Genomic DNA, 57671 nt, shown 5'->3' on the forward strand with positions numbered 1-57671 from the left:
GCGACGACGTGCACGCGGAATCCTCCGGGTTCACTCTCGATGCCGAGGATTCGCACCTGTACGGCATCGCCTTCGCGTTCCTCATCGCCCGGGCCTTCTCGTCCGGCTGTGCGGCCCTGACCGGCGTCGAGGCGATCAGCAACGGTGTGCCGGCATTCCGGAAGCCGAAGTCCCGCAACGCGGCCACCACGCTGCTGCTGCTCGGTACTTTCGCGATCGTCCTGCTGATGGGCATCATCATCCTGGCCCAGAAGATCGGGATCGTGTACGCGCACAATCCGGAGACCCAGTTGATCGGCGCTCCGGAGGGCTACCACCAGAAGACGCTCATCGCGCAGCTCGCGGAGGCGGTCTTCTCCGGGTTCCCGGCCGGCTTCTTCTTCATGGCGATCGTCACCGCGCTCATCCTCGTGCTCGCCGCGAACACCGCGTTCAACGGTTTCCCGGTGCTGGGGTCGGTGCTGGCGCAGGACCGTTACCTGCCGCGCCAGCTGCACACGCGCGGCGACCGGCTCGCGTTCAGCAACGGCATCCTGTTCCTGTCGGGCGCCGCGATCGCGTTCGTCGTGGTGTTCGGCGCCGAGGTCACCAAGCTGATCCAGCTGTACATCGTGGGTGTGTTCGTCTCGTTCGTGCTGAGCCAGACCGGAATGATCCGGCACTGGACGAGGCATCTGAAGGCCGAGACCGATCCGGCCCAGCGCCGGCGGATGAAGCGCTCGCGCGTGGTCAACTCGATCGGTCTCGCGATGACGGGTGCGGTGCTGGTGATCGTGCTGCTCACGAAGTTCGCGGCCGGTGCCTGGATCGCGATCGTCGCGATGATCGTGATCTTCGTGGTGATGAAGTCGATCAGGCGCCACTACGACAGCGTCGCGGCGGAACTCGAGGAGCAGGAGTGGGACGGCGTACTGCCGAGCCGCACCCACTCGATCGTGCTGGTGTCCAAGATGCACATGCCGACGATGCGCGCGCTCGCGTACGCCCGCGCGACCCGGCCGGACACGCTCGAGGCCGTCACGGTGAACGTCGACGAGCCCGACACGCGAACGCTCGTCCGTGAATGGGAGAAGAGCGACATCACGGTGCCGCTCAAGGTGATCGAGTCGCCGTATCGTGAGATCACCAAACCGGTGCTCGATTACGTGCGCCGGGTCCGCAGGGATTCGCCGCGCGACGTCGTCACGGTGTTCATCCCGGAGTACGTGGTGGGGCACTGGTGGGAGCAGATCCTGCACAACCAGAGCGCCCTGCGGCTCAAGAGCCGACTGCTGTTCCAGCCGGGTGTGATGGTCACGAGCGTGCCGTGGCAGTTGAGCTCGTCGGAGAAGGTCAAACGCGAACGCGTCGACAACGCACCCGGTGCAAGTCGCCGCGGGTTCGAATCAGAAGGCAAGTGACGGGCGGTACGTGGTGAGTGAGAACTGGACGGGTCTTCGGCTGGAGGTGGAGTTGGGGAATCCCGGCCACGGTGGCTTCTGCGTGGCCCGCCACGACGGGCGGGTGCTGTTCGTGCGCCACGGATTGCCCGGTGAGCGGGTCATCGCGCACGTCACCGAGGATCGTGGCGGTTCGTTCTGCCGCGCCGACGCCGTCGAGATCATCGAGGCCTCACCCGACCGGGTCGCGCCGCTGTGCCCGATCTCGGGTCCGGGTGGAGCGGGGTGCTGCGACTTCTCGCACGCCACGCTCGATGCGCAGCGGGCGATGAAGGGGGCGGTCGTCGCCGAGCAGTTGCGCCGGATCGCCGGTCTCGACCTGGAGGTCGTCGTCGAGGAACTGCCGGGCACCGGGCACGGCGCGGGCTGGCGCTCACGCGTGCGCCTCGCGGTCGACACCGTCGGGCGCCCGGGCTTCCACCGGTTCCGCAGCAACGACATCGAGACCTTCCTGGCGTGTCCACAGATCGATGCGTCGGCGTATTCGGGACTGTCCGAGCGGTCGTGGCAGCCCGGAGCGGAGGTTCAGGTGGTGCTCGACGCGGACGGTGAACGCCACGTGGTCGAGATCGCGCCGGCCAAGATCTCGCGGACCGGTCGTCGCAGCCCCGGACGGCGCGGCGCGACGGCGCGCCGGGCGGCGTCGGCGGGCAGTCGCGCCGAGCGGGTCGTCATCGGGTCCGGTCGACCGGTCGAGCGGGTCGGCGACCGGGAGTGGACGCTGTCCGCCACCGGGTTCTGGCAGGCGCATCGGGGTGCGGCACAGACCTATTCGGCTGTCGTGGGGGAGTGGGCGCAGGCGTCGCCCGGCGCCGCCGTGTGGGACCTCTACGGCGGTGTGGGCGTGTTCGCCGCGACACTCGCCGAGCAGGTCGGTGTGACCGGCCGGGTCGAGTCGGTCGAGTTCTCCCGGACCGCGGTGGCCGACGGAGCGGCGGCGCTGGCGGATCTGCCGCAGGTGCAGCTGCACGCGGCGCGCGTCGAACGCGCTCTGCAGGATCTCCCGGCGCCCGAGGTCGTGGTGCTCGATCCGCCCCGCGCCGGCGCCGGGCGGGACGTCGTCGCGGCCCTCGCGGCGGCGGGGCCGGACCGGATCGTCCACGTCGGCTGCGATCCGGCGTCGTTCGCGCGTGATGTCGCCCTCTACCGCGAGCACGGCTTCACCCTGGCGCAGGTCCGCGCGTTCGACGCCTTCCCCCTCACGCACCACATGGAGAGCCTCGCGCTCCTCACGCGCTGAGGCGTTCAACACACCCCTCCGGCTCGAGCTTCGGAAACGCCCAGGTCAGGGCGGTCGAAATGCGGTATGTCGCTTTTGCGAAGTAATTGCTTGACGCACGCAACTATGCCTATAGTTGCGTTCTGCAAGTAATTCACCAATCCATTCAGGGGATTCGGGGTATCCGATGGCCGTTCAGGCTGATACGGCGCAGGCCCTGGTCGACGCGATCTTCCTCTTCGGACGATCGCTCAAGACCGCCATCACCAGCGCTGTCGACGATCCGCTCGCACCCGCGCTCGCCGCGGTGCTGTTCGTGCTGTCGGCGCGGGGGCCGTGCCGACAGAACGAACTCGCGTCGGTGCTGTGCGTGAGCCAGTCGGCCCTCAGTCGACAGATGACGGAATTGGTCGACGCCGGCCTCGTCGACAGGCAACCGGACTCGGACGACAAACGGGCATTCCTGGTCCAAGTCTCGGAAAAGGGTGACGAGGTCCTGCGGACCACGAAGGAACTCAGATCCGCGCGATTGCACGGACTGCTCGGTGGGTGGAGCCAGGAAGAAGCGGTGGCGGCGTTGTCGACCATCGAACGTCTCACCGACACGCTCGCCGCCCGAAACGAATCCGCACCGCTAGCTGCAAATCACAGTGGGAGAGCACTTCAATGACGACACCAGTGGGGGAGAGTCGGGCAGGCTCCGGCAACGAGGCGATGACCCACCGCCAGATTCTCGAGGTCCTCGCGGGCCTCATCGCAGCGCTGTTCACCGCGCTGCTGAGCACGACGATCGTCTCGACCGCGCTGCCGACGATCATCGGTGACCTCAAGGGCACACAGACCCAGTTTGCGTGGGTCATCACGACCGCGCTGCTCGCGAACGCGGCGTCGACCCCGATCTGGGGCAAGCTCGCCGACCTGTTCAACAAGAAGATCCTCGTCCAGTCCTCGATCGTGATCTTCGTGATCGGCTCGGTCATCGCGGGCTTCGCGCACAACGTGCCCGTCCTGCTGGCGGCCCGCGTCGTGCAGGGCATCGGTATGGGCGGCCTGACGGCGCTGGTGGTCGCGATCATCGGCAGCATCATCCCGCCGCGTGACCGCGGGCGTTACTCGGGCTACATGGGTGCCGCGATGGCGGTGTCGATGTCCGGCGGTCCGATCCTCGGTGGCGTCATCGTCGACAGCCCGCTCGGCTGGCGCTGGTGCTTCTTCGTGTGCGTCCCGATCGCGGTCATCGCACTGTTCCTGCTGCAGCGCACACTGCACATCGAGACCGAGCGCAAGGAAGACGTCTCCATCGACTGGTGGGGCGCGATGCTGCTCACCGCGGGCGTCAGCGTTCTGCTGATCTGGGTGTCGTTCGCCGGCAAGGCCGACTACTACGACTGGTTCTCCAAGGAGTCCGCGATCTACGTCGGCGTGGGCATCCTGCTGCTCGTCGCGACCGTGATCGTCGAATCCAAGGTGAAGTCGCCGATCATCCCGCTGAAGATCATCACCGAGAAGACGACGGGTCTGGCGATCATCGCGTCCATCGCAGTCGGCGTCGGCATGTTCGGTGCCACCACCTTCCTCGGTCAGTACTTCCAGACCGCTCGCGGCCACAGCCCGACGATCGCCGGTGTCCTGACGATTCCGATGGTGATGGGCATGCTCGTCTCGTCGGTGGTCTCGGGTCAGCTCATCTCCCGGTTCGGAAAGTGGAAGCCGTTCATCGTCGGTGGTGCCGGGTTGCTCGTGGTCGGCTTCGGTCTGCTCTCGACGATCGATCACGCGACGAGCCTGTGGCTGATCGGTGTCTACATCGCCATCGTCGGTGTCGGTGTCGGCAGCCTGATGCAGAACCTGGTGCTCGCGGTGCAGAACACCGTCAGTGTCCACAACATCGGCGCAGCTAGTAGCTCGGTCGCGTTCTTCCGGACGTTCGGTGGCGCGATCGGCGTGTCGGTGCTGGGTTCGATCCTCGCGACCCGTGTCTCGACCCTGTCCGCCGAGGGATTCGCGGAGCTGGGTATCGACACCAGCTCGGCGGGCGGCGGCGGCAACCTCGACATCAACGCCCTGCCCGCACCGATCGCAGCCATCATCCGCGCCGCGTACGGCGATGCGACGGGACGGTTGTTCCTGGTGGCGGCCGTGGTCGCACTCATCACCCTGGCCTGCGTCATCGTGATCCCGAACACCCCGCTGCGCAAGACCATCGACATCCAGGAGCCGGCCGATGCCGACAAGTCGGACGAGTCGGGCGTCTCGGATACCGCGGACGTTGCTCGCGACGCGGCTCAGAACGTCAAGGCGTAACTGCCCGAGCACAACGCCGGAGGCCCGCAACCGACACGGTTGCGGGCCTCCGGCGTATCGGGGGTGCTGCTCTACGTCTTGCGGTTGTACAGACGCATCGTCAGCGGGCCGAACACGACGATGAGGCCGGCACACCAGATCAGCACGACGGAGAGCTGACCGAATTCGAACGAGCCCTCGCACAGCGCGCGCAGCGTCGTCACGAGGTGGCTGATCGGATTCACGTCGACGAACGCCTGCAGCCAGCCGGGCATCGTCGACGGGTCGACGAAGATGTTGCTGGCGAACGTCAGCGGGAACAGGATGAACATCGATACGCCCATGACGGCCTGCTCGGTCCGCATCAGCATCGCGAACATCGTCCACACCCACGACAGGCTGAACGAGAACAGCAACAGCAGCAGCACCGACGCGACGACGCCCACGACCCCGCCGGCGGGGCGGAAGCCGAGGATCAGACCCAGGATCAGCACGATCACCGAGGCGATCGTGTAGCGCACGATGTCGCCGAACAGGGCGCCGACGAGCGGCGAGGGACGCCAGATCGGCAGCGAACGGAAGCGGTCGAACACGCCCTTCTCGATGTCCTTGTTCAGGGTCAGCCCCGTGTACATCGTGATCATCACGACCGTCTGCACGAGGATGCCGGGGATCAGGAACTGCACGTAGGCGTCGGTCGAGCCCGCGAGCGCGCCGCCGAACAGGAACGTGAACATCAGCGTGAACATGACCGGGAACATGGTCACATCGAAGAGTTGCTCCGGGACGTGCTTGATCTTGAGCAGCGCCCGCCACCCGAAGGACAGCGACGTCGACAGTGCGTTGGGCCGCGCCGGGCGGGGACCCGGCATCTGCAGGACGTTGCCGACCGCCTGCGCCGAGGTGGTGATGGTGTCGGTCATGACGCGCTCTCCTCGATGATGGCAGTGTCGGCAGTGTCGGCAGTGTCGGCGGCGTCCTCGGCGCCGTGGCCGGTCAGGGCCAGGAACACCTCGTCGAGGCTGGGTTGGCCGAGGGCGAAGGTGGTGACTGCGAGGTTCGCGTCGTCGAGCGCCGCGAGGGCGCGGGCCACCCGCTGCGGATCGTCGAGCCGCGCGGTCAGGGCCGCCGGATCCGATTCGAGGCTCACCGGGACCCCCAGGACCGGTTCGAGGATCGCGGCGGCCTCGGGCCGGCGGGCCGGTTGCGCGACCCGTACGTGCAGGGCCCCGGATCCCACCGACGCCTTGAGTTCGCCGGTGGTGCCCTCCGCGATCACCCTGCCGTGGTCGATGACGGCGATGCGGTCGGCCAGTTGGTCGGCCTCGTCGAGGTACTGCGTGGTGAGCAGGACGGTGGTGCCACCCGCGACCAATGCGCGGACGATCTCCCACACCTGGTTCCGGCTGCGGGGATCGAGGCCGGTGGTCGGTTCGTCCAGGAAGATCAGTTCGGGTGTCACGATGATGCTGGCGGCGATGTCGATGCGCCGACGCATGCCGCCGGAATAGGTCTTGACCTGACGGTTTCCGGCCTCCTCGAGGCCGAAGGCGTCGAGCAACTGGTCGCACCGGGACCGTGCGGCGGCCCGCGAGTACCCGTACAGGCGGCCGAGCAGGATGAGATTCTCGACGCCGGTCAGGTCCTCGTCGAGCGACGCGAACTGACCGGTGAGTGACACCTTGCTCCGGACGGTTTCCGCTTCCGTGGCGACGTCGTGCCCCAGGACACGCGCCGCGCCCCCGTCGAGGGGTAGGAGCGTGGCCAGCATCCGGATCGTGGTGGTCTTGCCGGCGCCGTTCGGCCCGAGTACGCCGTACACGCCGCCGGCCGGCACCGCGAGATCGACGCCGGCGACGGCGACATTGGAGCCGAAGCGTTTGATCAAGCCGGTCGTTTCGATTGCCAGGTCGGTGTCAGGTTTCATCTGGTCCCCGTGGTCGGTGTGGATGTGGACACAACTCGATCGTTGTCCCAGACTGTCGGATGCAGGGGCGCGATGCAATCGTTTTTCGTCCCCTGCAGACCCTTCGCGGGTGCGGTATACGGGAGAGATGACTACCGCAGCAACCCTGTCCGTCGTCGTGCCCGCCTACAACGAAGAGAACTACATCGGTGCCTGTCTGGAGGCACTGCTGGTGCAGCAAGCCGATCTTCACGAGATCGTTGTCGTCGACAACAATTCGACGGATCGCACCGTGGAGATCGTCGAGAGTTTCGCGGCGGAACATCCTGTCGTTCGGGTGATCCGGGAGGCGACCCCGGGGACGGTGTACGCGCGCAACGCCGGATTCGAGGCGGCGACCGGGGACGTCGTCGGGCGGATCGACGCCGATACCCGGGTCGAACCGCATTGGGCGCGTACGGTTCTCGAATTCTTCGATCGAGAGGACGCGGCCGCGGTGGGAGCGGTCAGTGGAATCGACGACTCCTACGACTCGCCCTATCGGGCGCTGAAGCGCTGGTATGTCGATCGGCTGGTACGGCGCGGTCGGTTCGGCGGTGAGCAGCGCATCGCAAACCTGTACGGCGCCAACATGGCGCTGCGGAAATCCACGTGGGAGAAGGTCCGCGACGCCTCGAGTTCCGAACTCGACGTGCACGAGGACGTCGATCTGGCGCTGTGCATCGTGCAGGCGGGCGTCGAGATCGCGCAGCTGTCGGACATGCGGGTCGCGATCTCGCCGCGGCGGGCCCTGACGCCGCCGCACGAGTTCGTGCGATACGTGACCGCGGGTGCGAACACCTATAGCCGGCACGACCTGATGAGCGCGCGGATCCGGATTCTGTTGGGGGTCCAGTGGATCGCCCATGCGGGGGCGTACCTCGCTTATCGCCCCTACGACCCGGATCGGGGACGATTCACGTTGCGGCGGTTGATGTTCGGTGGTGGCGCTCGCACCATGCCGGTCGCCTGACCGCCGCCACCGCCTAGTTGTACCCGGTCAGGACGTTGGTAGCGGGCGTGTCGGCTTGATGTGAAGAGAACCTCCGAGTGGGGTGTGGCTTGTCTAAGGCCCACATCCGCTCGGAGGTTCTCGTGTCCCACCGTAATGCCCGAACCACATATCTCGGCAGATTGCTCATCGTCGAGCGCTACCGAGATGGCTGGCCGAAAGCGCATATCGCCAGCGCAATGGGGATATCCCGGAAGTGCGTGTCGACGTGGGTGGCCCGCTACGAGACCGAGGGCGAAGCCGGGTTACACGATCGGTCCTCCCGCCCGCACACCATGCCGACCCGAACCGCAGCCGAAGTCGAGACCCGGATCGTCGAGCTCCGTGTGCGTGAGCGACGCGGGCCGGACTGGCTCGCAGCAGAACTCGGGGTGCCGGCCCGCACAGTCTCCCGAGTCCTACGGCGCCACCAGGTGCCACACCTGGCGGACTTGGACCCGATGACCGGTCAGGTGATCCGCTCGTCGAAAACCACCGCCGTGCGCTACGAACGTGAGCGGCCCGGCGAACTGGTGCACATGGACGTCAAAAAGCTCGGCAGAATCCCCGACGGTGGCGGATGGCGCGCACACGGACGAGCCGCCGGATCGACAGCCCGCGACCGCAGCACCCGGACCGGATTCGACTACGTCCACTCGCTCGTCGATGACCACTCCCGACTCGCCTACTCGGAGATCCTCCCAGACGAAAAGGGCTCCACCTGTTCGGGTTTCCTGACCCGTGCGATCGACTACTTCGCGGACCGCGGCATCACGAGAATCGAGCGGTTGATGACCGACAACGCCTGGGCCTACCGATGGTCCCTACGCGCAGTCTGCGCCGAACACGGGATCAAGCAGAAGTTCATCAGACCGCACTGCCCGTGGCAGAACGGCAAGGTCGAACGCCTCAACCGGACCCTGCAAACCGAGTGGGCCTACCGTCAGGTCTTCACCAGCAACAGCGAACGCGCCGACGCACTTGCACCCTGGCTCGAGTACTACAACACTCGACGACGCCACAGCGCACTCGGAGGACTCCCACCGATCAGCCGACTGCAACCAACCTGATGGCCAGGTACACCTAGTCGGTGCGTCCGTGCTGTTCGAAGGTGCGCAGCAGCATCCCCAGTTGCCCGTACGCGGCTGTGGCGAGGCGTTCGAGGAGCGCCGACTTGATCTGTGGGGCATCGGCGGTCAGCCGTGCGAAGCCGTCGGGCGGCAGTACCGCGAGGGTCACCGCGGTGTCGGCGCGGACGTCGTTGAGAAATGTCGAGTTCAGCAACGTCGGCATCTCCCCGAACGTCATCCCCGCCGCCAGTGTCGTGATTCGGTGGATCGCGCCGTCCGCCGAGGTGACGGTGGTGCTCGCGCGGCCGGACAGGATCAGGAAGATCCCGGCGGCGGGGTCGGCGCGTCGGGCGATCAACTCACCACGCGCGAAGGTCCGCGACTCGAGTTCGTCGGTGAATCTCTCGAACTGGTCGGCGGTGAGGTCGGCCAGGAGCGGATGCTGCTCCAGGTCGATCGACTCGGGCTGACGGCCCCCGCGGCAGTGCCGCGCCAGCAGTATTTCCTCGCACCACTGGGTGGCCCAGTCCAGGTCCGCGAACACCCGTCCGCCGGGATCGTCGGGTGCAAGGGTGGACAGGGTGTGTCCGAAGAGCCCCTCCGGGTCGACCAGGGCGCTGTGGCACCCGCCGTCGGCGAGGTCGGCCCGCAGCGACTCGATCATCCGACGAGCGATCCCGCTGACTTCGTCGACCCGGCGCACATCGACCACGACGGCCTCGAGGTCGGCGCGTTCGGCGTCGATCTCCCGGACCGCCGTCTCGGCGCCGGTGAACAGTAGATCGCCGTGCAGTTCGTAGATCCGCGCGCGGCTTCCGAAGGCGTCGAGAGTGGCCAGCTCGGCGTCGGTGCGGCGTGTGCGCGACGGCGCCGAGCCGACGTCGTAGCGTGCCCGGATCGACGAGCGGGCGGCCCGGGTGACGTGCAGGAAGTGCAGTTCGAGGTCGCGGGACAGTTCCCGGCACGCCTGCACGCCGCGGACGCTGTTGCCGTGCCGGTCGAGTCGGGGGGAAAAGACGGCGATGCCCAACTGTCCGGGCAGCACCGCGAGGACGCCACCGCCGACGCCGCTCTTGGCCGGCATCCCCACCTCGGTGACCCACTCGCCGGCGGCGTCGTACATCCCGCACGTGGTCATCACGCTGAGGACCCGCTCGACGAGGGCGGGGTTGAGCACCCGGTCCCGGGTGAGCGGGTTGACGCCGTTGTTCGCCAGGGTCGCCGCCATCAGCGCGAGGTCGCGGCAGGTGACGTCGATCGAACACTGCCGGAAATACAGGTCGACGGCCTCGTCGGGGTCGCCGGTGATGACGCCGAACGAGCGCAGCATGTAGCCGATCGCGCGATTGCGGTGCCCGGTGCGGGCCTCGGACGTGTACACCGCCTCGTCCAGCGTCAGCTGCCGTCCCGCGCAGCGCGAGTAGAGCTGCCGGATCCTTTCGAACCGCTCGGCCGGATCGGCGCCGGCGACCAGCGACGCCGACGTGATGGCGCCCGCGTTGATCATCGGATTGCGCGGCCGCTCGGTGTCGGGGTCGAGGCTGATCTCGTTGAACGCCTCGCCGGACGGCTCCACATCGATCTTCTCGGCGACGGCGTCGACGCCTCGGTCGGCGAGCGCGAGCGCATACGTGAACGGCTTGGAGATGGACTGGATGGTGAATGCGGTGCCGCAGTCGCCGACCTCGTACACGTGCCCGTCGGACGTCGCGACGGCGATCCCGAAGCGGTCGGGTGTCACCGCCGCCAGCTCGGGAATGTAGTCGGCGACGTTCCCGTCGTGATTGGCCCGGACCACGTCGTACACCCGGGTGATGAACTCGTCGACCACATTGCCCATGGAGCAACAGTAGGATGAGCGAACAGTCCGGGATGTGTATTCGAGCACGAGCGGCGCGGTCGGATCCGATGCCGAGCGGCCTCGTGTTCGGCGGCTCCGTAGACTTGTCGGGCTGTCGTGTGACAGCCCGTGAACCTGCTGGAGGGAGCGATCTCGTTGGGTGTCCTTGCCCGTATCCAGACGCCTGACGACCTGCGTCAGCTCGATCCTGAGGAGATGAAGGAACTCGCCGCGGAGATCCGCGAGTTCCTGGTGCAGAAGGTGTCCGCCACCGGCGGTCATCTCGGCCCCAACCTCGGCGTCGTCGAATTGACGCTCGCGCTGCACCGGGTGTTCGATTCGCCCTCCGACCCGATCATCTTCGACACCGGCCACCAGGCCTACGTCCACAAGATCCTGACCGGCCGCAAGGACGAGTTCGACTCACTGCGCAAGCAGGGTGGTCTGTCCGGTTACCCGTCGCGCGCCGAGAGCGAGCACGACTGGGTCGAGTCGTCACACGCGTCGGCCGCGCTGTCGTACGCGGACGGGCTCGCGAAGGCGTTCGAGCTGTCCGGGCAGAACCGGCACGTCGTCGCGGTGGTCGGCGATGGCGCGCTCACCGGCGGCATGTGCTGGGAGGCGCTCAACAACATCGCGGCCGGCCGGGACCGCTCCGTCGTGATCGTGGTCAACGACAACGGCCGCTCCTACGCCCCGACCATCGGCGGGCTCGCGGACCACCTCGCGGCGCTGCGCCTGCAGCCGGGCTACGAGCGGATCCTCGACAACGGCCGCCGCATGGTGAAGAAGATGCCGTGGGTCGGCCGGGCCGCGTACCAGCTGCTGCACGGGATGAAGGCCGGACTCAAGGACGCCGTGAGCCCGCAGGTGATGTTCACCGACCTCGGGATCAAGTACCTGGGCCCGGTGGACGGGCACGACGAGGTGGCGATGGAGTCGGCGCTGCGGCGGGCCAAGGCCTTCGGTGGTCCGGTGATCGTGCACGCCGTCACCCGTAAGGGCATGGGTTACGCCCCCGCCGAGAACCATGTCGCCGACCAGATGCACGCCACGGGCGTGATCGACCCGCTCACCGGTCGCTCCCGCGGAACCTCGGCCCCGGACTGGACCTCCGTGTTCTCGGCGGAGCTCATCGCGCAAGCTGAGCAGCGCGACGACGTCGTCGCGATCACCGCCGCGATGCCGGGCCCCACCGGGCTGGCCGCGTTCGGCGAGCGCTTCCCGGAACGGATGTTCGACGTCGGCATCGCCGAGCAGCATGCGGTCACCTCGGCCGCCGGTCTCGCGCTGGGCGGCATGCATCCGGTGGTCGCCATCTACTCGACGTTCCTCAACCGTGCGTTCGACCAGTTGCTGATGGATGTCGCGCTGCTGAAGCAGCCCGTCACGATCGTGCTGGACCGTTCGGGCATCACCGGCGTGGACGGCGCGAGCCACAACGGCATGTGGGACCTGTCGCTGCTGGGCATCATCCCCGGCATCCGGGTCGCCGCGCCCCGCGACGCCGCGACCCTGCGCGAGGAACTGCAGGAGGCGCTCGCGGTGGACGACGGCCCGACGGTGATCCGGTTCCCGAAGGGTGCCGTCGGCGACGACGTTCCCGCGGTGCGCCGCCTCGACGGTGTCGTCGACGTCCTGCAGATGCCCGAGGACGACCGCGGCGACGTGCTGTTCGTTTCGGTCGGTTCGTTCGCTGGGCTGGCACTCGAGGCCTCCGAACGTCTCGGCCGGCACGGGATCTCAGCGGCGGTCGTCGACCCGCGGTGGGTGCTCCCGGTGCCGGAGTCGCTGGTCAAGCTCGCCGAGAACTTCCGGATGGTCGTCACCATCGAGGACAACGGCCTGCACGGCGGGATCGGTGCCACCGTGTCGGCGGCGCTGCGCGGGGCCGGCGTCGACGTTCCGTGCCGGGACCTGGGCGTGCCGCAGCAGTTCCTCGACCACGCGTCCCGCGACCAGATCCACAGTGAGCTCGGTCTGACCGCGCAGGACGTCACCCGCCAGGTCACCGGTTGGGTCGTGGGCCTCGACCGGGCGAAGACCGACGGAGAGGTCGCAGTGGGGCTCGACAAGCAGGCACTCGACAAGCCGGGTCTCGACAAGTCGAATCCGGCTGTCGGATAGAGGCTTCTACCGGAACGCCGCCTCGAGTGCCTTGATGCCGACCTTCGGGTCGAGCAGCCCGTGGTAGATCGGGGGGATCGGCTGGTCGACGTCGAACAGCGTGTAGACGGCGTGCATCGCGCCGTGGACCGAGTATTCGACGGTGAACACGACGTCCTCGGGCAGGGAAGTGAACTGCCCGAGGAACGCGAAGTTCTCGGAGCCGGCGGGGATCACCTTCGGGCGGTCCTCCGGCACCCGCCGGCTGAACAACGCCGACGCGTACGGCATCATCACCGTCGTCATGTCGGTGGTGGCGAGCACCTCGTCGAGGATGTCTTCGAAGCCGTACTGGTGGATCAGTTCGGTGAGAATCTCCTTGCCGGTCGCCTGGGACATCTTCTTCTTGACGTAGTCGCCCTCGTTGTCGATGTCGAACCCGTAGCCCCACAGCGTGTAGATGTCCTCGGGCTGCTCCGGGAAGTGGGGCTGGTACGGGATGGCGGTGGACAGGTGCCACCCCGACTCGAACCACGTGGTCAGCGCGCCTGTCCCGGGCTCGTTGCCGGTGTACTCGGTGATGCGGCGCAGCAGGGTGTCGCCGCGCATGGTGAGGGTGAACGACTCCCACTTGTTCTCGTCGATGTTGCCGTAGAAGGTGTTGGGCCGACCGAAGTCCGGCGCCTTCTTCGCGATCTCCTCCCACAGCGACCAGTCGTGGTCGACGCGGTCGCGAATCAGTGGTGGGACGTCGTTGTTGCCGCCGTAGGTGGAGTCGGCGGTGATCGAGCCGAGCGTGACGAACGCGTAGTCGTTCTCGCCGAGGTCGATCGTCGATCTGCCGTCGGCGTTCTCGACATGCAGACGGGTCACCCGCCGCGGCTGACCGGCCTGGGCGAAGTCGACGTCGACGACGCGGTTGGCGAACCGGACGTCGACATTGCGCGACCACATCCACCGCTGCAGCGGTACCACCATCGAGTCGTACTGGTTGTAGACGGTGCGCCGGACACCGGACAGCGTGTGGATCCGGGGAAATTCCTGGACGAAACGCAGGAAGTAGCGGCGCAGTTCGGCCGCCGAGTGCCACTTCTGGAACGCGAACGTTGTGCGCCACATCTGCCAGAAGTTCGTGGTGAAGAAGTGGTCGCCGAACATCTCGTCGATCCGGCGGGCGCCGAGCGCCCGTTCCGGCAGCCCCAGCAGGCGCATCATCTCGAGCCGGTCGCGGTTGTCGAGGCCGAGTTGCGACGCGTCGACGATTGTGTGCCGCGCGTCGATCAGGCGCGCCTTGTCGTTCGTCTTGACCTTCGCGTTGAAGTCGAGGATCTCCTGGCGGACGCTGATGTCGGGATTCTCCAGCGACGGAATCGACTCGAGCAGATTCCACGTGCACTGGTAGGCCTCCTCCTCGAGTATCCGTCCGCCGCGGGTGACCCAGCCGTCGGTGACCGCGGGGGAGCGTGCGCCGTCGAGGGCACCGCCCTCCACGTCGAGTTCCTCGAGGATGTGCACATGGTCGCCGGGCACGCCGGCGTCCCGGATCGCGAAGGCGGCGACCGCCATTCCGGCGATGCCGCCGCCGACGATCCAGAGGTGGGCCTGTCTCGGGTCGACTGCCATGGGGGACCTCCCGCTTCGGAGCGGCACCCCCGACACCACGCATCCCGGCGACGTCGGGTGCCGCGGGGAGCGACATCGCGAGGACCCACGCCAAGTGTTCGCCACCGGTCGGGCGCCGTCAACAGGCCGGACTCGATCGGTTTCGGGTCGGTCTGTGAATGGCTTTGCCGTTCAATGCGTTTGGGATAGTCCCCTGTGTCGGGTGACAATGGTGGCGCCCGGGGAGCCCCGGTGTGAACCACGGGGGAATTGTCGACTGCGTCGGAAGGACTCGATTCGGGTGCCGGAAATGACTGAGCTGTCCGCAGATTGCGGGCAGTGCTTCGGGCTGTGCTGCGTCGCGCTGCCGTTCGCGAGGTCGGCGGACTTCGCTGTCGACAAGGACGGCGGGACGCCGTGCCGCAACCTCGTCGACGACTTCCGGTGTGGCATCCATACCGAATTGCGGACGTCGGGGTTCACCGGCTGCACCGTGTACGACTGCTTCGGCGCCGGACAGAAGGTGTCGCAGGTGACGTTCGGCGGTCGCAGCTGGCGGGACGCCCCGGACACCGCGCGATCGATGTTCGACGTGTTCCCGGTGCAACGGCAACTGCACGAGCTGCTGTGGTACCTGGAGGAGGCGCTCCGGATCCGGGCCGCGGCGTCACTTCGGTCGGAGCTGACGGCGCTGCGGGACGAGACCGTGACGCTGACCGACAGCACGCCGGACGTGCTCGCGGGCCTGGACGTGGCCGAGCACCGTGACAGGGTCAACGGCGTGCTCCTGCAGGTCAGTGAGCGGTTCCGGGCGGGTGCTCCTGGACGTCCCCGCAATCACCGCGGCGCGGATCTGATGGGTGCGAAGCTGGCTCGCAAGGATCTGCGCGGGGCGAATCTGCGCGGCGCCTGGCTGATCGGTGCGGATCTGCGGAACGCGGATCTGCGGATGGCCGACCTGATCGGCGCGGACCTGCGGGGCGCGGACGTGCGGGGCGCCGATCTCTCGGACGCTCTGTTCCTGACCCGGTTCCAGATCGGTGCCGCGCGGGGTGACGCGCACACGAAGCTCCCGTCGGCGCTGTCACGACCCGCTCACTGGTAGCGCTCAGCCGGCCTGCTCGAGGGTGCGGCCGCGGGTCTCGGTCACGAACTTGGCGACGACGAAGAGCGAGAGCAGCGACATCACCGCGTAGCCGCCGTACGTGAGCGACAGGTTCCAGTCCGCGAGGGACGGGAATGTCGCGGACACGAGGAAGTTCGCGACCCAGTTGGACGCCGTGGCGACGCCGACGGCCGCCGCCCGGACCCGGTTGGGGAACAGTTCGCTGATGAGCACCCACACCACCGGACCCCACGAGAGCGCGAAGAAGAACACGAACGCGTTGGCGGCGATCAGCGCGACGGTGCCGCCCGCGCCCGTCAGGGTCGCCACCGACTCGCCGATGTCGTTCGTCGTGACCGTTGCCGAATGGAAACAGACCGCGGCGGTCGCGAGGGAGGCGGCCATTCCGACCGAGCCGACGAGGAGCAGGGGCTTGCGCCCGATGCGGTCGATCACGGCGATCGCGACGAACGTGCCGACGATGTTGACCAGCGCGCTCACGACGCTGATGAGAAGCGAACGGTCCTCGCCGAATCCGACGGCCTGCCACAGTGTGCTCGAGTAGTAGAAGATCACGTTGATGCCGACGAACTGTTGCAGCGCGGCCAGCGCGATGCCGACCCACACGAGCGCCGCGACACCGGTGGTCTTCGAGAACAGGGTCCGTACGCCCACCCGGGTGCGTTCGGCGCCGAGGGACGTGCGGATCTCCTCGATCCGGCGCGTGACGGCCTCGTCGTCGCCACCCTCGAGCTCGCCGATGATCGTGCGGGCGGCGTCCTCTCGGCCGCACCGTACGAGGTGCCGCGGTGATTCGGGGATCGTGAAGGTCATCACGAGGTAGAGCAGCGCCGGCACGGACTCGATCGCGAGCATCCACTGCCATGCCTCGACGCCGAGGAGTTCACCGCGCCCGCCACCGGCGGCCGACGACAGCGCGTAGTTCACGAGTTGGGAGATGGCGATGCCGAGCACGATCGCCAACTGGTACATCGAGCCGAGTCGGCCGCGGATCGCGGCGGGCGCGATTTCCGCGATGTAGGCCGGTGCGATCACCGACGCGAAACCGACTGCGACGCCGCCCAGTACACGCCACAGAGTGAGGTCGACGATGCCGAACGGGAACGCCGAGCCGAGCGCGCCGATGACGAACAGCACCGCCGCGATCTGCATCACCCGGATGCGGCCGAGCCTGTCGGCGATACTGCCCGCGACCCAGGCGCCCAGCGCGGCGCCGAGCAGCGTCAGCGACACCGACAGACCGGTGGCCCCGGCGCCGATGTCGTAGCGGTCGCGTATGGAGCCGACCGCACCGTTGATCACGGCGGTGTCGTAGCCGAACAGGAAACCGCCGAGTGCGGCGGCGGCGGAGAACAATACGGCCAGCCCGACGGCGGCGTGAGCGGCTGAGGGCTGCCCGGTGGTACCGAGATTCGACATGGGCGGCCTCCCATCCGAGGATTCCTTCAGCCGGGACGCTACGCCGAATTCGTCGGGTTCGGTCGCGATGGCGCCGGGTAGTAGCATTGCGCCGATTCCGGGGGATGGAACGTAGGGGGAGTTCGGTGAGTGGGGGCTGCACAGATCTCATTGCGGAGATCGACGCTTTCTATCAGGGCTTCGGGCAGCCGAACGCGCTGTTCGACGCGTTTCGCCGGGCACCGCTCTTGGTGCCCCTGACGGCCGAGAACCGAGTGTGGAGCTCCGAGATCCGTGATCTCGGATGGGTTCCCGCTTTCACCAGTGAACGCGAGTTCGCGCGGCACGCTCTCACACGTGGTGAACGCATCGAGGCGCGTTACCACACACTGTTCGGTTGGCGGATCGTCGAGCAGGTCCTGCCCAGCTTCGACCGGCAGACCGGGGTGGTCGTCGACGTCGCTGGTGCTCGCCCGATGGCCTTTCCGCCCGATCTGGGTGCGGCGCGATCATGAGTGCAGGGCTCGAGGTCGATCCCGTCGTTCTGCGGCAGGCGGCGCAGGGGATCACCGGGATCATCGACTCGCTGTCCGAGCTCGGGATCGGTGAGACGGCCGCGGCGGGTAGGGGTTTCGCGATGCTGGCGCTGTCGCCGATGGAGGCGGGATCCGAGGCGGTTCAGAAGAGTCTCGAGGAGTACGCGGAGCGGTGGTCGTGGGGCGTGCGCAACCTCGTCCGGTCGGCGAACGAGATTGCCGAGCTGCTCGATCTCCAGGCCGGGCGCTATCACATGATGGACCAGCAGCTCTCCGACACCGTCAAGACCGCATGGACCCATGTCGCGGGAAATCCGCACCTCGGTGAGGAGGAGATCAGCGAGCGGTCCTGGGGCGAGACGTTGGCGGACAACCCGGTCAACAACGTGCTCCATCCCGACTACAGCGGGGAGTCGTTCGACGCCGCGATGGACACGATCCGGACCAACAACGAAGTGATCTCGGCGGTCGGCCCGCAGGCGTTTGCCAACGTGTCGCCGGTGGTCGCGGACGTTCTCGGTGTGGACGTTGCAAGCGGTTACCACACCGGCGCTGCCGAGCAGGCGGCGTCGGTCATGCATGACCAGACCTGACCGACGGCCAGGGCTGGGGCAGGGCGGGGGGAGAACTGATGGGCTATGGGTGGGACGACGTCATCGGAGGCCTGGACAAGGTCGGCGACTTCGTCGAGGACGCGGCCGAAGGAGTTGTCGAAAAGGCCGGCCAGGTGGCCGATGCCGGTCTCGACGGCCTGGCGGGTGTCGCCCGCGGCCTGGGCGCGGACGGGGTTGCCGACGTCCTCACGGACCTCGGCGACCGGGTTGCCAGCAGCACCGGTGGTGCAGTCGACGAGCTCGAACTCGGCCAGACCACCGATCCGCGGGAACTGATCCGTGGCGATGCCGGTGCGGTCAACGAGGCCGTCACCACGCTGACCGAGCTGGGCACGAACATCGGGTCCACCGGGACCTCCCTGCGCACGGTCGACGCCGCCGGCTGGACCGGCGACGCGGCCGATGCGTTCCAGGCCGTCTACGACAGGCAGCCGGCGCTGTGGCAGGACGCTGCCGATGCGATGACGTCCGCCGCGCAGTCGCTGACCTGGTGGGCGAACACGATCGAGTCGGCGCAGGCGCGCGCAGCCGACGCGATCGCGCGATGGGAGCAGGCCGCGACAACGCCGCGTCACAGATCGCCGGTCAGTTGGCGGCCCTGACCGAATCGGCGCCCGAGGAACCGCCGTTCACGCAGCGGATGGCCGCGAACTTCGGGGACCTGACCGACGTGATCGAGCACGGCAGCGTCAACTTCACGTCCGGTCTCGTCACCGGCGTCACCGGAATCGTGCAGTTCGTCCGACAGGTCAACCCCGTCGATCCGTACAACCTCAGCCACCCGGCGGAGTACGTCGAAGGACTCAGCGACCTGACGACCGGCCTCGTGGTGGTGGCGGCGGATCCCGGGGCCGTGGTGGACGCGTTCCTCGCCGACGCACGTGCCAACCCGTTCGAGTTCGCGGGAGCGCTCACCGGAGACGCGCTGCTGACGGCGGCGACGGGTGGCGCCGGCGCCGGAGTGGCCGGTGCGCGGACATCCATGCACGCGGTCGAGTTGGCGAGTGACCTGGGGAGCGGCCTGCGGACCGCCGACCATGTGGCCGACGCGACCCGCCACGTCCCGACGCCCGACGTCCCACGCATGGAGGCCCCAGGGCTCGACTCTCCGAGAATCGATGCGCCGGAAATCGATTCACCATCGTCGCTGCACGACACGGACCCAGGCACCCCGGACCAGTCCACCCCCGCGCACGACCAGGGCTCGACCGGCGCCGGCCACGACCCCGACTTCACCCGTCCACCCGAGGGCGAAAACCCGAACCCACAGCATCTCGCCGAATCCGACTCCGGCGCGGCGCGGACCGCGGAGGACAACGGCCCGGTGAGCGACCAGACGAGCAACCAGGTCACCGAGTGCCAGGACCCCGTCGATGCCGCCACCGGCGAGTTCCTGCTGCCCGAAACCGATCTGACGCTGCCCGGCGTGCTGCCGCTCGTGTTCGGGCGGCGACACCGCTCGAGCTACGGATTCGGCCGGTGGTTCGGCCCGAGTTGGTCGTCGACGATCGACATGCGGGTCGTGGTCGAGGAATCCGGTGTCACATTGCTCGCCGAGGACGGCGTGATGGTGGTCTATCCGCACCCGGCGGTGGGCGAACCCGTCCGTCCGAGGCAGTCGCTGCAGCGCTGGACGCTCTCGCGGACCGAGACCGGCGGCTACGCGGTGCACGACCCGGACCGGTCGCTGACCTGGCACTTCGCCCCCAAACCCGAACTCGGCGGGGTCGATTCGGCGCTGGGCAACATCGCCATCAGCGCGATCACGGACCGATTCCGCAACCGCATCCGCTTCCACTACGGCCCGGACGGTGCGCCGATCGAGGTATCTCACACGGGCGGCTACCGCGTGCTCGTCGACGCCCGGGGCGGACGGATCGGATCGCTGTCGGTGATCGACCCGGAGTCCGGTGCCGCGGTGGCGGTCCGCCGCTTCGGCTACGACGGCGGGGACCTCACCTCGGTCACCAACGGTTTCGGCGGAGTGACCCGCTACACGTACGACGCCGACGGTCGGATGCTCTCGTGGCAGGACGCCAACGGCAACCGGATGGTCAACACCTACGACGCCGCAGGACGGGTAGTGGTCCAGAACGGCACCGACGGCATCATGTCCGCCCGCTTCGACTACGTGCCGACGGCCGACGGGCCGGGGTCGGTCACGGTTGTCACCGACTCGCTCGGGGCGCAGACCGCGCACGGGTTCGACAGCGACCTGCGTCAACGGGACCTGATGTCGCCGAACGGCTCTCGCGCGCACACGGACTACAACGAGCGCCGCGAGCCGCTGCGCGTCACCGGTCCGGACGGGGCCGTGACCCGGTACCGCTACACCGCCGACGGCGACGTCGCGCAGATCACCCGGCCGGACGGTCACTCGATCACCGTCGACTACGCCGGACCGCGCAGGCCGGTTGCCGTCCACCAGGTCGACGGCACGGTCGTCCGCCAGGACTGGGACGCCGCGGACAACCTGGTGGCGGTGACCGACGCCGGGGGAGCGCGGACCGAGTACACCTACCACCTGACCGGGGCGGTGTCCTCGGTCACCGAGCCGACGGGCGCCCGCACCCTCGTGGACTGCGACGACGCCGGGCTGCCCGTCGCCGTCACCGACCCGATGGGGGCGACGACGCGCATCACGCGCGACGCGTTCGGGCGCACCGCCTCGGTGACCGACCCGACGGGTGCGGTGACGCGACTGCGGTGGTCGCCCGACGGCAGGCTCCTGGAGCGGACGCATCCGGACGCCGCAGTCGAGTCGTGGGAGTACGACGGCGAGGGAAACCTCGTGCGGCACACCGACCCCGTCGGCGCGACGACGTCGTACACGTACGGATCCTTCGATCTTATGGCCTCGCGGACCGACCCGGACGGCTCGGTCACCGCCTACACGTGGGACACCGAGCGGCGCCTGACGTCGGTTACGAACCCGCTCGGCCAGACCTGGTGGTACGAGTACGACGCGGACGGGCGTCTGGTCGCCGAGTCCGATTTCAACGGTGCGCGAACCGCATACACGCACGATGTCGCGGGACGAGTCGCAACGGTGACGTCCGCGACCGGCGTGACGCGCCACCACTCGCACGACATCCTGGGCCGCCTGCTCGACGTCACCGCCGACACCGGCGAGTTCCGGCGCTACACGCACGATCTGGCTGGACGGACGCTGTCGGCAGTCAGTGGCATCGGCGGGGATCCGATCCATACGGTCGAGTTCGACTACACGGCTGCGGGGCAGTTGGCACGGCAGAGCGTCGACGGAGCGGGCGAACTGTGCTTCGACCACGATCCGTTCGGGCGGCGCGTCGAGCGGCGTTCACACACCGGAGGTGTCACCGGGTGGCGCTGGAATGCGGCGGGCCTCGTCGCTTCGGTGGCGGTCGACGGGCACTCGATCGGTCTCACCTACGACGCGCGCGGCGCGGTCACCGGGTGGAGAGCGGGAGAGTTGGGGATCACCCGCGGCCACGATTCGCGCGGGCGGCTCACCATGCAGGAAGCGGTGGCGCATCCGGCGTCGTCGCTGAGCTTGAGTTTCGATTCCGGTCAGGCCTCCGCTTCGCGGGTGCTGCGGTCCGACGTGTTCGACTACCGTCCGGACGGCTATCTGGCCGGGCAGACGACGACCACCGATCGGGTGTTGCGCCGGCAGTTCGAGCTGGATGCGGCGGGCCGAATCACATCCGTGGTCGACGACGGCACGGCGGTGGAGCGGTACGCGTACGACGCGCTGAGCAACATCGTGACGCAGACTGCCACGGCGGAGCGGGATGACGCGGGCCGACGGGAGTACCACGGGACGCTGCTGGTGCGCGACGGCCGCACGCGGTACAGCTACGACGATGCGGGCAGGCTGATCCGCAAGGTCACGACGCGACTGTCGCGGAAACCGGATGTTTGGCAGTACCGGTACGACGCGTTCGACCAGATGGTCGAGGTGACGACGCCGGACGGGGTGCGGTGGAGGTACAGCTACGACGCCCTGGGCCGGCGCACCGCCAAGTCCCGTATGGCCGCGGACGGTTCGGTGGCGGAGCGGACGGTGTTCACCTGGGATGCAACGACGTTGGTGGAGCAGTCCACGTCCGATCGCGTCACCCGGTGGACCTATCAGCCGGGAACTCACACGCCGCTGACGCAGGCCTCGGTGCCGGCGGTGGATCTGGCGGATCAGGCCTCGGTGGATGCCGAGTTCTACGCGATCGTGACCGACCTCGTCGGCACGCCGACCGAACTGGTCGATCCGGCGACGGCCGACGTCGCGGGGCGGTCGGCGATGTCGTTGTGGGGGAGCACGTCCTGGGCCGGCGCCGCCGACACCCCGATCCGGTTCCCCGGCCAGTACTTCGACGACGAGACGGGCCTGCACTACAACCTGCACCGCTACTACGACCCCGTCACTGCGCGTTACGCGACGACGGATCCGCTCGGACTCGCGCCGTCGCCGAATCCGAACAGCTACCCGCACAACCCGACGGTGTGGTCGGATCCGCTGGGGTTGGTACCGTGCCCGGACAACCGTGAGTTCGAGAGTAGGGAATCTGCCCGTGATGCTGCCTTTGATCGGGCGGGAATTGCCCAGGGTGCGACGCCGGACGCCGCTTGGGAAGTTGGTGGAGATGTAACACGCCGCGGGTTCCCTGGGTACCTATACTCTGAGAACCAGGGTTCGTGGGGGAATTACGCACAGTTTGAAACTGCGAATGGTTCGAGGGTGGTAGTGGAGCACACATCCGATCCGATTCAACCTCCACATTTCCATGCGGGTCAACCAAAGCTGGATTCAGGGCGAAACTTCGTGAACTTCGGATGGGACTCCGGCTCCGAGTTGGAGCGGTACGCGCCAGTCGATAGGAAGCATCACTTCTACTATTAGGTGGGTCTGTTTTGAATCTGGAGCAACGCCAGAAGATTCGAAATTCTGGGCTGGAGATCGTCGCGGAAGGGGGAACGCCGGGTAGCCTGGATCCAGTGAAGGCGTGGAAGATGTCGATCAATCTGGACTCGAAGCCAGTCGCCATCATTTCTGACGATAAGTCGGACGCTGCAGCCTTGGTTGATAGGGCCTGGCAGGGGGCAGCTAAAGATCATGGTCTCTTCAGTGGCGACGGTACTTTTCTGCTGAGCATTCCCGGTGATCCTTTTCATTCCACTAGATGGTATCGAGTCCGCATTAGAGGAGCCGTGAAGATGGCGGAGTTCTTTGTTGACGGAAACGGTTATCCGGAATTTGTCACAGCGTCCGTCGATGGGTATCCAGTCGTCGGTGTTTCTTCAGAAGAAGATGGAACATGGATTCTTGCATTCGATGGGCCAGATCGTTGAACTCCGCAACTTGGCATCTCTATCCATCTGACTCTTCTGGGATTAGATAACATCCTGGCGGGGGAAGGTGAGCGTTGCCCCGGGTATTCTGATACTGACCCCTGCGGTCTGTTCCTCGTGATGGCTGGACGGTGCTTCCAACGAGCCCGAACAACGAATTCGCGATTACCTGGCACCGATTCCTGCGGCACCGCCCGATCAGTCGGCCGCGCGCAGGCACGGATCCGATCCGGTGCCTGTGCGCTGGCAGAGTGGCGGGTCCGCCGCACCCGGTGCTCACGGACGCATCTTGTCGACGACCCTCGCGGACCCACGCGCCACATCTCAACACACCGAACGGCGATCATTATGGCTATTAGCGAGAGAATCTCACTGAATCGGGAATCGGCCGAATCCTTCCCTATTCTCGCGGATCTCGCTCGTCGCGGTCCACGGATCGGTATTGTTGGTGTCGAGATTCGTCGCGAGGGAGCTCTGTCGATATCTCTGCCAACGCATTGAGCCACGTTGCTCCCTCTGTCTTGGCCGGTCGACTGGTCCTCGTCGGAGTGTCCCCGCCACTTGCTCCGCTCAATCGACTCGGCGCTCTCACGATGAAACGTGAATCTCTATGGAAGCGTTGGGAGAACGATCGAGCAGTGCTGCCGCCCGGAGATCGGCACGACTTCCAGTTCGATCGGAACGACGACCTGCTGCAGTTCGGTGGCTGGTTGACGACCGATACGGCCAACTTCGTTGCTGCCGTTGAAGTCAGTCGTGACCGCTCAGCCGTGTGTCTTCTCCTACCCCCAGAGTGCGCGATCGATGAACTCGAGCGCGTGATCGAAGGATTTCGCCGGGTGTCTGTCGACAGGAACTCGTTGGTCAGGCATTTCGTTCCGCTTGTTCTCGAGGGCGCGATGCTTGTTCGGGGGTTCGGGGGTTCGGGGGTTCGGGGGTTCGGGGGGTTCGACGACCGGGTCGTCGGCACGGATGTCTTTGCGGAGGAGGAGGTTCTCGACGCTATTCAATCGGGTGTCGAACACTGGATGTCCGACGGAGGGACGGCACCCTAGGTTGATCCGACGCCCGAGCGCCGGCACCGATCGGATCCGGTGCCGGCGCTCGGTTGACGATGTGCCGCTGGTCAGTTGAAGTCGCGGGGCGTTTCGCAACCTTGTTCGCCGCGTCCGTCAGCTGCGGGGTGAGCTGGTCGATAACCCACGGGGTTGCGAGGACGCTGGTCTGGCTCAGGCTGGCGATGATCTTGATAGGGCCACTGCGGTGCCGGGCTTGACCGCGCCGAGGGAGGTGCACAATGGGCGATTCGATGACTTCAAGTTCGCGCATGACCCATTTTTTCGATACGGAAGATGCTAGATTCTAATGCTCGAAAAGTGTGTCAACGTCGATACCGTCAAGATAGTGGACAACAGCATGGCGAACTGCAACGACCAATACAGGAGCATTATCCAATGGACAGGCTAGATCCTGCTGCAAGTATGACATCAAACGCGCGACCGTGGGTTTTTGCGGGTGAGTCAGACGAACTCGACCCGTATGTCCAAGCTATTTCGGCGCTACCGGATTGTTTGGTCGTGCGTTTCGATGGCAAAGATATGCAAACCCTTGATGACCTCTTCGAATTCTATGGGCGGGCCTTCGGTTTTCCGGCCTAGTTCGGGAAGAACTGGCCAGCATTTGATGAGTGTATGTCAGATCTGAATGACACGCCATCGCCGGTGTATCTCGTGGTCGTCGAAGAGGCGGAGAGGTTGCTGGATGATGATTCTGATGAATTGTCAACATTCCTGAAGGTCTGTTCGGCGATTGGCCGATATTGGTCCAGCAGAATTGGACTGGGCTCGCTTTGGGGTGGCGGAGAAGTTGCATTCAATACGCTGATTCTATTCAGCCGACCGTCAGGTCCAGTGCTCGACACCATTAGATCAGATCATGAAATTCTGACACTACGTGATGGTTGAAGGCTCTCTGGTTGATCCTTCGCGAAAGTTGCGAAGGAAGTCTAATTTCTTTGGTTTATTGCCCGGTCGGAGATTGAGGACGCTTCGGAAGTGAGTTACAAATGGTTGGGTCGAAACTGGCGCTAAGTACAGGATACAGGATGTGGTGGTCGGCGCGTTGTTGTGTTTGAGGCTCTCTGTGGACTGCATTGCTTCCGTTGTCACCATGATCGGGTAAGGGTCGGCCAGTCTCACCTCACTGAACATCTCGGATTGTCTCGCTCGAGATCTGAATGCTTGGAACGGTAGGCATCAGTCGAATGCCTAGTTGTCGATGGAGGCTAGGCGCGAACCCGATGTCGTCACTTCGATCCAGCGGTTGGCGGGGAAGGATCCTTTCCCCAAGGATCGCTGAAGAGTGGTCGGATGTATCAAAAGTTGAATACTGTAGCGAAGGATTCCTTCGGTTGATTCCGTGATTGATGACAGGCGCCCCGTCATAGCAATAGCGGGAGATTCTTACTTAATCGGGAATCGGCCCAACCCGTTCCTGTTCTCGAAGATCTCGCTCACCGTCGTGCATGAGTCGGTGTTGTCGGTATTGAGGTTCGTGGAGAGGGGGCGCAGTCGATACCTGGTGCGGTTGCTGTCGCCGCTGACACGCTGAGCGTCGCCGGCGGACTATTGCGTAACCACCGACTCGCCGTTTCGGAGGTCGCCCGGCGGGTCGGTTACACCAATACTGGAGCGTTTTCGGACGCATACCTACGCGCCTGGGGTAGGCGTCCAGCGCCATACGTACCTCGGCCAAAGGCGGAACCCGCGCAGGCGACAGATGATCCGGGGCGTCGCGGACCTTCCCCGCCGCCCCGCCGGGCCGAGCGTGTCCTGGATATCACCGCGTGGAAGCGTTCTCATTTCTGGAATAGGAAACGCCGACGGGTTCCTTTCGAGCTCGATCAGCGATGTGCGTGACGGTGGTGAAATGGGGTCGCACTGTGGGTGCGATTTTCTGAAATGGGGTAGTCGTCCCATTTGCCGTTATCCAGGTGTTTTGATGGGTCGTATCGACGATTTCCGACGATTCGAACCGGTTGGTAAGTAGTGTCTGCATAGATCGAGCATGTCGGGGTGGCCATTTCCGAGTGAGCCCTGGGGGCGACATGAGTGCTGGATTGAAGGGGCGCTGGACCCTGCGCGCGTCCGTCGCGGGCGTGGTCGGGGTCCTGGTCGCGACGACCGTGGCGGTCGGGGGCGTGGCGTCGACACCGGCGGCGGCGTCCGAAACGGACGTCGACCACTATCTGAATCTGCCGATGAGCAATCGGGACGCGGCGCACGGCCCCGGCGGGGTCAATCCGGCGCTGCCCACCGACCGCGCCACGCTCAGTCGACTTCTGGGCGAGGCCCGCGCGAGCGGCGCCGCACCGCACGAGTATCAGGCATTGCTCTTCCAATACTGGCTGGTGGAGGCCACGGACACCGCGGGGATCGACCTGGCCGCGTGGGATCCGCGTGCCGGGGTGGCGGTGAACCGGGACAACCTGATCAGGTCGTACCGCCTCTACGAGGACTTGCAGCTGGAGCGCCGCGAACTGCAGTGGGCGGGCATGGGCGGCATGGTCGGCGCCGACTTCGGCGGCGGGCTGATCGACTTCGAACTCATGACGAACGCCTACGACCTCCCGCCGATTCAGCAGTCCGCCCGGGCCGTGGTCGAGGCCGCCACCGGCGTCGCCGGCCCGGACATCGTCGACTCGCTCCCGGACGGACTGCGGGCGCTGGCCGAGGCTGGAAGCGAAATCACCAGCGAGGACCTGCATTTCATCCTCGGAATGATCATGGTGATGCAGAAGAACATCTTCTCCGACCTGATGCCCATGCATCGCGCCTACGTCACCGGTGGGCTCCCCGCCCTCGAAGAGATGCAACGTGCGGGGCTGTTCGGTGACGACATCATGACCGCGTGGCGTGATGTCGCGTCGCAGGATCCGGACCGGATCGCGCGCGGCAACGGTGCGCTGTTGCAGCGGGAACAAGGTGTGATCATCCGGGAACAGTGGGACACCGTTCGCAACTACAAGGACACCGTCGGCCAGGCGATCACGTACCTGTCCACCGTGGCGGGGTCGCCGTCGGTTGCCGGGGTACTGCCGCCACGCTCGTTCCGTCCCATCGAAGTCAGCTCGCGCCTGCCCGATGGGCGCACCGCTACCCTGACCAGTCCGCTCCCGGCGTGGAACTGGTCCGTCTACGACGAGCGATGGGACTACATCACCACCCAGCTCCTCCCGAACTACAAGGACATGGTCGAGAACAACTGGCCGCAGCTCGAATCCGAGCTACGTGTGCCCTACGAGACGCAACTCGAAACGCATCGACCGCTGCTCAACATTCCCCAGATCATGCAGGCCGCCCTGCAGAACATGGAAGTGACGGTGTCCTGATGACAGTCAATGCGACTCGGGGCCACAGGCTCTCCGCAGCCACACGAGTCCTGTCCTACGCGGCGGTGGCCACCGCCGCGATCATGGTCGCCCCGGTCGGCGCGTCCGCCCAATCGGCTGACGGGTCGTCATCGGCCGGCGGGTCGCTGTCGGCTGACGGGTCGTCGTCGGCTGACGGGTCGTCGTCGGGCGGCGGCCAGTCCGACGTGCGGACGCCGCGCCTCGACGAGGTGTTCAACGGATTCGTCGTCGGCGCGCTCGACGCCGGGACGGCCGCATCGCGAGTCGAGTCGTTCAAGGCGCTGACGTCGCGCGACTCCTTCTACGACGAACCACCACTGACCGGGGCGGAGCGCCCGGGCACCGTGCTCAAGATCAAGCCGGTCGACATGATGTTCCTCGGCTACAAGCCGGGCAGGATCGACGCCTACAAGATGATGTACGTGACGACCGGACTCGACGGAACCACACCCGAGGTCAGCACCGGCATCGTGATGATCCCCGTCGACGGCACGCCCGCAGCGGAGAAGAAGGTGATCAGCTACCAGGAGGCCAACGACAGCGTCGGCGCCTACTGTCATCCGAGCACCCAGTGGACCGGCGGGAATCCGCTCGACGGCGCCGCCTGGTCCGCGCTCGGACCGCTGGCGTTGATGTTCGGCAAGGGCTACGCGGTGGTCATCTCCGACGTCGGCAACGACGGCGACCCCGACCCGCACGGCGTCTTCGCCGGAAAGTACGCCGGCCACGCCCAACTCGACGCCATTCGTGCCGCCGTGTCGGCCCCGAGCACGGGGCTCAGCGCACACGCCCCGATCTCTCTGTTCGGTATTGCGGGAGGCGGAGTCGGCGCAGGCTTCGCCGCCGAGGCGCAGGCGCAGTACGCCCCGGAGTTGGACATCCGGTCCACCGTCCTCGAGGGCATGGTGGTCAACACGCGGAACTTCATGCGCACCGCCGACGGTTCGATCGGCTCCGGGTTCGCCTTCGCCACGTTGCTCGGTCTGGAGCCGAAGTACCCGGAGATGCGGATCGACGAGAAGCTGAACCCCGTCGGCAACGCGCTGGCCCACGTGTATCGAACGCAGTGCCAGACGCCCGCGTACTTCACGGCGCCGTTCGTTCCATTGGAGACGCTCTTCGTCGGTGGGCAGAACCCGGCCGACATTCCCGCGTTCCAGCACGTCTACGACGACAACCTGCTCGGGACCGAGGCTCCGAAGTCGAAGGTTCTCATCACGTCGTGCGCCAAGGACGACTCACCGATGTCCCTTGTGCCGGCAAAGGACTCACGGGAACTCGCCGACAAGTATCGGGCCGGGGGAACCGACGTGACGTACGCGCCGAGTGACTGCAGCATGGTGCGGATGCTCACCGACCTCTACGGGTGGGGCACTGACCTGTTCGGGATGCAGACCATCGACTGGATCGAACAGAACTTCGCCGAATGAGCAGCGCACGCCGCGAGAACGGGAGGAGGTGACCGACGTGATCGATGCCATGTTCACCGGGAGCAGCTACATGTTCTCCCTGGGGCCTGTCGCATTTCTCGAAGCCTTCGGACGCATCTTCGGTTCCTGACCGCGGTCGCGGACGAGCCCGGCTCCGAACGCGAAGTCGTCACGCAACCCGCTTCGCGGCCTCCGACAGCTGCGGGGCGATCCGGTCGATCACCCACGGTGTCGCGAGGACGCCCGTCCGGCTGAGGCCCGCAACCACCTGGGTGTCGGGCAGGGGCACCGCGCTGCCGCGCTGGACGGCGCCGAGCGAGTTGTACGTGGGGTTCTTCGTGGCCTCTCCCTCGTCCGGCACGAACACGACCACGACGTCCGCGTCGACCTCGGTGATGCGTTCGGCGGAGATGGTGGCGAAGAAGCTGTCCGGATCGCTCTCGGCCGCGAGCTTCTCGACGCCCGGGGAGTTCACGAACCCGAGCTGGGTGAGGACCTGCACGCGCGGGTCGGTCGGCTTGTAGACGTTGACCTGACCGTTGGTGGTGTCGAGGTTGATCACCGACAGGGTCTTGCCGGCGAACTCGGGGTGCGCGGTGGCGGTGTCGGCGAGCATCGTGTTCATGCCGTCGATGAGCTTCGTCGCCTCGTCGGACTTGCCCATCGCCTGACCGATCAGCGTGGTCTGGTCCTGCCACGTGGTCTGCCACGCCTTGCCGGGATAGGCGACCGTCGGTGCGAGGGAGGACAGCTGGCCGTAGGTGGCCTGGTCGAAGCCCTCGTACGGTGCCATGATCGCGTCGGGTGCCAGCGCGGCGATCGCCTCGACGGGCGTGGAGGACGTGGCGTCGAGCAGGGTGGTCTCGCGGGGGTCGTACTTGTCCGACAGCCACGGCATGACACCGTTCTCGTCGGCGCCGTAGGAGTTCTTCGGCATGCCCACCGGGGTGCCGCCGAGCGCGTAGACGACGTCCTCGGCGTTCCAGCCGAGCGTGACGATCCGCTCGGGGGTCGACTCGATCGTGGTCTCTCCGAACGTGTTCGCGATCGTGACGGGGAAGGCACCGTCGGAGGCCGTGGTCGTGGAATCGCTGTCGGTCGACGACGAGCAGGACGCGAGCAGTGCCGTCGCGCTCAGGATGGCGACGACCGTCGCAACCTTGCGGCGGGTGGTGAGAGCGAACACCGGGGAACTCCTTCGGGATCGACGAGATCGGAGAAGGTGAGCCTAACCTGTGTCTCGGAGGCTGTGTGGCGGGGTGGGTCGGTCCGGCCCGACACGATCGCCTCGCGGCGAAATCGATCATGAACGTATGACGCGGTGGCGGCCCGTAATGTGAAGGCCTGTGCTCCACGGCGGCGACTGGTCACAGCCGCCGCCGTCCACTATCCGCGCTGCTCGTCGGGGGCTGAGGAGTCCATAGGTGTTTGCTCGCTGGGGGGATCTGGTCTACCGGGCCCGTTTCACCGTCATCGCGGTGATGGTGGCCGGACTGTTGGCGCTGGGCGCCTATGGTTCCGGGCTGGGTGCGCACCTCAGTCAGAGCGGGCTGGACGATCCCGGCTCGGAGTCCGTGGCGGCGGCGAGACTGGCGGACGGCACGTTCGGCCGGGATGCCACCGGTGACGTCGTGGCGATGTACACCGCCCCCGACGGCAAGACGGTCGACGACCCGGCCTTCAGCGCGAAGGTCACCGACAGCCTGCAGCGACTGGTGCAGGACCACCCCGACCAGGTCGCGAAGATCAACGGCAGCTACTTCCCGGTACCGAACACGCCGCGGCTGCCGGCTTTTGCAACGACGGACCGCACCCATGCGCTCGCGAGCATCGCCCTGAAGGGCGACAACGACACCGCGATCACCAACAACTTTCGTGAGATGAAGGACGCGTTCCAGATCGACGGGGTCGAGGTCCAACTCGCCGGCATGCAGCCGGTCGCGAGCGCGATCAACGACACGATCGCCAACGACATCCACCGCATGGAAATCCTCGCGATCCCGGCGGTCGCGGTGCTGCTGTTCTTCGTCTTCGGAGGCGCGGTCGCGGCGGCGTTGCCGCTGATCGTCGGTGGTCTGACGATCCTCAGCGCCAACGGGATCGTGCGGGTGATCACGCATTTCACCGAGGTCAATGCGTTCGTCGCGTCGGTGGTCTCACTGATCGGGTTGGGTCTGGCGATCGACTACGGCCTGTTCATCGTCAGCCGGTTCCGCGAGGAACTCGGCGACGGGCGCAGCACCAGGGATGCGGTGCGCCGCAGCGTCATGACCGCCGGTCGCACCGTGTTGTTCTCCGCGACGATGATCATCGCGAGTCTCGGTGGCCTGCTGTTGTTCCCACAGGGCTTCCTGAAGTCGATGGCCTACGGCGCGATCGCGACGGTGTTGCTGGCCGCGTTCACCTCGGTCACGGTGCTGCCCGCGATCCTGAGCATCCTGGGCCGGCGGATCGACAAGTTCGGCCTCAAACGGTTCGGCCAGATCAAGTCGACCGAGGAGATCGAGTCCAGTGTCTGGGGTCGCCTGACGCGGTGGGTGATGCGTAACCCGCTCAAGGTGACGATCCCGATCGTGGTCGGTCTGTTGATGCTGATGGTCCCGCTGACGGGTATCAAGTTCGGTGGCATCAACGAGGAGTATCTGCCGACCGACAACCCGACGCGGATGGCGCAGGAGCAGTTCGACGAGCTGTTCCCGGGCAATCGCACCGAACCGGTGAAACTGGTGATCACCGGCGCCGACGGCACCCAGGTGGGCCAGATCCTCAAGACCGCGAGCGGGGCGCCCGGCCTGGTCGAGAAGTTCTCCATCACCGGCCCCGCGAAGGACGGCGTGCAGGTCATCAAGGCCGGTCTGGTCGACCGCAACGACTCCGCCCCCACCATCGACTACCTGCGGGCGATGGACGTCCCGGACGGCGTGGATGTCCTCGTCGGCGGCACCCCGGCGATCGAGCAGGACAGCATCAGCGCGCTGCTCGACAACCTGCCGCTCATGATCGTCACGGTCCTCACCGTCACGACGCTGCTGATGTTCCTGGCATTCGGCTCGCTGGTGTTGCCCATCAAGGCCGTGCTGATGAGCGCGCTCGGTCTCGGCGCGACGCTCGGCATCCTCACTTGGGTGTTCGTCGACGGCCACGGCTCGGGCGTGCTGGGCTTCACGCCCGGACCGATCACGTCGCCGATGCTGGTGCTGATCGTCGCGATCGTCTACGGCTTGTCCATCGACTACGAGGTGTTCCTGCTCTCCCGCATGGTCGAGGCCAGATCGCAGGGCGCGAGTACCACCGAGGCCATCCGGATCGGTACCGCGCACACCGGCCGGATCATCACCGCGGCCGCACTGATCCTGATCGTCGTCACCGGCGCGTTCGGATTCTCCGAGCTGGTGATGATGAAGTACATCGCGTACGGCATGATCTCGGCGCTCGTCATCGACGCGACCCTGATCCGCATGTTCCTGGTGCCGGCGGTGATGAAGCTGCTCGGCGACGACTGCTGGTGGGCGCCTGCCTGGATGAAGCGCATCCAGGAGAAGGTCGGGCTGGGCGAACCGATCCTCGACAGCGAACTGGCCCGGGGCGACGTGCGCGATCTCGCGGATCCGGATACCTCCGTCGTTCCGGAGTCGTCGGAGCCGGAAACGATCCCGGCACGGGAGTCGCTTCCGGAGGATGCGATCTCCTGACCGGTACCCCGTCGATGCGAAGAGGAGCGCGCCCCAATCTCGGGGACGCGCTCCTCTCGTGACGGGTCGGGCTAGACGCTCGCGACGCCCTTGGCCAGGAACGTCTTGCCGTTCACGGCCTCCGAGGTTCCGGTCCGGTCCAGGTACGGCGTGATGCCACCGTTCCAGAAGCCGAAGCCGCCGCCCAGGATCAGGCACAGGTCGATGTCCTCGGGACCGGCGACGACGCCCTCCTCGAGCATGATCCGGATCTCCTCGGCGAACGCGCGACGCGTGCGCTCGAGCACCTCCTCCGACGTGGACGGCTTGTCGCCCTGCTGCCACAGCGCCGCGACCTCGGGGTCGACGACCTGGCCCTTGTCGGTCCAGGACCAGACGCCGGGCTTGCGGGCCTCGACGATGGCCTCGAGTCCGGGGGAAGGCTTGAAGCGCTCCGGGTAGGCAGCGTTGAGGGTCTCGCCGGTGTGCAGCGCGATGGCCGGGCCGACGAGCGCGAGCAGCGTGAACGGCGTCATCGGCATACCGAGTTCGGCGATCGCGTTGTCGGCGACGTCGAACGGGGTGCCCTCGTCGACCGCGTTCATGACCTCGCCGAGTGCGCGGATCAGCAGGCGGTTGAAGACGAAGCCCGGCAGGTCGGCGGATCCGACGGCCGACTTCTTGAGCGCCTTGGCGGTCGCGAACGCCGTTGCGAGGGTGGCGTCGTCGGTCTGCTGACCCTTGATGACCTCGAGCAGCGGGAGCACCGCGACCGGGTTGAAGAAGTGGAAGCCGACCACGCGCTCGGGATGCTTCAGGTCGGCGGCCATCTCCGTGATCGACAGCGACGAGGTGTTGGTCGCCAGGACCGTCTCGGGAGAGATGTGCTCCTCGAGTTCGGCGAACACCTTCTTCTTGACGTCCATGTTCTCGAAGACGGCCTCGATGACGAAGTCGGTCTTCGCGAACGCGGCCTTGTCGAGCGAGCCGGTCACCAGCGCCTTGAGGCGGTTCGCGCCGTCCGGCGACAGCCGGCCCTTGGCCAGCAGCTTGTCGATCTCGCCGTGGACGTAGCCGACGCCCTTGTCGATGCGCTCCTGGTCGATGTCGGTGAGGATGACCGGCACCTTGAGCTGCTTGACGAACAGCATCGCCAGCTGGCTCGCCATCAGGCCGGCACCGACGATGCCGACACCGGTGACCTTGCGTGCCAACGACTTGTCGGGCGCTCCGGCGGGGCGCTTGGCGCGCTTGTTCACCAGGTCGAACGCGTACAGGCCGGCGCGTAGCTCGTCGGTCATGAGGAGGTCGGCGAGGGCGTTGTCCTCGGCGGCGAACCCGGCATCGAGGGACTTCGAGTCGGTGAGGTCGGTGGTGCGGGCCAGCTCGAGCAGTTCGACCGTGCGCACCGCGCCGGGCGCGTTGTTCTTGGTTTTGCCTTCGACGATCGCCTTGGCGCGGGCGATGGCCTCGTCCCAGCCCTGACCGCGGTCGATCTCCGGTCGCGCAGGCGTGATGTCACCGGCGAGAACCTGTGCGGCCCACGCCAGGGATTGCTCGATGAAGTCGGCGGAGCCGAGCACGACGTCGGCGATGCCGAGCTCGAGGGCCTTCTTCGAGTTGATGACCTTGCCGTTGTTGAGCGGGTTCTCGACCGCGACGGTGACCGCATTCGACGGCCCGATCAGGTTGGGCAGCAACTGGGTTCCGCCCCAGCCGGGAACCAGGCCGAGCATCGCCTCGGGCAGCCCGAGCGCGCCGACGTTGTCGGCGAAGGTGCGGTAGTGGCAGTGCAGACCCACCTCGAGGCCGCCGCCGAGCGCGACGCCGTTCACGAACGCGAACGTCGGCACCGACGACTCGCGCAGACGACGGAACACACGGTGCCCCAGCTGGCCGAGCTCGACGCCCTGCTCGCGGGTGCTGATGCTCGGGACGCCCTTGAGGTCGGCGCCGGCCGCGAAGATGAAGGGCTTACCGGTGACGGCGATGGCGGCCGGGTTGGCGGCGAAGGCCTCGTCGAGCGCCTTGTCGAACGCCAGCAGGCCCCGCGGGCCGAACGAGTTCGGCTTGGTGTGGTCGAAGCCGTTGTCGAGGGTGACCAGTGCGACCGGACCCTCGATGCCGGGCACCGAGATCAGCTTGGTGTAGGCGTTCGTGACGACTTCGTCGGCGAAAGCGGATGCAATGTCGGTCATTTACTTGGCTCCCGCTTCGTCGGCTGCGTAGTCCTTGTGATTGGGGTTCTCCCAGATGACGGTGCCGCCCATGCCGAGGCCGATGCACATCGTGGTCAGGCCGTAGCGGACGTCCGGGTTCTGCGCGAACTGGCGCGACAGCTGGGTCATCAGGCGGACGCCCGAGGAGGCCAGCGGGTGGCCGCACGCGATGGCACCGCCCCACTGGTTGACCCGCGGATCGTCGTCGGCGATACCGAAATGCTCGAGGAAGGCGAGCACCTGTACGGCGAACGCCTCGTTGATCTCGAACAGGCCGATGTCCTCGATCTTCATGCCGGTGCGGGCGAGCAGCTTCTCGGTCGCGGGGACCGGACCGATGCCCATGACGGCGGGGTCGACGCCCTGGAAGGCGAAGCCGACCATGCGCATGCCGACGGGCAGGCCCAGCTCGCGGGCGGTGTCCTCACCGGCGAGGATCGCGGCGGTGGCGCCGTCGTTGAGGCCCGCCGCGTTACCGGCGGTGATGCGGCCGGCCGGCCGGAACGGGGTCTTGAGCTTGGCCAGGTCCTCGAGCGTCGTGCCCGGGCGCGGCGGCTCGTCCTCGGTGGCCAGGCCCCAGCCCGCCTCGGAACGGGTGGCGACCGGCACCAGGGTGTCGGCGATGAAACCGGCCTTCTTGGCGGCCTCGTACTTGTTCTGCGACGAGACGGCGTAGGCGTCGGTGCGTTCCTTGGTGATGCTCGGGAACCGGTCGTGCAGGTTCTCGGCGGTGTTGCCCATCACCAGTGCGCTCGGGTCGACCAGGCGGTCGGCGAGGAAGCGGGGGTTCGGGTCGGCGCCCTGCCCCATCGGGTGGCGGCCCATGTGCTCGACGCCGCCGGCGATCACGACGTCGTACTGGCCGAAGCCGATGCCCGACGCGGTGGTGGTGACGGCGGTCATCGCGCCGGCGCACATGCGGTCGATCGCGAAGCCCGGGACCGTCTCGGGCAGACCCGCGAGGATCGCGGACGTGCGGCCGATGGTCAGGCCCTGGTCGCCGGTCTGGGTGGTCGCGGCGATCGCCACCTCGTCGATCCGCGAAGGATCGAGCTGGGGGTTGCGGCGCAGCAGCTCGCGGATGGCCTTGACGACCAGGTCGTCGGCCCGAGTTTCGGCGTAAATGCCCTTCGGGCCGGCCTTGCCGAACGGCGTGCGGATGCCGTCGACGAAGACGACGTTTCTCTGGGTAGCGGATGCAGCCACGCTGGATTCCTCCTGGCGGGAGTGGAGCGGTCACGCCGAGTCGAAGACCCGACACGCACCACTGTAGCGCTAATTACCCGCCGGTAACATACGGGGCGTAGCTGACCCCATCGGCGCAGTTCAGGGCTGTGCCCGGACCGCTTCCGCGAGGATGGGCACGGTCAGTTCGCGCTGCCACGGACGCGCGCCGCCCACCGCGAGAGCCGCGTCGATCGCCGCCGACGGATCCGACTCGTCGACCGGCGGCTCCCAGCAGATCCGACGCACCAGGTCGGGGCTGAGCAGGTTCTCGACAGGCACCTGCGCTCGCTCGCTGAGTTCGGTGATGCCGGCCTTGGCGGCGTTCAGGCGTGCGGCCGCCTCGGGGTCGCGCTTGGCCCATCGGCTGGGCGGCGGCGGCCCGGTGAAGGGCTGATTGATCGGGGGCAGTTCCGTCTGCGGCAGCGCACGGGCGCGCTCGAGAGCGGACAGCCACAGCCGTGACGACCGGCGCTGGCGCGGTCCGCCGAAAACGGGCAGGGCCCGTAGCGTCTCCATGCTCTTGGGATCGGCGCTCGCCGCGGCGACGATCGCCGAGTCCGGCAGGATGCGACTGGGGGAGATGTCGCGCTTGCGGGCCACCTCGTCGCGCGCGGTCCACAACTCGCGGACCGCGGCGAGTTGGCGGGGGCTCTTGAGGCTGTGGATCTGTGACGTCCGCCGCCACCGCTCCGGCTTGGGCTGCGGCGGTCCGGCGAGCCGGACGTGCTCGAACTCCTGCCTCGCCCATTCCGTCTTGTCCTGGGATGCAAGCTCTTTCGCCATGGCGTCCTGGAGCTCGAGGAGTACCTCGACGTCGAGGGCTGCGTAGTTGAGCCATGCGTCGGGCAGCGGACGCGACGACCAGTCGGCCGCCCCGTGACCCTTGCGGAGCTCGAGCCCGAGCGTGCGTTCGACGATCGCGGCCAGGCCCACGCGTTCGAAGCCGGCGAGCCGTCCGGCCAGTTCGGTGTCGAACAGTGCGGCCGGTTCGAGGCCGAGTTCGGCGAGACACGGCAGATCCTGGTCGGCGGAGTGCAGCACCCACTCGAGGTCGTTGATCGCGTCACGAAGGGGTGCCAGATCCTCCGACGTCGGAATCGGATCGAGTAGGAACGTGCCGGCGCCGGCACGCCGCAACTGCACCAGGTACGCGCGGGACGAGTAGCGGAATCCGGACGCGCGCTCCGCGTCGACGGCGAGGGGGCCGGTGCCCGCGGCGATGCGCTCGGCGGCGTCGCGGACGCCGTCGGCCGTCTCGATCACCGGCGGCACCCCGTCTGCCGGAACCAGTAGTGGTACGGGGACGGGGGTGGGCTCGGTGGTATCTGGCATAGGGGGCAACTCTACGTGGCGAGGGCGCGATCTCACGTCGAGATCTGCGCGTCGCGCGGCAATTCTGTCAAAAAGTTGAACATGTGACCAAGACCACTCCGGCGGGTGACGGTGCCTGGTCGGCGCACCGACCGGCCCGTCGGTGCGCCCGGGCGGAATGTCGGAATCGCTCGCGGGCAGTGCGGCCCATGAGGTAGAACGAGTTCCAGTTTTGTCCGCTCGGCTTCTCCGGGCGGATCGAGGACACCTGATCGGAAGGCAGATCGATGCTCAACCTTGCGGCCGCCGTCGCTCCCGTCGGCGAGGTGCCGGCCGGGTCCATGGTGGAGTTACCGGGCCGGGGCAGCACCTACGTCATCGATACGGGTGCCACCCCGGAGAACCGTGGAAAGCCGACGCTGGTGCTGCTGCACGCGCTCGCGTGCACCGGCACGCTGACGTGGTACCCGGCCATCGCCAAGCTCGCGGCGAAGTCGCGGGTGGTGGTCCTCGATCAGCGTTGGCACGGGCGTGGCATCCGCTCGGAGCGATTCACGCTCGAGGACTGCGCCGACGACGTCGTCGCGCTCGCCGACACTCTGGAGCTCGACCGTGTCGTGCCGGTCGGGTACTCGATGGGTTCGTTGGTCTCGCAGCTCACGTGGAAGCGGCACCGCGACCGCGTCGCGGGTCTGGTGCTGTGCGCGGGCGCGGCGCACTTCAAGCGGAACTCGCGTGAACGGGTGGCGCTCGAATCGCTCAGTGCGGGGCTCGGTGCGCTCAAGCCGCGTCCCGGTCCGGTCCCGGTCGGCGGGCCGCGGTTCGGCGGAGATCGGGTGTGGGCGTACTCCCAGTTCCGGGAGACCAGTTACGGCGCGATCGGTCGGGCCACCGCCGAGATCGGCAAGTTCGATTCGACGGCGTGGGTCGGCGACATCGACGTCCCCACCGCCGTCGTGGTGCCCACGAAGGACCTGATCATCCCCCCGCGGCGCCAGCGCTGGCTCGCTCGCCAGATCGCCGGCGCCGCCACGTACGAGGTGGACTGCGGTCACTCGTCGTGCGTCATGAACGCCGGGCCGTTCACCGAGGGACTGCTGGCTGCTTCTTCTTCCGTGCTTGCGCGCGTGCGGCCTTGACGAGTTCGGCCAGGGCCGCCGGGAACGCGTCCGCCAGATCCCACAGGTGCGGCGCGAGTTCCTTGCAGGAGACCAGGCCCACGTCGAGTCGGCCCTCGAGCGACATCACCGTCACGTTGAGGCCGGCGCCGTGGAAGACCGGTCCGAGCGGATACATCTGCTTGATGCGCGCGCCCAGGAAGTAGAGCGGCATCGGCGGGCCGGGGACGTTCGAGACCACGAGGTTGTGCACCACGGGGTGACGCTCGGCCAGCTTCAGCTTGGAGTACACCCGCATCGCGCTGCCGAACGTGGCCGGCGCCGCGAACTGCGCCCAGTCCTGCAGCAGGGTCGCGCCCAGCGCCTCGTTGTGGTGGTCCTTGTTGATCGCGTTGTGCTCGGCGATGAAGTGCAGCCGCTCGACCGGATCGGCGATGTCGGTCCCGAGCTGGGTGAACATGACCGAGATCTGGTTGGTGCCCGGACGGTCCGACTTGTCGTGGACGGAGACCGGTACCGTCGCGACCAGTGAGCTGTCGGGGAGTTCGTTGCGGTCCTCGAGGTACTTGCGCAGCGCGCCGGCGCACATCGTCAGCACGACGTCGTTGACCTTGACGCCGAAAGCGTTCTTGACGAGCTTGACGTCGTCGAGGCTCAGTTCGTTGTACGCGATGGTCCGGCGTCCGGTGATCGCGCCGTTGAACGAGGTGCGCGGCGCGGTGAACGGCGTCGGCATCGCCTCGCCCTTGCGGGCCCGCCCGATCCAGTTCGGCAGCAGCGACACGCTGTCCGGGAGCAGCTTCGCCATCTTCAATGGTCGCGTGGCGAACGACAGCAGGCCGTTGACGGCGATGTCGAGTGAGCTCGCGCGACCGGCTCCCTCGGGAAGCTGATCGAACTCGGGCCTGGGGGCGTCGGGCTCGAGCCCGCACAGCTGTGACATGAGGTTGGAGCCGGTGACACCGTCGACGTTGGCGTGGTGCATCTTCGACATCACGGCTACCGAGCCGTCTTCGAGGCCCTCGATGACGAACATTTCCCACAGCGGGCGGGTGCGGTCCATGGGCTGGCTGGCGATCGAACTGCACATTTCCGAAAGCTCGTCACGGCCGCCCGGCGCGGGTACCGCGATCCGGTGGAAGTGGCGATCGATGTCGAAGTCGGTGTCGTCGACCCACACGGGGTGGTCCAGGTTGAAGCGCGTGTCCTTGAGCCGACGCTTGAAGCTCGGCATCGATTTGACGCGAACGGCCAACTCGTCTCGCAGCTTTGCGAAAGAATAGCCACCCGGGATGGTGGACCCGTCGAGAATGATGAGGCCACACACGTGAAGCATCTGGGTCGGGGTTTCGAGATAGAGGAAGCTGGCATCCAATCCACTGAGTCTCTCCATGCAGCTAACGGTAGAACCTGTTCCATTTTGACGTGGGCGTTGTGACAAACATCATGGTTAAATAGGTTTATGAGGATTGATAACAGGTTCCTGTTACGTCAGGTGGCAAATACTGCGCTGACGGCCAACGCGCTGCGACCGGTGCCGGGGATGCCGATGTCGGTGCCGACGTTCCTGTCCGGATGGCTGACCACGGAACTCGCTCCTCAGTTGCTTGCTGCGACCGCGGCCGATGCTGCTGTCCACGTCGCCCGCCACGGCGTCCGGAGTCGCGGCGACGCCGTCGGACTCGCCGCCGCCGGGGCTTCGATCGCGGGACTCGCAGCCGTGATCGCGACCGGACGTGGGGCGCGGGCCGAGGTGGAGTCGGCGCTCGAATCGGCGTTGGGACCCGACTATCGATCGGTGGGCGGCGCGGCGCGTCCGGTCCCGCAGACGCCGTGGCGGCAGTTGGCGTTCCCGTTCCGGATGCGCCGGGACGACGTCGTGCGGGTGAAGAACCTGGACTATGCGCCCGGCGGTCGACGATTCCGGATCGACATCTACCACCGCCGGGACACTCCGGCGAATGCGCCTGTCCTGCTGCAGATCCACGGTGGCGGGTGGGTCATCGGCACCAAGGATCATCAGGGCATCCCGCTGATGCTGGAGATGGCGTCGCGTGGGTGGGTGTGCGCCGCGATCAACTATCCGCTGTCGCCGAAGGCGGTGTGGCCGGAGCACCTCATCGCCATCAAGCGGGCGGTCTCGTGGTTGCGCGGCAATGTCGCCCGGTTCGGCGGGGATCCCGATTTCATCGCTGTCACCGGCGGTTCGGCCGGCGGCCACTTGGCAGCGATGTTGGCGTTGACGGGTGGCGACGCCGGCCTGCAACCCGGTTTCGAGGATGCGGACACCTCGGTCCAGGCGTGCGCCCCGCACTACGGCGTGTACGACTTCGCGGGAGAGACGGGGATCAAGGCGACACGTCAGCGGGTCGAATCCGCGCTCTCACCGATGGTGCTGGGCAAGAAGGCGCAGTTCCCGCGGGACTACCTCGCGGCGTCGCCGCGTGCGCACCTGCGCGAGGATGCGCCCCCGTTCTTCGTGGTGCACGGGACCAGCGACTCGTTCATTCCCGTCGCCGAGGCCCGCGAGTTCGTCGATCGTCTGCGTGAGGTGTCGGCGAATCCGGTGGCGTACGCCGAGCTGCGGGGCGCCCAGCACGCGTTCGACATCTTCCCGTCCATCCGGAGTTTCCGGGTGGCGCAGGGTGTCGCCGACTTCCTCGACTGGGCGCACGCCCGCCGGCTGTCGGCGGGCGTCCCGGGGCATGCCGGCACCCGAGCCGGCGCAGCGGACACCGTGGATGCGGACGATGTGGACGAGGAAGGGACGGGTTAGCGGATGGAGCGGCGTCGAGGTGTAGCGATCGGTGGCCGCTGCGGCTCAGGGCCGCCGACCCAGCCTCGCGATTCCGGCCGGCGGCAGGCCGGCGGCGTAGGCGAGGACCTCGCAGAAGGCCTCGACATGGGAGGCCAGGGCGGTGGACGTCGCCGTCCACGACGCCCGGAGCTCGAGTTGATGGGCCCGCGGTGGCCCCGCGATGTCGCCGTACCGTACCGAGCTGGTCGCCGTCACCGTGCCGCCGAGCGCGACCACCTCGTCGGCCCGCTCGTCGAGGGCGTCGACCAGCCAGCTCCACGCAACCTCGGGGAGGAGGGGATCGGCGGCGAGGGCCGGCTCGAGGTCGGCCTGGATGTAGGCGACCAGCCGCATGGTGCCGTTCCACGCCTCGTCGCCGTCGGGATCGTGAAGCAGGATCAGGCGTCCGAATGCGTCCCCTTCGGACTGCTCCGCGACGGCCGCGTCGTCGGGGTGGCGGACCTCCGCGCCGATCGCGTAGCTGAACGGCGCGAGGCGCTGCGGGGGACGGATCGGGCCGAGCTCGATATCCGGGTGAACCTCGGCCGAGTTCATCGCGTCGACAGCGGCGCGGAACTGGGCTGGTTCGTTGGGTAATCCCGGGGTCGTCACACCAGCGGACGTTAGACGCCGCACCTGGTAGGGCGTCGGAGGCGCGCCGATTCCGCCCCGGCGCCGGGCCATGGCAGCATGGAGCCCGATGAGCGGCTTGGAAGATACGAATGCAGGTATGACCGGGCGTGCCGAGTACCCGTCTCGACGGGTCCTGGGCGACGCACCGTTGTTGGCGGCGGCCACCGGCCGTCCGGTGAAGCATCGACCCGTGTGGTTCATGCGTCAGGCCGGACGCTCGTTGCCGGAGTACCGGGAGATCCGGGCGGGAATCGGGATGCTCGAGTCCTGCTTCGATCCCGAGTTGGTCTGCGAGATCACGATGCAGCCCGTGCGGCGGCACAAGGTCGACGCGGCGATCCTGTTCTCCGACATCGTCGTTCCGCTGAAGGCTGCGGGCATCGACCTCGACATCGTGGCCGGTGTCGGACCCGTCGTCGCGAACCCCGTGCGGACCACCGCCGACGTCGCGGCGCTGCCCCGCCTGGTTCCCGACGAGGTCGGCGCCGTGTCGCAGGCTGTCCGGCTGCTCACCGCCGAGCTCGGCGAGACGCCGCTGATCGGTTTCGCCGGTGCCCCGTTCACGCTCGCGTCGTACCTGGTCGAGGGCGGCCCGAGTCGCAACCACGAGCGCACCAAGGCGCTCATGCACGCCGATCCCAAGACCTGGCACGCGCTCCTCGGCACCATCACCGACACCACCATCGCGTTCCTGCAGGCGCAGCTGCATGCCGGCGTCGACGCGGTCCAGTTGTTCGATTCGTGGGCGGGCGCGCTGTCGCTGGCCGAGTACCGCGAGTTCGTGCTGCCGCACTCGGAGCGGGTGTTCGCCGAGGTCGAGTCGGCCCAGGTGCCGCGCATCCACTTCGGTGTCGGCACCGGTGAACTCCTCGGTGCGATGGGCGAGGCCGGCGCCGACGTCGTCGGCGTCGACTGGCGGATCCCGCTGGACGTCGCCGCCCGCCGCGTCGGGCCAGGCAAGGGGCTGCAGGGCAACCTCGATCCCGCCGTCCTGTTCGCGGGCTGGCCCGCGATCGAGAAGCAGGTGCGGCGCATCGCCGCGGAGGCGGACGCCGCGATCGCGGCCGGCGCCACCGGGCACATCTTCAACCTCGGCCACGGCGTGCTGCCGGAGACCGATCCGGCCGTGCTCACCGACGTCGTGGAGCTGGTGCATTCGTTGTGACCGGTCGGCGCGTCTCGGTAGCGGTCGTCGGTGGCGGCGTCACCGGGCTCGTCGCGGCCTATCGGCTGCGGCAGCGGCTCGGTGACGGCGCCCGGATCACCGTCGTCGAGGCGGGCTCACGGACCGGTGGCAAGCTGCGGACCGTCGATCTCGCGGGCGATCCCGTCGACGTGGGCGCCGAGGCGTTCATCGCGCGCCGCCCGGAGGTTGCGGACCTCATCGTCGAGCTGGGCCTGCAGGACCAGTTGGTCCATCCGACGGGACGATCGCCGCTGATCTGGTCGCAGGGCTCGCTCCACCCGTTGCCCTCACGGACGCTGATGGGCATCCCGTCGGATCCGCAGTCGATGGCCGGACTTGTCGACGCGGACACCCTCGCGCGCATCGTCGCCGAGCCGACCGTGCCGTTCGAGTGGGATCCGGCGGCCGATGTGGACGTCGCGACCCTGGTCGGCGGCCGTTTCGGTGAGCAGGTGGTGCGCCGGTCGGTCGATCCGCTCCTCGGTGGTGTCTATTCGGGGTTGTCGGACTCGATCGGGGTCCGGGCCGCGCTGCCGACGCTGGCCGCCGCGCTCGACTCGGGTGCCCCGAGCCTGTCCGCGGCCGTGCGGGCGGCGCTGCCGACACCGTCCCCGGGGCCGGTGTTCGGCACCCTGCGCGACGGCTACGGCGTCCTGCTCGCCGCGCTGCGCGACGCCGCCGCACCCGAGATGGTCCTGGACGCGTCCGCGACTGGCCTGCGCCGGGACGAGGACGGCTGGTGGATCGATCCCCTCGACCACGTCGACGGGATCGTGCTCGCGGTGCCGGCGCCGCAGATGGTCGGCCTGGTCGCCGACGCCGCACCCCCGCTGGCCGAGGCGGCCCGCGGCATCGAACTCGCATCCTCCGCGGTCGTCGCGCTGGCCCTGCCCACCGACGCCGGTGTCCCGGAGAACTCCGGGGTCCTCGTCGCGACGGGGGAGTCGTTGGGCGCGAAGGCGTTCACGCTGTCGAGCCGCAAGTGGCCGCACCTGGCCGACCGGGACGTCACGCTGGTGCGGGCGTCGTACGGACGGTTCGGGGACGCCGCCGTCGTCGATTCCACCGACGAGCAGTTGATCGCGAAGGCCCGCGCCGATCTGGAGACCGTCACGGGCGTGCGCGCCGACCCGGTCGACGCGATCGTCGCGCGCTGGCACGGCGGGCTGCCGCAGTATGCACCCGGTCACCTGGATCGGGTGGCCGCGATCGAGGCCGCCGCGGCCGACGTGGACGGGCTCGAGATCGCGGGTGCGTACCTGCACGGAGTCGGCGTCCCGGCATGCGTGGCGTCCGCGACGACGGCGGCGACACGGCTCGCGGCCCGAGTGGCAGGATGAGCGGCATGGCACGCCTCGATTTCGACAAGCTCAATTCCACCCTTCGCTACGCGATGTTCTCCGTCTTCCAGGTGCAGCCCGGCGTCCTCGGTGACGACCGCGCCGCAGCCGTGAAGCAGGCGCAGGCGTTCTTCGACTCGTTCGAGGACACCGACGTCGTCGTGCGCGGCATCTACGACGTCGCCGGCGTCCGCGCCGACGCCGACTTCATGATCTGGACGCACGCGGAGCGCCTCGAGGATCTGCAGAAGCTGTACAAGGACTTCCGCCGCACCACCGACCTCGGCCAGGTGAGCGACCCGGTGTGGTCCAACGTCGCGCTGCACCGTCCCGCCGAGTTCAACAAGAGCCACGTTCCGGCCTTCATCGCCGGCGAGGATGCGGGCGACTACATCTGCGTGTACCCGTTCGTCCGCTCGTACGAGTGGTACCTGCTGCCCGACGCCGACCGTCGCAAGATGCTCGCCGATCACGGCATGGCCGGCCGCACCTACCCGGATGTCCGCGCCAACACGATCCCGGCGTTCGCGCTCGGCGACTACGAGTGGATCCTCGCGTTCGAGGCCCCGGAGCTGGACCGCATCGTCGACCTGATGCGCGACCTGCGCGCTACCGAGGCCCGCATGCACGTGCGTGAGGAGACCCCGTTCTTCACCGGTCCGCGGGTCACCGTCGAGCAGCTGGTCAACTCGCTGCCCTGACCCGATACGACCACACCCCGCACCCGACAGGTGGCGGGGTGTTTCGTGTGTACCGCGGCGCGAGGTGGCTCGGCCCTCGTATCCTGAGCACATCAGCGGGCCCACGAGAGGGGCATGCGATGTGGAGTCCACGACGGTTCCTCGGTGCGGGTGTCCTGACGGTCGGCGTCGTGATTGGTGTCGCGATGTGTCCGATTCCCCAAGCATCGGCCACACCCACCATGAACACCTTTCAGGTTCCGTTCGTCACGAACTGCAGCACTTTCTTCAACCCCTGCTCGTTCAACCCGGTGGCGATCACCGGTGAGGTGCCGGGGACGGTGACGTTCCCCGCTCTGTATCCGACCGAGCCTGGGCAACCGAACGTCAAGGGCAGCTACTACATGCACTGGAGGAACCTCGGCACCGGAACCGCCGGGATGCTGGTGCTTCCCTACAGCGAGGCGGTCAGCGTGTTCACCGGGGCGGGACTCGTGACCGCATCGATGACGACGGGCTTCGAGTTCATCGCCGGAACAGGTGTCTTCTCCGTGCCCTGAGTCCGGCTGGAAGACTGAGGCCGTGACTTCGTCGGCGCGGTACCAGCACATGGCGCACTGGGGCATGTTCGAGGTCGAGTCCGCCGGCGGCGACGTCAGCGCGGTGAACCCGTTCTCCGGGGACGCTGATCCGTCACCCATTCTGGGTAACCTGCCCGGGTCGGTGCGCCACCGTTCACGCATCGCCGGCCCCGCGGTCCGCCGCGGCTGGCTCGAGCAGGGGCCCGGGCCGTCCGACGTCCGCGGCTCCGACGAGTTCGTGGCCGTGTCGTGGGACGAGTTGCTCGATCTGCTGGCGCACGAACTGCGTCGCGTCGTCGACACCCACGGCAATCGCGCGATCTTCGGCGGCTCGTACGGCTGGGCCAGCGCCGGACGATTCCATCATGCGCAGAGCCAGATCCACCGCTTCCTCAACATGCTCGGCGGCTACACCCGCTCGGTGCACAGCTATTCGCTCGGCGCTACCGGCGTCATCATGCCGCGCGTGGTGGGCACCCACTGGAAGCTGTTCGCCCGCTCCACCAACTGGGACGTGATCGCCGACCACACCGATCTGATGGTGTGCTTCGGCGGCGTGCCGCTCAAGAACACCGCCGTCAACAGCGGCGGCACCAGCGCACATCCCACGCGCGGTGCCCTCGACCGATTTCGGGATCGCGGCGGCGAGGTGGTCTCGATCAGCCCGCTGCGCGACGACCTGCACGGCCGGTGCGAGTGGATCGCACCGATCCCCGGCACCGACGTCGCGATCATGCTCGCGCTCGCGTACGTACTGGCGTCGGAGGGATTGCACGACAAGGCATTCCTGAGCCGCTACTGCGTGGGGTACGACCGATTCGAGGATTATCTCCTGGGACGCACCGACGGCGTGCCCAAGACGCCGGGCTGGGCGTCGGCACTCTCCGGCGTCCCGGCGGAGCAGATCGCCGCGCTGGCCCGACGGATGGCCGGCGGACGCACGATGGTGACGGTGACGTGGTCGCTGCAGCGCGTCCGGTTCGGCGAGCAGGCCCCGTGGATGGGCGTGACGCTCGCGGCGATGCTCGGCCAGATCGGGCTTCCCGGAGGCGGATTCGGGCACGGCTACGGATCGATGAACGAACCCGGGCTGGCGCCGGTGCCGTACCCGCTGCCGACGCTGTTCCAGGGCGCCAACCCCGTCCCGGACTTCATCCCCGTCGCGGCGATCTCGGACCTGCTGCTGCATCCGGGGGAGGAGTTCGACTACGACGGCCGACGCCTCACCTACCCGGACATCCGACTCGTGCACTGGGCCGGCGGCAATCCGTTCCACCATCATCAGGACCTGGCCCGGCTGCGGCGTGCGCTGGCCCGACCGGACACGATCGTCGTGCACGAGCCGTACTGGACGCCGATGGCCCGGCACGCTGACATCGTGGTGCCGTCGACCACATCGCTCGAACGCGACGATCTCGCGTGCACCCGCAACGATCCGCTGCTGGTCGCGATGCACCGCGCGGTGCCCCGGTACGCCGATGCGCGCGACGACTACGACACGTTCGCCGCGCTCGCGCACCGTCTCGGGTTCGGGGCCCGGTTCACCGAGGGCCGCACCGCACATCAGTGGATCGAGCACCTGTACGAGCAGTGGCGAGGATTCGTGCTCACGGACCCGGCGCACCTCGAAGCACCCCCGTTCGGCGAGTTCTGGCGGCGCGGGCACGTGCGGATGCGGACGGAGGACGGTCTGTCGCTGTTCTCCGAGTTCCGTGACGATCCCGAGCGCAACCCGCTCACCACCCCGAGCGGGAGGATAGAGATTTTCTCCGCCGACATCGACGGTTTCGGCTACGACGACTGTGCCGGGCACCCGCGCTGGTACGAACCGGACGAGTGGCTCGGCGGCGAGCGGGCGCAGCGTTTCCCGTTGCACCTGATCGCCAATCAGCCGAAGACCCGGTTGCACGGGCAGTTGGACCACGGTGCGGTCAGTCAGGCGTCGAAGATCCGTGGGCGGGAGCCGATCCGGATCCATCCGTCCGACGCGGCCGCGCGGGGACTCGGCGCCGGTGAGGTGGTGCGGGTGTTCAACGACCGCGGTGCGTGTCTCGCGGGTGTGGTGCTCGACGACCAGGTGCGGGCGGGAGTGGTGCAACTGGCCACCGGGGCCTGGTACGACCCGCTCGATCCGTCCGACCCCGACTCGATGTGCGTGCACGGCAATCCGAACGTGCTGACCGCGGACGTCGGCGCCTCGTGGCTGTCGCACGGCTGCTCCGGGCAGCACGCACTGGTGCAGGTCGAGCGGTTCGACGGGGTGCTCCCGCCGATCAAGGCGTTCGACCCGCCGCTCTGACTTGTTCTATTTGAACTAGAACAATATGGTGGGTGTGTGCTCATTCGCATCGATCAGTCGTCGTCCGTCCCGCTGTACGAGCAGTTCGCCGCGTCGGTGCGAGGCGCGATCGCCGACGGGTCCGTCGTCGCGGGGGAGCGGTTGCCCTCCGCCCGGGATCTGGCGTCGTCCCTCGACCTCAACGTGCACACCGTGCTGCGCGGCTACCAGATGCTGCGGGACGAGGGGTTGATCGAACTGCGCCGCGGTCGCGGTGCCGTCGTCTCGGCAGATGCCTCGGTGCGGGGCCGGCTGCAGGAGGCGGTCCGCGGTCTCGTCGCGGAGGCGCGGCGGCACGGCATGAGCGCGGCAGACCTGCTCGACCTGGTGAAGAAGGAGATGACATGACCGACTCGACTGCGGTGCAAAACGTTTCGTGGGTTCGGGGGCTGGGTGGTGCGTTACTCGCCTCGGTCGCCGCGGCGACCGCCGCGATCGCCGTCCTGGCGGCATGGTCCGGTGACCTGCCCGACCCGGTCGCCGTCCACTTCGGTCCCGGCGGCGCCGCCGACGGCTTCGCCTCCCGCGCGGCCGCGCAGTGGTCGCCGGTGCTCGGTCTCGCCTTCGCCGTGCTGCTCGGGGGAATCCTGTTGGCGCTCACCCGTCGTGACGTGCGTGCCGCGCGGACGGGTGCGGCGGTGTCGGCGGGAACGGGCACCGCGGTCGCGATCCTGCCCGTCGCCCTGTTGTCCTCGCAGCGAGGCCTCGCCGACGCGGCGGATGCGTCGTTCGGTGGATGGTGGCTCCTGCCGGTTGCCGCGGTGGGCGTCGTCGCCGCATTCGCCGGCCTGGCGCTGATCGGGCGACCGGCGCCGGCGGCGGCGGCCTCGGCCCCGCCGGCGGACGCGGCTCGCCTCGATCTGGCCGATACCGAGACCGTCGTGTGGACCGGGTCGGCCGCGATGTCCTGGTGGCTCGGGGCGGCGCTGGCGCTGCTGCCGACTGCGCTGATCGCCTGGTCGGCCGCGACCGCGTCGAGCGGAGCCGTCCTGATGCTGCTCGGTGCGGCCGTGCTGGGCGCGGTGTTGATGGGCCTCACGCTCGCGCCGGTGTACGTCGTCGTGGACGGGCGTGGACTCGAGACGCGCTACGTGCTCACCGGCGGTCGTCGGCGGATCCCGCTCGACGAGATCGCCCGCGCCGATGTCGTACACATCGGGCTGATCAACCGGTACGGCGGCATCGGCTACCGTGTCGGCCCGGACGGCGTCGGCCTGCTGGTCCGGCCCGGTGCCGCGTTGCGCGTCACGCGCGGTGACGGCTCCAAGTTCACCGTTACCGTCGACGGCGCCGACCAGGCCGCGGCCGTGCTGAACTCGCTCGCCGCGCGGGGGCGTGTCGCCAGGTAGCGGGACCGACGGCGGACCAGGCGGTCTCGGGGTTCTGTACAGTCGTGTCCGATGGCCGGCGGATTTCCCGTGTTTCGCTTGTACCGAGACTCGGACAGCTCCCACGTATTGTGTTGCGCACGTTTCCCGGAGTTCGCCGGGTGGGCTGCGGACGAGGAAGTCTGTGCCCAGCGAGCTTTCGACGATGCGGTCGCGAGCATCCTTCTCGACGCCGACCTCGCACCGGAAGCGCTCACGCTGGTCGGCGAGCAGCAGGGGTATCCCGTCGGCGATCGACTGTTCGCTACGACGATTCCCCGCATCGGAACGGTCTCGTACGCGTACCAGCAAGCCGGGTCGCCGTGGATCGTTCTGGGCCTCGATGTCTCGGCGGACGAGTTCTGGGCCGAGATCGAGGACGACGAGGATCTCCGGGAACTCGACCCGATCCCGCCGCTGAGGGCGGTGCCGGCCGTGGTCTTGACTCAACCCGGCTGGCCGGACCGCCCGTAGGCGGTTGTCCGGCCGGCTGTGGCGCCCGGCTGCCCCCGACAGCCCGGGTTGCCGGGGGCAGCGTCGTTCTACGAGCCGTCGGCCGGCTGCAGCCGCAACGAGATGCTGTTGATGCAGTACCGCTGGTCGGTCGGGGTGGGGTAGCCCTCGCCCTCGAAGACGTGCCCGAGGTGGCTGTGGCAGTTGCTGCACAGCACCTCGACGCGGTGCATGCCGAGCGTGTTGTCGGCTCGCAGGATGACGGCGTCCGAGTCCGCGGGGTCGAAGAACGACGGCCATCCGCAGTGCGACTCGAACTTCTCGGTGCTGCGGAACAACTCGGCACCGCACGCGCGGCACGAGTACACACCCTCGGTGGTCGTGTCGGTGTACTCGCCGACGTGGGGACGCTCGGTCCCCGCCTGGCGGAGCACCTGGTACTCCTCGGGTGTCAGATGTGCGCGCCATTCGGCGTCACTGCGCCGGAACGTGGGTGCGGGCAGGCCGGAATCCTGTGTGGAACTCATGGCCTCACGCTAATACGATCCGCGAACCCGTGCGTCAGACCTTGGCCGGCACCGGGGTGTCGGCGCTCTGTTCGGCGACGAGGAAGTCCGGATCGATACCCGAGTCCAGCCGTCCTTCGCGCTTCGACGTCAGGTAGCGGTTCGCGAGCACCGCGAAGATGACGATCAGCAGCAGGCTCCAGCCCATCGTCGGCTTCAGGTATTCGGCTGCGCGGCCGGTCTCGATGAACCGGTTCGAGAACCAGGCGTCCGCACTGAGGAACCCGTACACCGCGAGCCACGCCGGCCAGTTACGCATCACGGAGTTGCGCAGCACCACCGTCATGATCAGCGGGAACAGCAGCATCGAGTAGTACATCTGGCCCAGCGACAGCAGCAGGAACGACGCTCCCATGATCACGCCCGAGGCGGTCGCGACGAAGAACAGTTCGTCGTGCCGGTAGTACCGGTACAGCAGCCACAGCGACACCAGGACCATCGCCGTGAAAGCGATACGCAGAGCCCAGATCAGCGCGACGGGCAGGCCGAAGTAGGTGCCATTTCCGACGATCGCGCTGTTGAAGTAGTCGCGGGACTCCGACAGGTACGGCAGCGTGTGCTCGATGAACGCCATCGGATCCGCCGACAGCGGCCAGGCCACGGCCATCAGGACCACCGGGATGCCGATCGCGGTGACGAACACCTTCCACTGACCCCGCACCAGCGGCAGCAGCAGCAGGGGCGCGAGGATCGGTTTGACCGCGAGCGTCAGTCCGATCGCGGCGCCGGACCACAGGTCCCGCCGTCGCAGGAGCAGGAACAGGAACGCCACCTCGCCCAGCAGGATGATGCCGTTGATGTTCGAGAAGACGAGCGTGTTCGTGACGGTTTCCGTCGAGAACGCTGCGAACAGCAGGATCGGTGCGGCCACCGAGTTCAGTGCCAGGTCGAACATCTTCAGCAACAGATACAGCGCGATGATCACGGCGATCGCGTTGGCGAGGATGAACAGCCAGCGCGACTTCTCGGGATCGATGAGCGCGAGCGGCGACATCAACAACGTGCCGCTGGGCTGGTAGAGGTAGTGCGGATCCACCGAGTTGAAATCGGCGGTGTAGACCTCACGGCGATTGAGGAACGCCAGGGTCGCTCGGTACACCGGGGCGAAGTCGTCGGTGTGGGATCCGTTGACCGCCAACACGAACACTCGATGCAGCACAGTCATCACTGCGATAGGCCACAGAGCGAAGTTGATGACCTCGGCGGTGGTGCGGCCGGTACGCGGCTCGAATCGTCGAAGGAACACTACGGCACGGTACACCGCCGCGGCCTCGGTCAGCCGCGGCAACCCCCGCGCGTCACGCCGGGCACGCGCTGCCGTCGGTCGGGAGCTCGGCCGAAGCGAGGTAGCGGGTCAGGGATTGACGCGCGCAGTCCGAATGCGTCGTCACCGGGTGGCCGTAGCCCGCCCACGTCATGCTCGACCACTCGGCGCCGGCGCTCGCGAGGGAGCCGGTCACGGTGGGCAGGCCCGCATTGCCGACGACGGGGTCCGCCGCGCCGCTGAACACCAGGACCGGTACGTCGAGGCGTCCGGGGAGCGGGGGCGGCGACATGGTCGGCCACGCCGAGCAGCGCATCAGCCCGACAGCGGCGTCGGCGCCGAACATCGGATACTTCACGCCCCACGCCTCCTGCAGTTCGCGGGCTCGTCCCGGGCCCGGCCACTGCTGGCCGTCGCTGCATCGTGCGACGAACTGTCCGTCGGTGCCGATCGCGGCGTCGGTCGTGCCGATCAGTCCGAGCAACGGGCCGGTATCGCCGCGTCCCGCGGCCGAGAGCACGTCCGCCAGTTCGCGCACGCGCGCAGGTTGGTCGCCGCGCGGGGATCCCAGGAATGCGGAGACCGTCGCCAGCAGTGCGCTCGACGACACCGTCGCCAGCTCGCCGGCGGCGGCGCGGTCTCGCAGCGCCGTGATCGCGGCCGTCGGATCCGGTCCGAGCGAGCAGTTCAGGGCGGCGCAGCGCCGGCTGAAGTCGGCGAGTGCCGCTTCCTGGCCCTGCACCCGGTGTTCGGCCGCCGTTGCGGCATCGACGGTCGTGGCGGCCGGCGCGTCGAGCACCAGCCGGCCCACCTGGTCGGGGTACCGAGCCGCGTACGCCAGGGCGACCGACGCGCCGTTGCCGGTGCCGAGGATGCCCAGGCGCTCGACCTGCCAGATGCGCCGCAGCTGTTCGAGATCGTCGGCGGCGTTCGCGGTGTCGTACGCCAGCTCGGACGGCTGCAGGGCATCGGTGCACGCCACCGTCGCGTCCCGGGCCAGCGTCGCCACCTCGTCCACACCCTGCGAAGCGGCCGGATCAGCGGGACCGAACTGTCCCAGATCGGCGAGGGCGCGTCGGTCCATCGACCGGCCGCAATCGATCGGCGTCGACGACCCGATCCCGCGTCGATCGATCGCGACGATCGGCTGCCGCTCGAGCAGCGTGGAACTCGGGCCGGTCGCGAGCGCCGCGAGGGTGGTCGAGGACGCGACGTCGGACCCGGACGTCAGCACCACGGGCGCGGCATCGGCGGGCGTCTGCGGCAGACGCGCGCGCAGTGCGCCCACCTCGACGGGGCCCATCGCCGACCCGGTGGCGTCGAGGGGCGCCGCGTAATCGGCGCATTCCAGCGACAGCCCGGCCGGGCCGGGTTCGAGGCCGGCGGCGGCGAGCGTGGCGTCCTTGCAGTCGACCCAGTTCAGATCCTTCACCGGTGTCTGCAGTTTCGGCGCCGGTGCGTCGGTCTCCGTGGTCGTCGGGTTGCCGCCGCCCTGCTCGACAACGGCGACGTCGGGTCGAACCGACGGGCCCGCGCCGCACGCGGTGCAGACGGCCAGAACGGCCCCGGCGATCGCGGCGACCCCGATCCTGCTCACAAGCGACTGCATGCGGAACAGCCTGCCAGGTGCGTCACACACCGCGGGCGCGTACCCATCGCGTGAGCAGTGTGCCGTCGTCGTCGCCGAGCACGTGCGCTCGGCTCATCGGCGTGGGGTTCGCCGCAGGGGACATCGCGATGCGGCCCGCGCCGCCGGCAACCAGTTGCGGAGACGTCGTCAGACACAACTCGTCGACGACGCCGTCGGCGACCAGGGTGCCGAACAGGCCGGGTCCGCCCTCGCACAGCACCCGTCGCAGCCCGCGACGCTCGAGAGTGGCGACCACGGCGGGCCCGGTGACGTCCCGATCGGAGACGATCTCGACGTCGGCTCCGGCGTCGCGGAGCCGGGCCAGGCGGTCCGGGTCCGCGGAGGCAGAGGTCAGGACGAGCGGTGGGACGGACGTGTCGGTGAACAGTCGCGATTCGGGGTCGAGGTTCGCGCTCGCGGTCACCACCGCGATCGGAGGCACCGCCGCCAGGCCCGCGTCCCGTCGCCGCCGGGCCAATTCGGGGGAGGTGCGGGCGCCGCCGTAGTTCTCCGCGCGGACGGTGCCGGCGCCGACGACGATCACCTCGGCGAGCTCACGCAAAACGGTGAACACCCGCTTGTCCGCAGGGGTCCCGAGCCCCGCGCTGGCGCCGTCGACGGACACGGCGCCGTCGACGCTGGCGACGAAGTTGACGCGAACCCACGGTCTGTCGAGACCCGCCGGATATCCGTACAGTGAGCGCAGGTCGTCGTCGCTCAGCTCGGACGGCCGGTCGCTGCTGTCTGCTTCTCGTGTGAGGTAGGTCGCAATATCCAGACGGTGCACGTGTTCGATCACAGCACGTCGATACGCTCAGTGCATGCATGCACGTCTTGTCGATCGCAATCCGGTGGTGCCGGCCGATCAATTGGTTGCTCAAATGGTGCCCCCGGCGATGTTCGACGAGGTCAGTTTCGCGTCCTATATTCCCGATCCCAAGGAGCCGAGCCAGGCTGCCGCGGTCAGCAAGGCCGAGGAGTTCGCGGGCAAGGTCGCGAAGATCCGTGGCGGCGGACGCCGCGGCCTGTTCGGCAAGAAGGCGCCGTCCACGGGCGCCGGTCTGTACCTCGACGGCGGCTTCGGCGTCGGTAAGACTCACCTGCTCGCATCGATCTTCCACAGCTCGCCCTCGCCCAAAGCGTTCGGCACGTTCGTCGAGCTGACGCACGTCGTCGGTGCCCTCGGCTTCAACCGGGCGGTCGAGGAACTGTCGTCCCACAGCGTGCTCTGCATCGACGAGTTCGAACTCGACGATCCGGGCGACACCATGCTGGTCTCGCGTCTGCTGACCGAGCTGTCGGCGCGCGGCGTCTCGATCGTCGCGACGTCGAACACGCTGCCCGGCCAGCTCGGTGAGGGGCGCTTCGCGGCGCAGGACTTCCTGCGCGAGATCAAGAAGCTCGGTTCGATCTTCGAGACCATCCGCGTCGACGGACCCGACTACCGCCACCGGGACCTGCCGCCCGCCCCCGAGCCCACCGACGACGCCGATCTACTCGAGCGCGCCGATGCGATCGAGGGCGCCACGCTCGACGACTTCGACGAGCTGTGCGCGCACCTGAGCACGCTGCACCCGTCGCGCTACGGCAAGCTCGTCGCGGGCGTCCCGGCCGTGTTCATCAAGGGCGTCCACCCGGCCGCGGACCAGTCCGTCGCCCTGCGACTGGTGGTTCTCGCCGACCGCCTCTACGACGCCAGCATCCCGGTGACGGTGTCGGGCGCGAAGCTCGACGAGATCTTCACCCCGGAGATGGTCGCCGGTGGCTACCGCAAGAAGTACCTGCGTGCCACGTCGCGCCTGCTCGCGCTGTCGCGCTTCGAGGTCGCTGCCTGATCTGATCCACGCCTCGTGAGGCGGCGCAGCGGTCAGACGCTGCGCTGCATCACGAAGTCGTGGTGGGTCTGGGCGCCCACCTGAAACGTCTTGGTGCCGACCTTCTCGAAGCCGTTCTTGACATAGAACCGCTGCGCCCGCTCGTTCTCCTGGTTGACGCCCAGCCACACCCCGGCGCAGTTCGCGTTCCGTGCATGATCGACCGCCGCGTCCATCAGCGCCGCCGAGACGCCGGTGCCGTGCCGACCGGGCAGCACGTACAGCTTGCTGATCTCGGTGGTGGGGTGCAGGGACACCGCGGACCGCACCGCGTCGTCGTCAGGGGTTCCGTCGATCAGCATCACGTAGCCGACGATCTCCCCGTTGCTGGTGGCCTTGAGCACTGTGCGGGTCGAGTCGGTGAGGTACTCGCTGAACTTCTCCGCGGAGAGCACGTTGTCGATGAACGCCGCGATGTCCTCCCGCGTGGCGTGCGGCGGGCATGCGAGCGGGAACGTCACCGCGGCGACGTCGGCCAATGCCTCGGCATCCCAGAGTCCGGCCCGGTCGACGGAAATCGTCACAGCTCCACCTCGTGTACGTCGTGTGTGTCCCGGGTAAGTACACCACTGTCCGGGACGGACTCGAAGACTCGGTCTTGGACGGACCGGATGGCTCGGTCCGGGACACACACGGTCAGGCGCCGGTGGGCGCGGATTCGGTCGGGGTGGTGCCGGACGGTACGCGGCGCGGCGCGAATGCGGGCGCGAGCAGGAACAATGCCACCGCGAACAGCAGCGGGGCGACGAATCCGACCCGCAGGTCCGACACCGCCGCGATGCCGCCGATGACGGCGCCGGCGATCACGGTCCCGGCGTAGTTGAACAGGTTGATGCGGGCGACGACCACGTCGGTCTGGTCCGGGGGCGCGAGCCGGCCCGCGGCACTGAAGCTCAGGGGCGCGATGACGGGGGCGCCGAGGCCGACCACGAAGAATCCGGCGATCGCGAACGCCGGTGCCTGCGCGACGACCACCATCAGAAGACCGATCACGCTGATGATCGCCCCGACCCGCACCACGGCGATCTCGCCGAACTTCCGGACCCAGAGGTCGCCGGTCAGCCGCGAGATCAGCGCGGTCACCTGGTAGGCCGCCATCGCGAGGGCTGCGGTACCGGCATCGGACAGCAGTACCTCCTTGAGATACAGCGGTGAGTAGGTGCCGACGCCGAAGTCGATCGCGTAGAACAGCATCATCGCGATCCCGAGTGCGAGGAACGGTCGTAGCGGGATCGCGACCGGGACGGCGGCAGCGGTCGCGGACCGCTGGTGGCCGGCGTGCAGCAGGCGCGGGCCGATCCATGCACAGATCGCCGCGACCAGTACGGCTGCGACGAGCACGGACGCCATGACCGACAGCTCGAGCGTCGAGAAGACCGCGACGAACCCGGCACCGACGATCGCGCCGACGCTCCACGATGCGTGGAACGACGAGAGGATGACGCGGCCGTACGCGTGCTGAATCGACACCGCCTGCATGTTGGCCGACGCGTCGACGATGCCGAGTCCGATTCCGTAGAACGCGAAGGCGGCCAGGAACGCCGGTGTCGATGTCGCGAGCGCGATCACCACCGCACCGGCCGCAATGACGAACAGGCCCACGCGGAGCGTGGTGCGACTGGAGGTGGCCTTCGCGAGTTGCTCGGCGACGACGCTGCCGACACCCGCGACGACCGAGACACCCACGACCGTCACGGCCACGAGGGTGTCGCTGAACCCGAGGTCCTCCTTGAACTGGGGGAGCTGGGTGAGCAGTACGGCCAGCATGAACCCCTGCAGGCCGAAGGCGACGGAGGCCGAGACGCGCGCGCCGCTAAGGGTTTTCGTGTTTCGAATCACTGGACGAGTGTCCAATATTTCGCTCCGTTTCGTGGGGTTCTCTGCTTCACTGCTCATCATGGCGGTACAACGAACAATTCCCGAATTCCCCGACGATTTCGTCTTCGGTGTCGCGGCAGCGGCGTACCAGATCGAAGGGGCGGTGACCGAGGACGGGCGTGGCCGTTCGATCTGGGACGAATTCTGCTCTGTCCCTGGAGCAATCGTGCGCGGCGAAACCGGCGACATCGCGATCGACC

46 protein-coding genes and 1 pseudogene (2 of these 47 running past the window's edge) are annotated in these 57671 nt (G+C 67.7%); 30 read left to right on the forward strand and 17 right to left on the reverse strand.

What is annotated here, in order from left to right; all coding sequences use genetic code 11:
- The 4 genes from HUN07_RS11650 to HUN07_RS11665 form a co-directional block, all read left to right on the forward strand.
- Nucleotides 1-1400, forward strand: partial view of an APC family permease gene (locus HUN07_RS11650; protein ID WP_174909802.1) — the 3' portion only. 595 nt of this gene lie to the left of the window's left edge; 1400 of the gene's 1995 nt are visible here — the last part of the coding sequence; its start codon lies beyond the left edge, outside the window; it ends in the stop codon at nucleotides 1398-1400.
- A 13-nt stretch (nucleotides 1401-1413) separates the two neighbouring features.
- Entirely contained in the window at nucleotides 1414-2679 is a 1266-nt protein-coding gene (locus HUN07_RS11655; protein ID WP_174909804.1) for a class I SAM-dependent RNA methyltransferase, read from the forward strand.
- 166 nt (nucleotides 2680-2845) lie between these two features.
- Entirely contained in the window at nucleotides 2846-3328 is a 483-nt protein-coding gene (locus HUN07_RS11660) for a MarR family winged helix-turn-helix transcriptional regulator (protein ID WP_114719970.1), read from the forward strand.
- Between the two features lie 44 nt (nucleotides 3329-3372).
- Nucleotides 3373-4962 carry an MDR family MFS transporter gene (locus tag HUN07_RS11665; RefSeq protein WP_254622980.1) on the forward strand — a complete coding sequence of 530 codons (1590 nt, stop codon included), beginning with the start codon at nucleotides 3373-3375 and terminating at the stop codon, nucleotides 4960-4962.
- Between the two features lie 71 nt (nucleotides 4963-5033).
- Here the strand turns inward: HUN07_RS11665 and HUN07_RS11670 are convergent, their stop codons facing one another.
- Nucleotides 5034-5864: an ABC transporter permease gene (locus HUN07_RS11670; protein ID WP_174909808.1), complete on the reverse strand. Its 831-nt coding sequence runs from the start codon at nucleotides 5862-5864 to the stop codon at nucleotides 5034-5036.
- A complete protein-coding gene (locus tag HUN07_RS11675) occupies nucleotides 5861-6868 on the reverse strand; it encodes an ATP-binding cassette domain-containing protein (protein ID WP_174909809.1) in 1008 nt (335 codons plus the stop codon). The genes HUN07_RS11670 and HUN07_RS11675 overlap by 4 nt, the downstream gene beginning before the upstream one ends.
- 127 nt (nucleotides 6869-6995) lie before the next feature.
- On the opposite strand from HUN07_RS11675, the gene HUN07_RS11680 reads away from it, so the two are divergent.
- Both HUN07_RS11680 and HUN07_RS11685 read left to right on the forward strand, forming a co-directional pair.
- A complete protein-coding gene (locus tag HUN07_RS11680; RefSeq protein WP_114719978.1) occupies nucleotides 6996-7859 on the forward strand; it encodes a glycosyltransferase in 864 nt (287 codons plus the stop codon).
- A gap of 122 nt (nucleotides 7860-7981) precedes the next feature.
- Nucleotides 7982-8947 (forward strand): IS481 family transposase, encoded by a 966-nt coding sequence (locus HUN07_RS11685; RefSeq protein WP_114724618.1) that lies wholly within the window; start codon nucleotides 7982-7984, stop codon nucleotides 8945-8947.
- A 13-nt stretch (nucleotides 8948-8960) separates the two neighbouring features.
- On the opposite strand, the gene glsA is transcribed toward HUN07_RS11685, so the two are convergent.
- On the reverse strand, nucleotides 8961-10787 hold the full coding sequence (gene glsA, locus HUN07_RS11690; RefSeq protein ID WP_114724209.1) for a glutaminase A: 1827 nt from the start codon (nucleotides 10785-10787) through the stop codon (nucleotides 8961-8963).
- 156 nt (nucleotides 10788-10943) lie between these two features.
- Here glsA and dxs point away from each other — a divergent pair, with 156 nt between their 5' ends.
- Nucleotides 10944-12914 (forward strand): 1-deoxy-D-xylulose-5-phosphate synthase, encoded by a 1971-nt coding sequence (gene dxs, locus HUN07_RS11695; RefSeq protein ID WP_174914641.1) that lies wholly within the window; start codon nucleotides 10944-10946, stop codon nucleotides 12912-12914.
- Nucleotides 12915-12920: 6 nt separating this feature from the next.
- Here dxs and HUN07_RS11700 read toward each other — a convergent pair whose 3' ends face one another.
- Complete coding sequence (locus HUN07_RS11700) at nucleotides 12921-14516, reverse strand: oleate hydratase (RefSeq protein WP_174909811.1); 1596 nt, start codon at nucleotides 14514-14516, stop codon at nucleotides 12921-12923.
- Nucleotides 14517-14805: 289 nt separating this feature from the next.
- Between HUN07_RS11700 and HUN07_RS11705 the strand changes: the two genes are divergently transcribed.
- Nucleotides 14806-15600: a pentapeptide repeat-containing protein gene (locus tag HUN07_RS11705; protein ID WP_217487197.1), complete on the forward strand. Its 795-nt coding sequence runs from the start codon at nucleotides 14806-14808 to the stop codon at nucleotides 15598-15600.
- A 3-nt stretch (nucleotides 15601-15603) separates the two neighbouring features.
- Here the strand turns inward: HUN07_RS11705 and HUN07_RS11710 are convergent, their stop codons facing one another.
- A complete protein-coding gene (locus HUN07_RS11710; RefSeq protein ID WP_174909813.1) occupies nucleotides 15604-17040 on the reverse strand; it encodes a sugar porter family MFS transporter in 1437 nt (478 codons plus the stop codon).
- 125 nt (nucleotides 17041-17165) lie between these two features.
- Here HUN07_RS11710 and HUN07_RS11715 point away from each other — a divergent pair, with 125 nt between their 5' ends.
- The 9 genes and pseudogenes from HUN07_RS11715 (at nucleotide 17166) to HUN07_RS11750 (ending at nucleotide 29338) form a co-directional block, all read left to right on the forward strand.
- Nucleotides 17166-17534 (forward strand): SseB family protein, encoded by a 369-nt coding sequence (locus HUN07_RS11715; RefSeq protein ID WP_254622899.1) that lies wholly within the window; start codon nucleotides 17166-17168, stop codon nucleotides 17532-17534.
- The gene (locus tag HUN07_RS11720; RefSeq protein WP_174909817.1) at nucleotides 17531-18148 is read left to right on the forward strand and encodes a hypothetical protein; all 618 of its coding nucleotides are present in this window, start codon (nucleotides 17531-17533) and stop codon (nucleotides 18146-18148) included. The genes HUN07_RS11715 and HUN07_RS11720 overlap by 4 nt, the downstream gene beginning before the upstream one ends.
- 38 nt (nucleotides 18149-18186) lie before the next feature.
- The gene (locus tag HUN07_RS26935) at nucleotides 18187-18771 is read left to right on the forward strand and encodes a putative T7SS-secreted protein (protein ID WP_254622900.1); all 585 of its coding nucleotides are present in this window, start codon (nucleotides 18187-18189) and stop codon (nucleotides 18769-18771) included.
- Nucleotides 18714-23048, forward strand: a complete 4335-nt coding sequence (locus HUN07_RS11725; RefSeq protein WP_254622901.1) for a DUF6531 domain-containing protein — start codon at nucleotides 18714-18716, stop codon at nucleotides 23046-23048. Before HUN07_RS26935 ends, HUN07_RS11725 begins: the two co-directional genes overlap by 58 nt.
- A gap of 11 nt (nucleotides 23049-23059) precedes the next feature.
- Nucleotides 23060-23497, forward strand: coding sequence for a hypothetical protein (locus tag HUN07_RS11730; RefSeq protein ID WP_174909819.1), 438 nt, complete (start codon nucleotides 23060-23062; stop codon nucleotides 23495-23497).
- Between the two features lie 638 nt (nucleotides 23498-24135).
- Nucleotides 24136-24552, forward strand: coding sequence for a hypothetical protein (locus HUN07_RS11735; RefSeq protein WP_174909821.1), 417 nt, complete (start codon nucleotides 24136-24138; stop codon nucleotides 24550-24552).
- 615 nt (nucleotides 24553-25167) lie between these two features.
- Nucleotides 25168-25461, forward strand: a pseudogene (locus HUN07_RS11740) (barstar family protein); the annotation flags it as partial.
- A 1142-nt stretch (nucleotides 25462-26603) separates the two neighbouring features.
- Nucleotides 26604-27887 (forward strand): hypothetical protein, encoded by a 1284-nt coding sequence (locus tag HUN07_RS11745; protein ID WP_254622902.1) that lies wholly within the window; start codon nucleotides 26604-26606, stop codon nucleotides 27885-27887.
- Nucleotides 27887-29338 carry a lipase family protein gene (locus tag HUN07_RS11750; protein WP_254622903.1) on the forward strand — a complete coding sequence of 484 codons (1452 nt, stop codon included), beginning with the start codon at nucleotides 27887-27889 and terminating at the stop codon, nucleotides 29336-29338. The genes HUN07_RS11745 and HUN07_RS11750 overlap by 1 nt, the downstream gene beginning before the upstream one ends.
- Before the next feature lie 169 nt (nucleotides 29339-29507).
- Here HUN07_RS11750 and HUN07_RS11755 read toward each other — a convergent pair whose 3' ends face one another.
- Nucleotides 29508-30524, reverse strand: a complete 1017-nt coding sequence (locus HUN07_RS11755) for an iron-siderophore ABC transporter substrate-binding protein (protein WP_174909825.1) — start codon at nucleotides 30522-30524, stop codon at nucleotides 29508-29510.
- 238 nt (nucleotides 30525-30762) lie between these two features.
- On the opposite strand from HUN07_RS11755, the gene HUN07_RS11760 reads away from it, so the two are divergent.
- Nucleotides 30763-33030, forward strand: a complete 2268-nt coding sequence (locus tag HUN07_RS11760; RefSeq protein WP_254622904.1) for an MMPL family transporter — start codon at nucleotides 30763-30765, stop codon at nucleotides 33028-33030.
- Nucleotides 33031-33101: 71 nt separating this feature from the next.
- On the opposite strand, the gene HUN07_RS11765 is transcribed toward HUN07_RS11760, so the two are convergent.
- From HUN07_RS11765 to HUN07_RS11775, 3 genes are all read right to left on the reverse strand, one after another.
- Complete coding sequence (locus HUN07_RS11765) at nucleotides 33102-35207, reverse strand: 3-hydroxyacyl-CoA dehydrogenase NAD-binding domain-containing protein (RefSeq protein ID WP_174909827.1); 2106 nt, start codon at nucleotides 35205-35207, stop codon at nucleotides 33102-33104.
- Nucleotides 35208-36434, reverse strand: a complete 1227-nt coding sequence (locus tag HUN07_RS11770) for a thiolase family protein (protein ID WP_174909829.1) — start codon at nucleotides 36432-36434, stop codon at nucleotides 35208-35210.
- A gap of 120 nt (nucleotides 36435-36554) precedes the next feature.
- Nucleotides 36555-37787 (reverse strand): HRDC domain-containing protein, encoded by a 1233-nt coding sequence (locus HUN07_RS11775; RefSeq protein ID WP_174909830.1) that lies wholly within the window; start codon nucleotides 37785-37787, stop codon nucleotides 36555-36557.
- 266 nt (nucleotides 37788-38053) lie between these two features.
- On the opposite strand from HUN07_RS11775, the gene HUN07_RS11780 reads away from it, so the two are divergent.
- Entirely contained in the window at nucleotides 38054-38905 is an 852-nt protein-coding gene (locus HUN07_RS11780) for an alpha/beta fold hydrolase (protein ID WP_114724192.1), read from the forward strand.
- On the opposite strand, the gene HUN07_RS11785 is transcribed toward HUN07_RS11780, so the two are convergent.
- Nucleotides 38850-40277 carry a WS/DGAT/MGAT family O-acyltransferase gene (locus tag HUN07_RS11785; RefSeq protein WP_174909832.1) on the reverse strand — a complete coding sequence of 476 codons (1428 nt, stop codon included), beginning with the start codon at nucleotides 40275-40277 and terminating at the stop codon, nucleotides 38850-38852. The genes HUN07_RS11780 and HUN07_RS11785 overlap by 56 nt on opposite strands.
- A 102-nt stretch (nucleotides 40278-40379) precedes the next feature.
- On the opposite strand from HUN07_RS11785, the gene HUN07_RS11790 reads away from it, so the two are divergent.
- Entirely contained in the window at nucleotides 40380-41660 is a 1281-nt protein-coding gene (locus HUN07_RS11790) for an alpha/beta hydrolase (protein WP_254622905.1), read from the forward strand.
- 45 nt (nucleotides 41661-41705) lie between these two features.
- On the opposite strand, the gene HUN07_RS11795 is transcribed toward HUN07_RS11790, so the two are convergent.
- On the reverse strand, nucleotides 41706-42293 hold the full coding sequence (locus HUN07_RS11795) for a DUF3000 domain-containing protein (protein ID WP_114724190.1): 588 nt from the start codon (nucleotides 42291-42293) through the stop codon (nucleotides 41706-41708).
- Nucleotides 42294-42411: 118 nt separating this feature from the next.
- Between HUN07_RS11795 and hemE the strand changes: the two genes are divergently transcribed.
- From hemE to HUN07_RS11835, 8 genes are all read left to right on the forward strand, one after another.
- Nucleotides 42412-43479, forward strand: a complete 1068-nt coding sequence (hemE, locus tag HUN07_RS11800) for a uroporphyrinogen decarboxylase (RefSeq protein ID WP_174909834.1) — start codon at nucleotides 42412-42414, stop codon at nucleotides 43477-43479.
- Complete coding sequence (locus tag HUN07_RS11805; protein ID WP_114724189.1) at nucleotides 43476-44840, forward strand: protoporphyrinogen oxidase; 1365 nt, start codon at nucleotides 43476-43478, stop codon at nucleotides 44838-44840. The genes hemE and HUN07_RS11805 overlap by 4 nt, the downstream gene beginning before the upstream one ends.
- 5 nt (nucleotides 44841-44845) lie before the next feature.
- A complete protein-coding gene (hemQ, locus tag HUN07_RS11810; RefSeq protein WP_114724213.1) occupies nucleotides 44846-45541 on the forward strand; it encodes a hydrogen peroxide-dependent heme synthase in 696 nt (231 codons plus the stop codon).
- A gap of 119 nt (nucleotides 45542-45660) precedes the next feature.
- The gene (locus HUN07_RS11815; protein WP_174909836.1) at nucleotides 45661-46080 is read left to right on the forward strand and encodes a hypothetical protein; all 420 of its coding nucleotides are present in this window, start codon (nucleotides 45661-45663) and stop codon (nucleotides 46078-46080) included.
- Between the two features lie 49 nt (nucleotides 46081-46129).
- Nucleotides 46130-48400 carry a molybdopterin-dependent oxidoreductase gene (locus HUN07_RS11820; RefSeq protein ID WP_174914649.1) on the forward strand — a complete coding sequence of 757 codons (2271 nt, stop codon included), beginning with the start codon at nucleotides 46130-46132 and terminating at the stop codon, nucleotides 48398-48400.
- Between the two features lie 36 nt (nucleotides 48401-48436).
- The gene (locus HUN07_RS11825) at nucleotides 48437-48787 is read left to right on the forward strand and encodes a GntR family transcriptional regulator (protein ID WP_174909838.1); all 351 of its coding nucleotides are present in this window, start codon (nucleotides 48437-48439) and stop codon (nucleotides 48785-48787) included.
- Nucleotides 48784-49788, forward strand: coding sequence for a DUF1648 domain-containing protein (locus HUN07_RS11830; RefSeq protein WP_174909840.1), 1005 nt, complete (start codon nucleotides 48784-48786; stop codon nucleotides 49786-49788). Before HUN07_RS11825 ends, HUN07_RS11830 begins: the two co-directional genes overlap by 4 nt.
- Nucleotides 49789-49857: 69 nt before the next feature.
- Complete coding sequence (locus HUN07_RS11835) at nucleotides 49858-50280, forward strand: hypothetical protein (protein WP_114724212.1); 423 nt, start codon at nucleotides 49858-49860, stop codon at nucleotides 50278-50280.
- A gap of 68 nt (nucleotides 50281-50348) precedes the next feature.
- Here HUN07_RS11835 and msrB read toward each other — a convergent pair whose 3' ends face one another.
- The 4 genes from msrB to HUN07_RS11855 are packed head-to-tail and all read right to left on the reverse strand — an operon-like array spanning nucleotide 50349 to nucleotide 54518.
- Nucleotides 50349-50786: a peptide-methionine (R)-S-oxide reductase MsrB gene (msrB, locus tag HUN07_RS11840; RefSeq protein WP_114724184.1), complete on the reverse strand. Its 438-nt coding sequence runs from the start codon at nucleotides 50784-50786 to the stop codon at nucleotides 50349-50351.
- Between the two features lie 34 nt (nucleotides 50787-50820).
- Entirely contained in the window at nucleotides 50821-52071 is a 1251-nt protein-coding gene (locus HUN07_RS11845; protein WP_254622906.1) for a glycosyltransferase family 87 protein, read from the reverse strand.
- 52 nt (nucleotides 52072-52123) lie between these two features.
- A complete protein-coding gene (locus HUN07_RS11850) occupies nucleotides 52124-53698 on the reverse strand; it encodes an alpha/beta hydrolase (RefSeq protein WP_174909842.1) in 1575 nt (524 codons plus the stop codon).
- Nucleotides 53699-53720: 22 nt separating this feature from the next.
- Nucleotides 53721-54518: a pyrimidine reductase family protein gene (locus HUN07_RS11855; protein ID WP_174909844.1), complete on the reverse strand. Its 798-nt coding sequence runs from the start codon at nucleotides 54516-54518 to the stop codon at nucleotides 53721-53723.
- Nucleotides 54519-54540: 22 nt separating this feature from the next.
- Between HUN07_RS11855 and zapE the strand changes: the two genes are divergently transcribed.
- Complete coding sequence (gene zapE / locus HUN07_RS11860) at nucleotides 54541-55554, forward strand: cell division protein ZapE (protein WP_174909846.1); 1014 nt, start codon at nucleotides 54541-54543, stop codon at nucleotides 55552-55554.
- Between the two features lie 32 nt (nucleotides 55555-55586).
- Here the strand turns inward: zapE and HUN07_RS11865 are convergent, their stop codons facing one another.
- Entirely contained in the window at nucleotides 55587-56117 is a 531-nt protein-coding gene (locus tag HUN07_RS11865; RefSeq protein ID WP_174909848.1) for a GNAT family N-acetyltransferase, read from the reverse strand.
- Between the two features lie 112 nt (nucleotides 56118-56229).
- The gene (locus HUN07_RS11870) at nucleotides 56230-57432 is read right to left on the reverse strand and encodes an MFS transporter (RefSeq protein ID WP_174909850.1); all 1203 of its coding nucleotides are present in this window, start codon (nucleotides 57430-57432) and stop codon (nucleotides 56230-56232) included.
- A 58-nt stretch (nucleotides 57433-57490) separates the two neighbouring features.
- On the opposite strand from HUN07_RS11870, the gene HUN07_RS11875 reads away from it, so the two are divergent.
- Nucleotides 57491-57671 carry the start of a GH1 family beta-glucosidase gene (locus HUN07_RS11875; RefSeq protein ID WP_254622981.1) on the forward strand. The gene runs 1205 nt beyond the window's last position, so 181 of the gene's 1386 nt are visible here — the first part of the coding sequence; it begins with the start codon at nucleotides 57491-57493; its stop codon lies off the right edge, out of view.

The sequence above is a fragment of the Rhodococcus sp. W8901 genome (assembly GCF_013348805.1).
Taxonomy (GTDB): Bacteria; Actinomycetota; Actinomycetes; order Mycobacteriales; family Mycobacteriaceae; genus Prescottella.

What these genes read in the sequence shown, in the direction of transcription:
- HUN07_RS11660 (WP_114719970.1), top strand. Translation starts at nt 2,846, where the DNA reads ATGGCCGTTCAGGCTGATACGGCGCAGGCCCTGGTCGACGCGATCTTC.
- HUN07_RS11665 (WP_254622980.1), top strand. Translation starts at nt 3,373, where the DNA reads ATGACCCACCGCCAGATTCTCGAGGTCCTCGCGGGCCTCATCGCAGCG.
- HUN07_RS11670 (WP_174909808.1), bottom strand. Translation starts at nt 5,864, where the DNA reads ATGACCGACACCATCACCACCTCGGCGCAGGCGGTCGGCAACGTCCTG.
- HUN07_RS11675 (WP_174909809.1), bottom strand. Translation starts at nt 6,868, where the DNA reads ATGAAACCTGACACCGACCTGGCAATCGAAACGACCGGCTTGATCAAA.
- HUN07_RS11680 (WP_114719978.1), top strand. Translation starts at nt 6,996, where the DNA reads ATGACTACCGCAGCAACCCTGTCCGTCGTCGTGCCCGCCTACAACGAA.
- glsA (WP_114724209.1), bottom strand. Translation starts at nt 10,787, where the DNA reads ATGGGCAATGTGGTCGACGAGTTCATCACCCGGGTGTACGACGTGGTC.
- HUN07_RS11700 (WP_174909811.1), bottom strand. Translation starts at nt 14,516, where the DNA reads ATGGCAGTCGACCCGAGACAGGCCCACCTCTGGATCGTCGGCGGCGGC.
- HUN07_RS11705 (WP_217487197.1), top strand. Translation starts at nt 14,806, where the DNA reads ATGACTGAGCTGTCCGCAGATTGCGGGCAGTGCTTCGGGCTGTGCTGC.
- HUN07_RS11710 (WP_174909813.1), bottom strand. Translation starts at nt 17,040, where the DNA reads ATGTCGAATCTCGGTACCACCGGGCAGCCCTCAGCCGCTCACGCCGCC.
- HUN07_RS11720 (WP_174909817.1), top strand. Translation starts at nt 17,531, where the DNA reads ATGAGTGCAGGGCTCGAGGTCGATCCCGTCGTTCTGCGGCAGGCGGCG.
- HUN07_RS26935 (WP_254622900.1), top strand. Translation starts at nt 18,187, where the DNA reads ATGGGCTATGGGTGGGACGACGTCATCGGAGGCCTGGACAAGGTCGGC.
- HUN07_RS11725 (WP_254622901.1), top strand. Translation starts at nt 18,714, where the DNA reads ATGGGAGCAGGCCGCGACAACGCCGCGTCACAGATCGCCGGTCAGTTG.
- HUN07_RS11745 (WP_254622902.1), top strand. Translation starts at nt 26,604, where the DNA reads ATGAGTGCTGGATTGAAGGGGCGCTGGACCCTGCGCGCGTCCGTCGCG.
- HUN07_RS11750 (WP_254622903.1), top strand. Translation starts at nt 27,887, where the DNA reads ATGACAGTCAATGCGACTCGGGGCCACAGGCTCTCCGCAGCCACACGA.
- HUN07_RS11765 (WP_174909827.1), bottom strand. Translation starts at nt 35,207, where the DNA reads ATGACCGACATTGCATCCGCTTTCGCCGACGAAGTCGTCACGAACGCC.
- HUN07_RS11775 (WP_174909830.1), bottom strand. Translation starts at nt 37,787, where the DNA reads ATGCCAGATACCACCGAGCCCACCCCCGTCCCCGTACCACTACTGGTT.
- HUN07_RS11780 (WP_114724192.1), top strand. Translation starts at nt 38,054, where the DNA reads ATGCTCAACCTTGCGGCCGCCGTCGCTCCCGTCGGCGAGGTGCCGGCC.
- HUN07_RS11785 (WP_174909832.1), bottom strand. Translation starts at nt 40,277, where the DNA reads ATGGAGAGACTCAGTGGATTGGATGCCAGCTTCCTCTATCTCGAAACC.
- hemE (WP_174909834.1), top strand. Translation starts at nt 42,412, where the DNA reads ATGACCGGGCGTGCCGAGTACCCGTCTCGACGGGTCCTGGGCGACGCA.
- hemQ (WP_114724213.1), top strand. Translation starts at nt 44,846, where the DNA reads ATGGCACGCCTCGATTTCGACAAGCTCAATTCCACCCTTCGCTACGCG.
- HUN07_RS11815 (WP_174909836.1), top strand. Translation starts at nt 45,661, where the DNA reads ATGTGGAGTCCACGACGGTTCCTCGGTGCGGGTGTCCTGACGGTCGGC.
- HUN07_RS11820 (WP_174914649.1), top strand. Translation starts at nt 46,130, where the DNA reads ATGGCGCACTGGGGCATGTTCGAGGTCGAGTCCGCCGGCGGCGACGTC.
- HUN07_RS11830 (WP_174909840.1), top strand. Translation starts at nt 48,784, where the DNA reads ATGACCGACTCGACTGCGGTGCAAAACGTTTCGTGGGTTCGGGGGCTG.
- msrB (WP_114724184.1), bottom strand. Translation starts at nt 50,786, where the DNA reads ATGAGTTCCACACAGGATTCCGGCCTGCCCGCACCCACGTTCCGGCGC.
- HUN07_RS11850 (WP_174909842.1), bottom strand. Translation starts at nt 53,698, where the DNA reads ATGCAGTCGCTTGTGAGCAGGATCGGGGTCGCCGCGATCGCCGGGGCC.
- zapE (WP_174909846.1), top strand. Translation starts at nt 54,541, where the DNA reads ATGCATGCACGTCTTGTCGATCGCAATCCGGTGGTGCCGGCCGATCAA.